Consider the following 56,023-nt stretch of genomic DNA (forward strand, 5'->3'; position numbering starts at 1 on the left):
CGATCACCGCGGCCCGGCAGGAGGTGCTGAGCCTGGAAGCGGCCTATCGTCGCACGGGCTGGCAGCAGGCGGTGGGGGCGTCCGGCTCGGTCAAGGCGATTGCCCAGGTATGCCAGGACAACGGCTGGAGCGAGGGCGAGATCACGCTGGAGGGTCTGCATCGGGCGCGTCGCAAGCTGGTCAAGGCGGGCACGGTGGACGGTGCGGGGCTCAAGGGGCTGCGCGAGGACCGGATGCCCATCTTCCCGGCCGGGCTGGCGATTCTGACCGGCATCTTCGAACAGCTCGGCATCACCAGCATGACGCTCTCCAGTGGCGCGCTGCGCGAGGGCGTGCTGTATGACCTGCTGGGACGGCTGGACCATGAGGACGTGCGTGAGCGCAGCATCGGCGCGCTGATGAGTCGCTACCATGTGGATGCCGCCCAGGCGCAGCGGGTGTGTGACACGGCGGCGGGGTTCCTGGCCCAGGTGGCGACGCCCTGGGGTCTGGACGCGGATGAGCACGCCGACGCCCTGCGTTGGGGCGCCCAATTGCACGAAGTGGGGCTGTCTGTGTCGCACAGTCAGTTTCACAAGCACGGCGCCTACCTGATCGAGAATTCGGATCTGGCGGGGTTCTCACGTCAGACCCAGCTGGTGCTGGCGACGCTGGTGCGCGGGCATCGCCGCAAGGTGCCGATGGCGGTGCTGGAGGCGCTGCCGCAGGAAGATCAGGCCTCGACCCTGCGCCTGTGTCTGCTGCTGCGTCTGGCGGCACGCCTGCACCATGCGCGCAGCGACGCCCCCCTGCCGGAGATGGCGCTGCACGCTGACGAGGGGCAGTTGACGCTCGCTTTCCCCGAGGGGTGGCTGGCCGATCACCCGTTGACCCAGGCCGATCTGGAGCAGGAGCAGGAATATTTTGCCGGGGCGGGGGTGACGCTGGTGGTGCGCTGACCTCAGGTCAGCGCTTCCAGCAGCAGGCTCTGTGCGATAGCCGGTGTGTCCTCGGCGGCGGCGCTGAGGCGCCGGTAGCTGCCATCGGCAGACAAGGTCCAGGCTTGTGCATTGTCCTCCAGGTAGTATTCCAGCCCCTCGCGAATCACCCGCTTGCGCAGCTTCGGGTCGGTGATCGGGAAACAGGTTTCCACCCGGTTCACCAGATTGCGTTCCATCCAGTCGGCGCTGGACAGATAGACCTTTTCGTCGCCGCCATTCAGGAAATAGTAAATCCGTGTGTGCTCCAGAAAACGACCGATGATGGAACGCACCCGGATGTTGTCCGAGACGCCGGGTATTCCCGGGCGCAGACAGCACATGCCGCGCACGATCAGGTCGATCTGCACGCCCGCCTGGCTGGCGGTGTACAGGGCGCGCATGATCTGCGGCTCGGTCAGGGCGTTGAACTTGGCGATAATGCGCGCCGGTTGACCCGCCCGGGCCGCCTCGGTCTCGGCGGCAATCAGTTCCAGCAGGCCGCTGTGCAGGGTAAACGGCGAATGCATCAGTTGTTTCAGCCGCGCCGCCTTGCCCATGCCCGTCAGTTCCAGAAAGATCTTGTGCACGTCCTGGCACAGGCCTTCATTGGCGGTCAGCAGGCCGTAGTCCGTATACACCTTGGTGGTCTTGGTGTGGTAGTTGCCGGTACCGAGGTGGGCATAGCGGCGTATGCCGTCCTGCTCGCGGCGCACTACCAGGATCATCTTGGCGTGGGTTTTGTAGCCGACAATGCCGTACACGACGATGGCGCCTGCTTCCTGCAGGCGTCTCGCGCCTTCGATATTGCTTTCTTCGTCAAAGCGGGCGCGCAGCTCGATCACCACGGTGACTTCCTTGCCGTTGCGGGCGGCGGTCTCCAGGTGATCCAGAATTTCGGAGTCGGTGCCGGTGCGATACAGGGTCTGCTTGATGGCCAGCACCTTGGGGTCGCGCGCCGCTTCGGCCAGAAAATTCACCACCGGGGTGAAGGATTCAAACGGGTGGTGCAGCAGGATATCGCCCTGGCGAATCACATCAAACAGGGATTCCGCGCTCTTGATCCGGGCCGGGACTTTCGGCGTAAAGGGTGGATAGCGCAGGCGCGGGCGGCGCACGTCGGTAAACATGCGCGCCAGATTCACCGGGCCGTTCACTTCATACAGATCTTCTTCGCCCAGCTCGAACTTGCGCAGCAGGTAATCGATCAGGTGACGTGGGCAGTTGTCTGCCACTTCCAGGCGCACTTCGTCGCCATAGCGGCGCAGCAGCAGCTCGCCTTTCAGGGCGAGGGCCAGATCATCCACATCTTCGTCCACTTCCAGGTCGGCGTTGCGGGTCACGCGGAACTGATAACAGCCGGTGGCTTTCATGCCGGGGAACAGATCACTGACATGGGCGTGGATCATCGACGAGAGAAACACGAAGTTGTCATTGCCGTCGATGCAGATGTCGTCCGGCATGCGGATGATGCGGGGCAGGGAGCGCGGCGCGGGCACGATGGCCAGGCCGGTCTTGCGGCCGAAGGCGTCCTTGCCGTCCAGCGGCACGATGAAGTTCAGGCTTTTGTTGACCAGCCGCGGAAACGGGTGGGCCGGGTCCAGAGCGATGGGGGTCAGCACCGGATAGATCTGGTCGCGGAAGTAGCGTTTGACCCAGGCTTCCTGCTCCGGGGTCCAGTACTCGCGGCGCAGGAAGTTGACCCCTTCGGTGGCCAGCGCAGGCAGCAGGATATCGTTGAGGATGTGATACTGGCGCGTTACCGCCTCGTGGGCGGTTTCGCTGATGCGCCGGAGCACTTCACCGGGCAGCAGGCCATCGGGCCCTGGCTGGCCGGTGCCGGTCTGCAACTGGTTCTGCAGGCCGGCGACGCGGATCTCGAAAAACTCGTCCATGTTGCTGGAAAAAATCAGCAGGAAATTGAGCCGTTCCATCAAGGGATGGCGCTCATCCATGGCCTGCTCCAGCACGCGCAGGTTGAATTGCAGCAGGCTCAGGTCCCGGTTGATGTACCACTCCGGGTGGTCCTGTTCTGTCGATGCCGGGTCAATCACTGCGTCGTTCATGGATGACGGCCTGTCCGAAAAAGAGTCCCCTATTGCATGACATTAATGTGACGTTCGTATTACCGCGAGCCCTGACGTAACAAGGTGGCGGCCTCTTTGGCAAAGTAGGTGAGGATGCCATCGGCCCCGGCGCGGCGGATGCCCAGCAGCGATTCCAGAATCACCGCGTCGCGGTCCAGCCAGCCGTTCTGGAAGGCGGCCACGTGCATGGCGTACTCGCCGCTTACCTGATAAACGAAGGTCGGCACGCCGAACTGTGTCTTGACCCGCTGGACGATATCCAGGTACGGCATGCCCGGCTTGATCATCACCATATCGGCGCCTTCGGCCAGATCCAGAGCCACTTCCTGCAGGGCTTCGTCGCTGTTGCCCGGGTCCATCTGGTAGGTGCGCTTGTCGGCCTTGCCCAGATTGCTGGCGGAGCCTACGGCGTCGCGGAACGGGCCGTAATAGGCGGAGGCATATTTGGCGGCGTAGCTGAGGATACGGGTATGCACCTGCCCGGCGTCTTCCAGCGCGGTGCGGATGGCGCCGATACGGCCGTCCATCATGTCGCTGGGGGCCACCACGTCGGCACCGGCTTCCGCATGGCTCAGGGCCTGGCGCACCAGAGCGTCGAGGGTGACATCATTGAGCACATAGCCCTGGTCATCGACGATGCCGTCCTGGCCGTGGCTGGTGAAGGGGTCCAGGGCGACATCGGTGATCACGCCCATCTCCGGCACGGCGTCCTTGATCGCCCGCACGGCACGCTGGGCCAACCCTTGCGGGTCCCAGGCGGCGGCGGCATCCAGGCTCTTGGCGTCTTGCGGGGTAACGGGGAACAGGGCCACGGCGGGGATACCCAGGGCGGCAAGTTGTTCGACTTCGCGCACCAGCAGATCAATGCTCAGGCGTTCCACCCCGGGCATGGAGGCCACGGCCTCGCTGCGTTGGGTGCCCTCCAGGACAAAAAGCGGGCAGATCAGATCATCGGCGCTGAGCCGGGTTTCGCGCATCAGGCGGCGGGAAAAATCGTCACGGCGCATGCGCCGCAGCCGGGTGGCTGGCCAGGGGGCGCGAGGAAACGGGGTGTGAATCACCTTGCTCTCCGAATATCCGGGATTAGGATGGTATGCCGACAGTGTAGCGCAGCGTGACACAAGGAGCAGCCTGACATGACGCCTCCCTTCCATCTTGCCTTTCCGGTGACCGACCTGGACGCCACGCGGCGCTTCTATGTTGAGGTGCTGGGTGCCGACCCCGGGCGGGCGACAGAGGCCTGGCAGGATTTTGATCTGTTCGGTCACCAGCTTTCGGCGCATCGGGTGGCGCAGGTGCCTGCGGCCGCAGCGAGCAGCCAGGTGGACGGTGTGGCGGTGCCGATTCCCCATTTCGGGGTCATTCTTTCCTGGCCGGTCTGGGAACAGCTTGCCATGCGTCTTCGCGATGCAGGCGTTCCGTTCCTGCTGGCGCCCGGTGTGCGCTTTGCCGGTCAGCACGGTGAGCAGGGCACATTTTTTGTTCAGGACCCTGACGGTCATGCGCTGGAGTTCAAGGCCTTCCGGCGTCGTGATGAGGTGTTTGCCTGATGGGCCGCTGGCGACCGCCGGGCAAGCCGGCCTCCAAATACATCACGCCCGAGGGATACCGTGCCCTCAACGACGAGCTGCAGTATTTGTGGAAGGAAAAGCGTCCGGCGATTACCCAGTCGGTGCAGGAAGCGGCGGCTCAGGGCGATCGGTCGGAGAATGCCGAATACATATATGGCAAGAAGATGCTGCGCGAGATCGACAGCCGTATCCGCTTTCTGTCGCGGCGGCTGGATGACATGGTGGTGGTGGATCGTCTGCCGGAAGATCAGAGCCGGGTGTTTTTCGGGGCCTGGGTGACCTTGCTGGATGAGCAGGACCAGACCCTGACCGTGCGCCTTGTCGGCCCGGATGAAACCGATTCGAAACGTCACTGGATCAGTATCGACTCACCGATGGCACGTGCCCTGCTGGGCAAACGGGTGGATGACGACGTGCTGGTGGCTACGCCCACCGGCGAACGCTGCTATGATCTGATGGCGATACGCTACGGCGACGACAGGCAGGACGCATGAACAAGATCCGTGACAAGCATATCAATTTCATTCGCAAATCCCTGGTTGGGGGGCTGGTGGTACTGTTGCCGCTGGCCATTATTGCGTTCTTCTTTCGCTGGATTTACAGCCTGGTGACCGATCTCACCTCGCCGGTGGCGATGATCTTCATTCGCGGCTTTGGCTGGCCCCAGTTTGCGGCCGATCTGATTGGCATCGCGACGCTGGTGTTGATCTGCTTCCTGGTGGGCAACCTGATAACCACCCGGCTTGGCAGCTGGGCCTGGAACCGCATGGAAGAGAGCGTGATGGCGCGGTTGCCTGGCTATCGTTCGGTGCGAGAAGTGATTGCCCAGATTCTGGGCGGCAAGGAAGACTCGCCGTTTTCCCGGGGCGAAGTGGCGCGTATCTGGCTGTATGGCCGTCAGGTGGACGTGTCGGTGCTCGGGCTGGTGACATCGCGTCATCCTGATGGCCGGGTGTCGGTCTTCGTGCCCACCGGGCCGAACCCGACCTCCGGGTTTATCTACCATGTCAGCATGGATGTGGTGACCCTGTGCCCCGAGATCCGGGTGGAGCAGATGATGAAGGTCGTAGTAGCCTGTGGTGCGGGCACCAGCAGCCTGATCGAAATCCTGCCGGATGCCTCGCTGCGGCCGGGCGGTCGCACTGACTTTGACGAACCCGGACAGACGACGGCGCCGGACGCGCCGAAGGAGTAGAGATGAAATTCGCGGTAATGCTGGCGGGCAGTGGTGTCTTCGACGGCTCGGAAATCTACGAGACCACGCTGACCCTGCTGAATCTGGATCGTGCTGATATCGCGTATCAGTGCATGGCGCCGGATATCCCCCAGGCGCATGTCATCAATCACATGACCGGTGAAGAGATGCCCGGTGAATCCCGCAACGTGCTGATCGAGGCGGCCCGGGTGGCCCGGGGTGAGATCATCGATCTGGCGCAGGCGGACCCGGCGGATTACGACGCCCTGATCGTGCCGGGCGGTTTCGGTGTGGCCAAGAACCTGTGTGACTTTGCCTTCAAGGGCGACGCCATGCAGATCCATCCGGCGGTCAGGCAATTCATTCAGGCGGTGCACCAGGCGGGCAAGCCGGTGGGCCTGATCTGTATTGCGCCCACCATGGCCGCGCAGCTGTTCGGCGAAGGCACCGCCTGCACCATCGGCAGCAATGAAGAGGTGGCGGCCGCGATTGGCAAGATGGGCGGCAAGCACATCAGTTGCCCGGTCACGGACGTGGTGGTGGATGAAGCGAAAAAGCTGATTACCACGCCGGCCTATATGGAGGCCGGGCGCATTCGTGAGGCGGCGGACGGTATCGAGAAACTGGTGGCGCGCCTGATCGATATGGCGAAGGCGGCCTGAAGCCGGTTACAGCCGCATCATCGGCAAGGGACTGAAGGGATGGGTGGCCATGCGCTTCAGGGTCATCTGCACCAGCCGGGTATGGAAGCCCTCGTCCGGGAAGCGATCACACACTTCTGCAATAAAGTCCCGGGGCACATCGAAGGTCAGCCAGCGCAGGGACACATCAATCCAGTCGCCCCGCCGGAACAGTTCCGCCAGGGGAGGCTCGCCCGGCCGTGCCGGCTCAGCACCGCCGTCGCGGATGGGCCGCATGCGGTGATGCTGGGCGATCATGATGTCGATTTCCGCTTGCCAGGCGCTGCGCGCGATGCTGTCCAGATAGTCGCGCGCCAGGCGCCGTGACGGCGGCAGATAGTCGAAGGTGCGTGCGGTCCAGATGCCCAGGTCATGGAAGGCGGTGGCGATGGCCACCTTGCTGACCGTGTCTGCCGTGTTCTCGCATTGCGCCAGGGTAAAGTTAAGCACCCGGTAGCAATGATGCCGGTAGGGCTCATAGTCACAGCCCAGGGCGGCACGGTGGGCGCCCAGAATTTCATCCAGCAGTGTGACTTGATCGTAGATCTGCATCCGCTTCCCTCGCCAGTTCCCCGATTCTAGCCTATTCTTGCCCGGTTCGTGTGTCGGGGGTCAAAAAATGCGCTTCACAACAAAATTGAAATCGGTGCGTGGTGTTCTGGCAGGATTGCTGCTGCTGTCTGGCCTGTCTGCGCAGGCGGCGGATTACGGTATCGGGATCGATGTCATCCGGGTGATCGACCAGAATCAGGACGATGGCATGTTCAATGTCTTCGTGCAGGCGCCTGCCGGTGCCGGGGCCTTGTATGCCGCCTACGCCAGCGGCGACAACCTGAATATCGTCGAGCTGGCCTACAAGCACTACCTGGGCGGGCGCATGAACGGTGCGTTTTTCCAGGCTGGGGTGGGGTATTACGATGGCAACAACGACGATGACCTGGGCTTTGTCGGGGCGTTCGGTTACGAACGTAAACTGGCCAGGCATTTTGCGGTGAGCGGCGCGGTGCGCATGGTCGCGGGTGTCGACGAGAACCTGATCGGTTACCGCGAAACCCCGGTCTATCAACCGGTGCTGGGCTTTATGCTGGCGTTCTGACAAGCGGTCGAACAGGCGCTCTGTTCACGGCAGCGCCTGTTCCGCCTCCTCCAGCGTTTCCATGGCCTCCAGCAGGGCGGCTTCCAGCGTTTCCTGCTCTTGCCGCAGTCGGCCCTGGCGCGCCACCAGATCGGTCAGGCGTGCTTTCTGTTCGGGCTGATACAGCGTTTCGTCGGCCAACTCGCTTTCCAGTGCAGCCAGCGTTTGCTGGCAGTGCTCCAGTTTCTTTTCCTGTTGGGTGACGGCCTGCAGCAAGGGCCGCAGCGCATTGCGCCGTTGCGCTGCTTCCTGGCGCTTGGCGCGGGCGTCCACGCGTGGGGCTTCAGTGGGCGCCGGGCGGCTCTCGCTGCGCTGGGCTTTCTGCCGTTCGCGCAACCAGCGCGCATAGTCATCCAGGTCGCCATCGAACGGCGTGACGCTGCCGCCGGCCACCAGCACCAGTTCATCCACGGTGGTTTCCAGCAGATGCCGGTCGTGGGACACCAGCACCACGGCGCCCTCGAACGCCTGCAGGGCCAGCGTCAGCGCTTCGCGCATGTCCAGATCCAGGTGGTTGGCCGGTTCGTCCAGCAGCAACAGGGCCGGGCGGGTCTGTACCAGCAGGGCCAGGGCCAGGCGTGATTTTTCACCGCCCGAAAAACGTGCCACCGGCGCAAAGACATCATCACCGTGGAAACCGAAACGGCCCAGCTCACTGCGCACGGCGCTTTCTTCCCAGCGTGGTTGGGCGGCCTGCATCAGGGATACCGGTGTGCCGTCGGCGGGCAGGGCATCAACCTGTTGCTGATGGAAATAGCCGATCACCAGCTCCGGGCCGATGGTGAAGCGTCCGGACAAGGGCGCCAGTTGCCCGGCCAGGGTACGAATCAGGGTCGATTTGCCCGCGCCATTGGGGCCCAGCAGGCCAATGCGGCTCTCCGGGCGCAGGCTCAGATCGACCTGCGAGAGGATGGCGGTTTCGTGATCGCCGTCGCGATAGCCGCAGCGCACCTGTTCCAGATCCAGCATCGGGTTGGGCAGTTTCAGCGGGGCCGGGAAAGTGAAGCGGAAGCCGTCGGCCACATGGGCCGGGGCACTGAGTTCCAGCTTTTCCAGGGCTTTGACCCGGCTCTGCGCCTGGCGGGCCTTGCTGGCCTTGGCCTTGAAGCGGGCAATGAATTGCTTCAGGTGCTCGGCCTGGGCGACCTGCTTGCGGTACTCGCTTTCCTGGTGCGCCAGCTGCTCGGCGCGCAGCCGCTCGAAGTCGCTGTAGTTGCCGGTGTAATGGGTGAGCGTGCTGCGCTCGATATGCAGGATGTGCCCGACCACCGTATCGAGAAAGTCCCGGTCATGGGAGATCAGCACCAGGGTGCCGGGGAACTGGCGCAGCCAGTCCTGCAGCCACAGTACGGCGTCCAGATCCAGGTGGTTGGTGGGCTCATCAAGCAGCAGCAGGTCAGCATCGGAGAGCAGCACGCGGGCCAGATTCAGGCGCATGCGCCAGCCGCCGGAAAAGCTGGCGACGGGCTGCTGCTGCGTGGCCTCGGCAAAACCGAGCCCGGCGAGCACCGTGGCCGCGCGGGCGGGCTGGGTCCAGGCATCCAGCGCTTCCAGCCGGGCATGGGCCAGGGCGATGGCGCTGCCGTCGGCGGCCTGCTCGGCGTCGGCCAGCGCCTGCTGTGCCGCACGCAGGGCCTCGTGGCCGTCGAGCACATACTCCAGCGCGGGCTGGGCCAGCGCGGGCACTTCCTGGTCCATGGTCGCCACGCGCCAGTCTGCGGGGCGATGGTAGTTGCCCCGGTCGGCCTCGAGACGGCCGTTGAGCAGGTTGAGCAGCGAGCTCTTGCCACAGCCGTTGCGTCCGGTCAGGCCGACTTTCCAGCCACTGTACAGGCTGATGTTGGCGTCACGGATCAGGACATCCGGGCCGCGGCGCAGATCCAGGTGTTCCAGGCGCAGCATGGCAAACCACGGGGTGATGAATGAGGCTGGCAAGTGTAGGCGGCGGGGTGGCTGGCGGCAATGTGCTGCCGGTGTGCACAATGAGCAGCTGATGAAGGCGTATCAGGCGAGGGGAGGCCGGCATGACATCAACAGAAGCAGGTGCCGATATCTGGCATTACGCCCTGCGGTTATGGAAACGGCCAGGTGTCACCAGTGCGGCGCTGGTGTTGCAGGATCGCCATGGGGTGTCGGTGTGCCTGGCGCTGGCGGCCCTGTGGCTGGCGGAGCAGGACATCACGCCTGATGCGACGCTGGCCGACATGCTGGTGGAGACCGCCGGGGACTGGGAGCAGCAACGTATTGCGCCGTTGCGCGGTCTGCGTCGTCAGGCGTCTGCACGCGCGGACTGGGCGGACTGGAAGCGCGCGCTTCAGGATGCAGAGCTGGAAGCCGAGCGGTTGCTGCTGCGGGAGCTGGCGGTGCTGGTGGCTCAGCGCCCCTGGCCGCGAGGCCAGAGTGACCGGCATGCCTGGTTGCTGCTGGTGTTGCCGGACATGGCGCAGTGCGAAAGCCTGGCGCAGGCCGTGTCTGCGCTGTTGGCCGTCTGCGAGGACTGACTCAGGGCGCCCGCGTCTCAGCGAAAGCCGGGCAGGGTGCGGATCAGGTGCCGCTGGATTTCCGCCCATTCGACGATGCGCCGCCAGTGCATCAGGTCCTCGCGGGCGCGCGGGTCTTCCAGATCACTGATGCCGGTGCCGTCGCCAGCCGCTTGCACATAGAACTGCGTGTCACGCAGCGTCGCCAGATAGGGAATCTTGAGGCTGTTGAGAAACTGGCGCAGCTGGTTATACATGCGCGTGCGGGCCCGGGTGCGATTGGCGATAACGGCCAGTCGGCGGGGGCGGCGGCGATAACAGGGCGACAGCATGACGGCCTGAAGAAAGCGGGTGGCCGCGCGGATATCGATCGGGCTGGGCAGCACCGGCACCAGCACCACCTGGGTAATACGCAAGACGTGATCGAGGACCGGGCCGTCGAGTCCGGCGGGCGAGTCGATGATCAGGTATTCCCGGGCATGCGTGATGGTTTCGGCCAGTCGGCCATAGGTGGTGTGGGCGTCGAGTTTCAGGCTCAGGCCATGGATGTCACGGCGCCCGTTCTTTTCGCGCAGTTGCAGCCAGGCACTGGCGGCTTGCAGCGGGTCCAGATCGAGCAAGGTGACGGCTTTGCCCTGGGCGGCGAGGTGGCTGGCCAGATTGGTGGCGAGGGTGGTCTTGCCGCAACCGCCTTTGGCATTGGCAACCAGCACGACAAAACGGCGCTGTACGTCGGTGTCGACAACGCGCGCCGTTGAAATGATATCGTCGCGGACTTCTGCTTGGCCTCGCATGGTGATCCTGTCCCCTCCCCTGGATCATCGCGACTTCAGTATAAGGGATAACGGCACTCCGCGCTTATTTCGTGGTCAACAGCGGTGCAGTATCCTGTGCGGCAGGTGTGATGCCGGCCCGCAGAGTGCCACCGGGAACGGGGGGAAGGCGTGAAGTATCTGTTGTCTGGCGTTGTACAGGCCCTGTTCCGATGGAGAGGCGTGTGCCGGACAGGCCGCGGCCTGGCGGTTGCAGGCGTCCGACGACGCCCGCACACTGTACCGCTGGCGTGGCGACGGGGGTGCCCCGGTGCCGGGACCGACGCGTCAATGAATGACATTATTCTGGAGGCAAGATGAAGAAGTTAGGTCTGGTTGTAGCTGTGGCCGCTCTGGCGGCATGTGGACAGCAGGACAAAGGGGGAGATGTCGCCCTGGACAGCGATGTGCAGCAGGCGTCCTATGCCATCGGCTACCGTACGGGTGAGCAGATGTATGGCAATACCGACGATCTGGATCTGGATGCATTCCTGGCGGGCCTGCGTGCCGGTGCAAAGGGTGAAACCGATCTGCCGCTGGCCGCTGAAGATATGGACGAGGCCATCGTGGCCTACCAGCAGCGCAAGATGAGCGAGCGTGAGAGCAACATGCGCGAGCAGGGCAATACCAATGCGTCGGTGGGCGAGGCGTTCCGTGCCGAGAACGCCGAGCGTGATGGCGTTGTGACCACCGAAAGTGGCCTGCAGTACGAAGTGCTGGAATCCGGTGATGGCCAGAGCCCGACCCTGAGCGATTCCGTGGTGGCGCATTACCACGGCACGCTGGTGGATGGCACGGTGTTCGACAGTTCTGTGGAGCGTGGCGAGCCCGCCACCTTCCCGCTGGGTCAGGTTATCCGTGGCTGGCAGGAAGCGCTGCAACTGATGAGCGTCGGTGACAAGTGGCGCATTGTGCTGCCGCCGGAGCTGGCTTATGGCGAGCATGGCGCGGGCGCAGACATCGGTCCCCAGTCCACGCTGGTGTTCGAAGTCGAGCTGCTGGACGTTCAGTCTCCGGACTGAGTGGTGTTGGCAGGCACAAAAAAGGCGGACCTCGGGTCCGCCTTTTTTGTGCCGCATCGGCGCGGGTTGTTGCCCCGGGGGCGCGCTCAGTGCCGGGTGAGGGCGCCCATGTGGATGCTCAGGATCAGTTGATCTTCCAGCGCAAAACGCTCTTCCAGATGCTCCAGCAGCTCGGTAAGCCGGTCGGGCAGGGCGTCCTGCAAGCGCTGGATGTGGTCCGGGGTGTCGTATTCCTCATTGAAGGCCAGCGCGGCGTCGGTGGACCGCGCCAGCCGGTGCAGGACATGCTGCACCAGTCCGGGATCGGTGCCACGCAACTGTCGCGCTTCGGCGGCCAACTCGCGGTAGATCTCGAAATGACCGGCGCTGATGTAGTCCACCAGCACCTCGCAGAAGCGCTGCACACGCTGCTGCAGAGGCAGGCTGTCGGCATGCAGGCCGCAGAGGCCCTGTAGCGAGCAGAGCAGGGTCAGTAGCTCCTGGCGTTCGCGCAGCCATGCCTGAACTTGCTTCTCGATGCGCTGCCATTGATCCAGCGCGAGACGGTGGGGGGTGGATTGGACCTCGGCTGTCATGGTCGTCATGCCTCCTGCTCGACGGTGGGTCGGGTGTTTGAGCCTACGGCAGCGCATGGGACTCGACAATTGGCCCTCGGGGCCAGATCGGCGTCCCGGAGCGGGCTGTTATATGGAAATCAGGCGCTTGGCGCCGTCAGACTGTTTTGTCATAAGCCAGGGTGCCCGGCCGGGGGCGTCGGCATATGAACCGCCCGGCGCCCGGGCGGTCTCATGGGTCGGGCAGGGGTGATGGCGCCGCGCCAGCATTGCCCCGCCAAGGGGGATTTCCGCTACACTGCGGGCTTCCATTGTTTCTGTTGCTGCGATGACCGAGATACCATGCTGACTCTGCGCCATTCCCTTTTGCGCCACCCCCTGCTGTCGCCCCGCATGCTCAACCTGGCCGGGCTGCTTGTCTGCGTGCTGGCGATGGCCATTGCCCTGTGGCTGCAATATGGCCCGGTAGCGCTAGAACCCTGCCCGCTGTGCACCTTCCAGCGGCTGGCGATGATCGCCGCCGGGGCCTTCTTCCTGCTGGCGTTCCTGCACAACCCGGGCGCCACAGGGCAACGGATATGGAACGCGCTGGCGGGCCTGTCGGCGTTGACGGGGGCGGGGGTCGCGTTGCGGCACATGTGGCTGCAGAGCCTGCCGGAAGACGAGGTGCCTGCCTGCGGCCCCGGGCTGGATTACATCATGGATGTCTTCCCGCTATGGGATGCCTTGCGGATGGTATTCAGTGGTTCGGGGGAATGCGCCGAGATCGACTGGACATTTCTGGGGCTGACGATCCCGCAGCAGGCATTGCTGGTGTTTGCGGGCCTGCTGGTACTGGCGCTGGTGCAACTGTTTCGCCGTTATCGCTAACGCAGTGTCACGGACGATCAGCCGACTTCCTGCTGGTGGGGGTGGCGCTTCATGAAGGCCTCGTAGCCTTCACGCCAGCCCGCGTGCCACCAGTCCATCAGGATATCTTCCTGATATGGACATCCGGTGTCATCACGGCCGCTCATGCCCCACATACAGCCACGGTCATAGGCTTTCTTGCACGGGTCGCGCTGGTCTTCGCGATGATCGTCGCGATGGTCGTTATGGTCCTGCATCCTGCAACGTCCCCCTTCGGGAAAAGGCTGCCTCACTCCAGGTTGAGGCTAGCACCGATCATCCCACAAGGGTGTGCAGTACGCCACAGGATGGCCTGCGCTGGCGCGAACGGTGGCATCGTTCCGCCGAACGGCATGCCGCTCCCGGTCAATCGCGAAAATAGGCCGCCAGATACTCGGCAAACGAGGGGTGCGGGGCTGCCTCCAGCGCGGTTTGTGCCGCCAGGCTGTCACGCGCCTCGGCGGCCAGGGCGTCTTCACGCTCGGCGGCCAGCGGCTGCGCCAGGAAGTGCGCGCGATGGGCTTCGGCCTGCGCCTGGGCGAAGTGGAAAAAGCTGCATGGCCCCTGAGTGGTCAGCGCCGCCATGACCTGTGCTGAAGGGGTGGCATCGGGGTTGTCGAGTTTTTCCTGTTGGCCCGCGAGGGCCTCGGCATAGTGGCTGCCGCCGTGGGTGGTGTCGAGCAGGGCCGCAATCGGCGCCATGCGTTCGAGGATCTGGCCGCCCCAGTCGTGCAGGCTGACCTGCTTGCCCCAGTTGCACAGCAGGGTGCCGGTGTCGCGCCCCTGATACACCACCTTGCGGATGTTTTCCTTGCTGGCATTCAGGTCGCAGTTTTCCAGCAGCGGTGACTCCCGCAGCAGGCAATAGGTGGCAAACAGATCAAGAAAACGGATCTGCATCTGGTTGATGCCCAGCGGCTCGAACGGATTCAGATCCAGCGCCCGGATTTCGACATACTCCACGCCGCGCCGCGACAGCGCCAGGGTCGGCCGCTCGCCGGATGCCGTGGTGCGTTTCGGGCGGATCGACGAGTAATACTCGTTCTCGATCTGCAGGATATTGCTGTTCAGTTGCCGGTATTCCCCGTCCACCAGTACGCCGATGCGGGCATATTCCGGCGCGTTGGTCTTGATCGCGTGGGTCAGGGTGCGGACATAGTCGTCCAGCGTGTTGTAGCTGATGTGCAGGCTGGATTGCGCATTGTTCTGGTAGCCCAGATCGCTCATGCGCAGCGAGGTGGCCCCCGGGTAGGTCAGGGTATGCCCGGCGATCTCGCTGAGCGTGTGCGGGCGCCCGGCCAGGAACGATTTGCACAGCGCCGGTGAGGCGCCGAACAGATAGATCAGCAACCAGGAATAGCGCTGGAAGTTACGCGTCAGATCAAAATAGCGTGCCGAAATGAAGTCCTGCAGCGGACGCGTGTCACCTTCCAGTTGCTGATGCAACTGCCAGAAATTTTCCGGGAACGACAGGTTGTAATGAATCCCGGCAATGGTCTGCATGCGCCGCCCGTAACGGTAGCCCAGGCCCTTGCGGTAAATGTATTTCATCTGCCCGACGTTGGAGCTGCCATAGCGGGCCAGCGGAATGTCTTCATCCGGGCCCATGACGCAGGGCATGGAGTTGACCCACAGCCGCTCGTCGCCGATGTGCTGGTACACGTAGCGATGCAGGTCTTCGAGAAAGCGCAGCGGGGCGTCCAGCTGGTCGCTGGCCGGGGTGATGAATTCGAGCAGGGCTTCCGAGTAGTCCGTGGTCAGATACGGGTGCGTGAGTGCTGAGCCCAGCGCCGCCGGGTGCGGTGTCTGTGCCAGAGCCCCCTGGGGGGTAATGCGCAGGCTTTCCTTCTCGATGCCGCGGCGCATGCCGGCCAGGGTCGGCGCAGCGTTGTGGCGCGTCAGGGCATCCAGTCGCCGGGTCAGCAGATCACTCATCACGATATCCTCGTGTTCACACGCGACGCTTGCGTGCGGCTTTTTCTTCCTGGGCCTTGGCAAACAGGTCGGCGAAGGTGCCGGTTCCGTTGCCAGCCCCGGCGTTGCCACCCCGCTGGGGCGGTGCGGCACTGCGCTGGCCGCCCTGGCGACCCTTGCCGCCCGCGTTGCGGTTGGCCGTCGGTCGGCTGCCTGCCGGTTTGTCTTCGGGCTGGTCTTCCAGGCGCATGGTCAGGCTGATACGGCGGCGCTCCAGATCCACTTCCATCACCTTCACCTTGACGATGTCGCCAGGGCTGACCACTTCATGGGCGTCCTTGACGAATTTCTCTGACAAGGCGGACACATGGACGAGACCGTCCTGGTGGACGCCGACATCGACGAAGGCGCCGAAGTTGGTCACGTTGGTCACGGTGCCCTCAAGCACCATGCCCGGTTTCAGATCCTTGATGTCCTCGACGCCTTCCTTGAACTCGGCGGCGCGGAATTCGGGACGCGGATCGCGGCCCGGCTTTTCCAGTTCCGCCAGGATGTCGCTGACCGTCATGACGCCGAAGCGGTCGTCGGTGAAGGTTTCCGGTTTGAGTTTGCGCAGGAAGCCGCTGTCGCCAATCAGGTCCTTGACCACGCGATCATGGGCCGCCGCGATCTTTTCCACGACGGAGTACGCTTCCGGGTGCACGCTGGAGGCATCCAGCGGATTCTCGCTCTGGCTGACGCGCAGAAAACCGGCGGCCTGTTCAAAGGTCTTGTCACCCAGACGCGGCACCTGCTTCAGGGCTTCACGGTTGGGGAAGGCGCCATGTTTTTCGCGGTAGCTGACGATGTTGCTGGCAATGGTGGCATTGAGGCCGGAGATGCGCGCCAGCAGCGCCGCCGAGGCGGTGTTCACATCCACGCCCACGGCATTCACACAGTCCTCGACCACGGCATCCAGACTGCGCGCCAGTTTCACCTGGCTGACATCGTGCTGGTACTGGCCTACCCCAATGGATTTCGGGTCGATTTTCACCAGTTCCGCGAGCGGGTCCTGCAGGCGGCGCGCAATGGACACGGCGCCCCGGAAGGACACATCCAGATCCGGGAATTCCCGCGCGGCCGTTTCCGAGGCGGAGTACACCGAGGCGCCCGCTTCGCTGACCATGATCTTGGTCATGCGCAGCTTCGGCAGCTTTTTCACCAGTTCACCGGCCAGCTTGTCGGTTTCGCGGCTGGCGGTGCCGTTGCCGATGGCGATCAGGCTGACCTGATGCTTGACGCACAGGGCGCCCAGCGCGGCCAGCGACTGGTCCCACTGATTGCGCGGCTGGTGCGGGAAAATGGTGGTGTGCTCCAGCAGCTTGCCGGTGCTGTCGACCACGGTCACCTTGACCCCGGTACGCAGTCCGGGGTCCAGCGCCAGGGTGGCATGCGGCCCGGCGGGCGGTGCCAGCAGCAGGCTCTTGAGGTTGCGGGCGAAGACATTGATGGCCTCTTCTTCGGCCATTTCCCGCACCCGGCCCAGCAGTTCGGTTTCCAGATGTGTGGCCAGCTTGATCTTCCAGGTCCAGCGCACCACTTCACCCAGCCAGTTGTCCGCTGCGCGTTGCTGGTGCTGCCAGTCGATACTGTTGGCGACCATGGTTTCGCACGGATGCGGCGGAGTGGCTTCCAGCGCTTCAGGCAGCGCCATGCTGACATGCAGGATGCCTTCGTTGCGGCCGCGGAACAGCGCCAGCGCCCGGTGCCCGGGAATCTGGGCCAGCGGTTCGCGGTGGGCAAAGTAGTCGCTGAACTTGATGCCTTCCTTGTCCTTGCCGTCCGCCACCGTGGAGATGATGTCGGCCTTTTCCCACAGCCAGGTGCGCAGGCGAGTCAGCAGTTCGGCGTTCTCGCTGAAGCGCTCCATCAGAATCTGTTTGGCGCCGTCGAGGGCATCCTTGGCGGTGTCGATCTTGTGTTCGCTATTCAGGAAACCGGCGGCTTCGGTGTCCGGGTCCCGTGTCGGGTCACTCAGCAGCGCGTCGGCCAGCGGCTCCAGACCTGCTTCGCGGGCAATCTGTGCCCGGGTACGGCGCTTCTGCTTGTACGGCAGATAGAGATCTTCCAGTCGCGTCTTGGTATCGGCAGCGAGGATGTTGGCTTCCAGTGCCGGGGTCAGCTTGTCCTGCTCGCGGATGCTCTTGAGGATCGCCTCGCGACGCTCCACCAGCTCGCGCAGGTAGCGCAGCCGTTCTTCCAGATTGCGCAGCTGGGTATCGTCCAGGCCATCGGTCACTTCCTTCCGGTAGCGGGCGATGAAGGGCACGGTGGCGCCCTCATCCAGCAGGGCCACGGCGGCGGCCACCTGGCGTGGCTGGACACTCAGTTCCCGGGCGATCAGGGCTTCGATGGGCGGCAGTGGGGCTGGCGGCGCAGAGGCAGTGAGGGTATCGGACATGGGGTTGCTGGATCCATTGGTCAGTGAATGGCATACATGCAGGTGGCCGGAATCATAGGCCACGTGTCCGGCCGGGGACAGATTGACAGGGCAATTTTGCTGTGGCTGTCGCGGATCGGGGGAGGGGGTGTCGGGGCGCGCTGAGGCGCCCCGGGGAGATCAGCTGCCCAGCAGCTCCTTGATCTTGGCCACCAGCTCGTCTTCCTGCGGCGGCTTGACGATATAGCCTGCGGCGCCCTGGCGCTCACCCCAGACCTTGTCGGTGTCCTGGTCCTTGGTGGTCACCAGTACCACCGGGATATGCTGGGTGTCCGGGTCGCGGGTGATCTTGCGGGTCGCCTGGAAGCCGTTCAGCTCGGGCATCACCACGTCCATCAGGATCAGGTCCGGCTTCTCGGAGCGGGCCATCTCGACCCCCTGCATGCCATTGTTGGCCGTTACGGTCTGATGCCCTTGCGCTTCACAGATACGCACCATGTTGGCCATCTGTGTGGGTGAGTCATCCACCACCAGAATCTTCGCCATCACGTTCCTCCCCACAGTTGAATCAGCATGCGGCGGGCTTGTTGTACGCCAGCTCGCGAATTTGCCTGAATGATAGCAGGATGATGGCGCGGTGAAACCTGATCATTTCCGGCACAATCTGCGGTATCGTGTCACATTGTTGCGCGTCGGCTGGCTGCGGGGAACCCCGGTCCGACTGGCCGGTCACACTCTGTTGCGAATTCGCCAGCGCCCTGCGGTTGCAATCCCCGGGGGGCAGGGGGAAGATGCCGCGCGGCGGGCAACCCCCGATATAACAAGATCCTGCCAGGCCGGGAGATCGCTGTGAGTGCAGACCAGACCCAGGACAAGATTCTCGTTGTGGACGATGACGCCCGGCTGCGCAGCCTGCTGCAGCGCTTCCTGGAGGAGCAGGGCTTCCATATCAAGGCGGTGGGCGATGCCGTGCAGATGGACCGGGCGTTGAGCCGTGAAATCTATTCCCTGATGGTGCTGGATCTGATGCTGCCGGGCGAGGATGGGCTGTCCATCTGCCGGCGCCTGCGCGAGGCCGGCACGGCGATGCCGATCATCATGCTCACCGCCAAGGGCGATGACAACGAGCGCATCGAGGGCCTGGAAGCTGGCGCCGACGACTACCTGCCCAAACCCTTCAACCCCCGGGAACTGGATGCCCGCATCCGTGCCGTGCTGCGCCGTCAGGTGCGCGAAGTGCCGGGCGCGCCGAGCCGTGACAGCCAGCATGTCAGCTTCGGCCCCTGGGCGCTGGACCTGTCGCGGCGCATCCTCAGCCGGGGGCAGGAGGAGCACAGCCTCACCACCGGCGAATTTGCCGTCCTCAAGGCGCTGGTGCAGCACCCGCGCGAGCCGCTGACCCGCGACAAGCTGATGAATCTGGCCCGCGGCCGCGAATGGAGCGCCATGGAGCGCTCCATCGACGTGCAGGTATCACGCCTGCGCCGGTTGCTGGAAGACGATCCCTCCAAGCCCCGTTACGTGCAGACCGTCTGGGGCGTCGGCTATGTGTTCGTGCCGGATTGAGCGTGGTCTGACCGTCGCTTTTCAGGCATTGTAGACGTCCCCTGACCCGCGGATACGCCTGATCCATGCGCTTTCGTCTGTTACCCCGCACCGCCTTTGCCCGCTCCGCCATGGTGGTGGGGCTGGTGATCTTCCTGACTCAGGTGCTGACCATCTGGTTTTTTGCCCGGAATGCCTATCTGCCCGGGATTCGCGAGTATTCGCGTTTGACGGTGCTGCAGGCCGAGCTGTCTTTCCATGACGCCACCCGGGACCCGGAAGGGGCGCGCCGTCTGGGGGAAACCACCGGCATCATTGTGGCTGATCCGCCAGATGCCCGTGAGGGGCGGGTGCCCTGGATTACGCGCCCGGTGGTGGGCAGCTTCCGGGGCGAGATTCAGCGTGAACTCGAGGAAACCGTGTTTGTGCGCTTCGAGGATTCGCGGCGCCCGGTGATCTGGGTGACGGCGGCCTCGTTCAATGGCAAGTGGCTGCGCGTGCCGATGACCTTCTTCCGTGACTACGACCGCTACCTGCTGGTGGGCTGGGGGGTAACGGTGCCCCTGTTCGCGATCATTGCCGGGTTGCTGATCGCCCGAGGCCTGAACCGGCCGCTGAAGCGTCTGGAGCAGGTGGCGCTGGTGGTCGGACGCGGCGACCCGGTGCCGCCGCTGGACGACGATGTCGGGCCGAAGGAAATCGACGCGGTGAACCGGGCGTTCAACCGCATGACGCGCGAACTGGCTCAGGCGCAACGGGACCGGGCACTGCTGCTCGCCGGGGTGTCCCATGACCTGCGCACGCCGCTGACGCGCATGCGCCTGTCGGCAGAATTCATTCCCGATGCTGAATTGTCGACGGGCATCATCAGTGATATCGAAGACATGGATGCGATCCTCGAGCAGTTTATCGGTTTCATTCGTGATGGCGCCGATGAGGTGGCCAGCTACGAAAACCTGAATGTGCTGGTGGAGGATGTCTGCGCCAAGTTTGCGGAGGTGGCGTTGCAGCTCCAGTTGCGTGAGGTGCCCCGGCTGATGGTCAAGCGCCTGACCTTCAAGCGCCTGCTGACCAACCTGATCAGCAATGCTATCAAGTACGGCGAAGCGCCGGTCGAGATCGATACCCGTGTCGAGGGTGAGGACGTGGTGTTGCGCGTGCGGGATCACGGGCAGGGGGTACGCGATGAGGATATTCCCACGTTGTTGCAGCCGTTTTCGCGTGGTGAAAAGGCGCGCACGGTGACCGGTTCGGGGCTGGGCCTGGCGATCGTCAAACGTATCGTCGATATGCACCATGGCCTTATCCGGCTGGGCAATCACGCCGAGGGTGGGCTGGAAGTGGAGATTCGCTTGCCGGTGACCGGCCGCTTTGTGCAGCCCGAGGCCTTGTCGGCCCGGGTGCGATAAAAAAGGGCGCCCGAAGGCGCCCTGTTGCCCTGCAGCGGGGGACCAATCCGCCCGGGCCTACTGCTTGTTGCTTGCTCGGTGATGCTTACAGCATGCCTTCGACACGCTGGCGCAGTTCATCGTCGTACGGCAGCATCTGGGCAATGCGGTTGTAGGTGCCTACATCAAGGCCCTCATCCTGTACCGCCTGCACCATTTCCTGCTGCATGTTCATCTGTACTTCTGCGACCTTTTCCGGGTCGTCCGCAGCCTGGGCTTCGCTGACATACTTCTCACGAATTTCCTCAACCTGCTTGTGCGCAGAAGCGAATTTTTCCAGCTCGTCGTCGCTCACTTCGGTGGCGGCAGCATCCGGCGCGAAGCCCTGGCCCTGCTGACCCTGCTGAGCTTGTGCAGCAGGGTTATGCTGCTGGCCGCCGTCAGAATAGGTGCCTGCGGCGCCCTGGGCGAAGGCAGCACCGGTCAGACCGGTGGCGGCGATGGCGATGGCAAGTTGCTTCAGTCGGATTTGCATTATGCGTTCTCCTCGTTGGCTGCGTGAAAATGTCTCGTTGCCTGGTCAAGTCCGACCCGTCGCAGCGGAGAAGTTCCTGTTCCACACAGATCTGGCGGGCGGGCACCCGGTTGCAGGGCCCGCCAGCCTTGGCGTTGCGATAGTTGTAACGAGATATTTCAGTGCAGTTTCAGGCGCGGTCGCACCAGCCGGTTGAAGCGTCCGGCGATCAGCAACATCAGGGTGCGTGGCCAGCCGTACAGGGCGGCCTGATGCAGCCGATACAGGCTGATGTACATGATGCGCGCCAGCCAACCTTCGACAAAGAAGTTGCCGCCCTTGAGGTTGCCCATGAGCATGCCCACCGAGCTGTACTGGCTCAGAGAGACCAGCGAGCCATGGTCGCGGTAACGGAAAGGCCGGAACGGCTGATCGCGCACCAGCAGGCGCTCGAAGCTGCGCGCCATGTAATGGGCCATCTGCTGGGCTGACTGGGCCCGTGGCGGCAGTGGGCGCTCGGCGCCAGGCAGGGTGCAGGCGGCGCAATCGCCGATGGCGAAGATGTTCGGCTGGCCGACGGCCTGCAGCGTGGGTTCCACGACCACCTGATTGATACGGTTGCGTTCCAGGTCATCCAGTGTGCCGAGCACGGCTGGCGCCTTGACCCCGGCGGCCCAGACCAGCAGATCGGCTTCGATGTTGTCGCCGTCCTTGACCACGAAGGTGCCCGGCTCGGCACGTTCCACCATGGTGCCGGTGTGCACCTTGACCCCCAGGCCCTCCAGGCGCGTGTGCGCCGCCAGCGACACGCGCTCGGACAGTGCCGGAAGAATCCGCGGAGCGGCTTCGATCAGGTGCACATTGAGTTGCTTGCGGTCCAGATGCTCATGGCCATATAGCTTGAGCATGCTCACGGCATGATGGATTTCTGCGGCCAGTTCCACGCCGGTGGCGCCGCCGCCGACAATCGCCACCGACAGTGGCGAGTTGTTGTGGTTGGCGTGCAGGCAGGCGTTCAGGAATTTTTCGCGGAAGCGGTCGGCCTGCTGACGGCTGTCCAGGAACAGGGCGTGGTCGCGAACGCCGGGGGTATTGAAGTCGTTGCTGCAGCTGCCGATGGCGAGCACCAGGTAGTCATAGGCCACGCTGCGTTCCGGCAACACTTCCTGGCCCTGGTCGTCGTTGACCGGGGCCAGCCGGATTTCCTTCGCCTTGCTGTCCAGGCCGCTCAGGGTGCCAGGTTCGAAGCGGTAGTGGTTGAGCCGGGCATGGCCGCGATAATCGACCGCATCCAGATCGGCATCGATCGCGCCGGTGGCGACCTCGTGGTAACGCGGCTTCCAGACATGAATATTGTTGCTGTCCACCAGCGTGATGTCGGCAACGCCGTGTTTGCCGAGTCGGCGCCCCAACAGGGTCACCAGCGGCAAGCCGCCCGCGCCGCCGCCCACCACTACTATCTTTGTCGCTGCCATGGCCGTGCTCCCTTGCCACCCCGGCCCTGCGGGCCGATGGGTGTGCCCACGCTACACCTGCGCGGGCGTGAAAAAAACGGCAAGTTTAGGCTTCGTCATAGGCTTGTCCAGCGGCGTAACGGCTTATTTGTGTCCTGCCGGTCATCCGTGGCCGGGCGCGGCGGCCAACCACGGTGCTTTCCGGTACACTGGCGGGCCTGAGATGACCCTGTTTCCGGAGACACCATGACCGAACAACTGTTGCGCATTGCCACCCGTTCCAGCCCGCTTGCCGTCTGGCAGGCCGAGTATGTGCGCGAGCGCCTTGAAGCGCTGCACGCGGGCCTGCGGGTGGAGCTGGTGCGCATCAAGACCCAGGGCGACAAGATCCTGGATACACCGCTGGCGAAAATCGGCGGCAAGGGCCTGTTCGTCAAGGAACTGGAAGAAGCCATGCGCGATGGTCGCGCGGACATCGCCGTGCATTCCATGAAAGACGTGCCCATGGCGCTGCCCGAAGGGTTTCAGTTGCCGGTGATCTGCGAGCGACACGATCCGCGTGATGCGTTTGTGTGCGCCACCCATGCGGATCTGGATGCGTTGCCGCAGGGCGCGCGCGTCGGCACGTCCAGCTTGCGGCGTCAGGCACAGATTCTGGCGCGACGCCCGGACCTGACGGTGACCAGCCTGCGTGGCAATGTGCAGACCCGCCTGAGCAAGCTGGATGGTGGCGACTTCGATGCCATTTTGCTGGCGGCGGCGGGCCTGAAGCGACTGGAGATGGACGACCGTATCCGGCTGGCGCTGCCGCCGGAAGTGCTGCTGCCTGCTGTGGGCCAGGGGGCGGTGGGTATCGAATGCCGGGAAGGCGACGATCTGGTGGCGGGCTTGCTGGCGCCGCTCAATGATGCCGACACCTGGGACCGGGTGGTGGCTGAGCGGGCCATGAACCGTCGCCTGGAGGGCGGTTGCCAGGTGCCGATTGCCGGCTATGCCGTGCTGGAGGATGACACCCTGTGGCTGCGCGGTCTGGTGGCCAGCGAAGAGGGCAGCGAGGTGTTGCGCGCGGAAGCGCGCGCGCCACGCGACCAGGCGGCGGCGCTGGGGGTGGCCGTGGCCGAGGACCTTCTGAGGCAAGGCGCCGACCGGATTCTCGGCGCCATCTATCAGCGAGCCTGACACGCCATGACGGTACGCCCGCGTGTACTGGTGACACGCCCGGCAGGTCAGGCCGAGGCGTTGCTGGCACGTCTGCAGGCAGAGGGCTTTGCCGCAGTCCATGTGCCAGCGCTGGCGATCACGCCCCGCCCCCTTGATGGGGCGGCGCAGCGATTGCTGCTGGACGTGGATCAGTATCATGCCGTGTTTTTTGTCAGCCCGAATGCGGCCCGCCTGGGCTGCGCCGCGTTGGCCGATGTCTGGCCGCAGTGGCCGGTGGGCGTGCACTGGCTGGCGGTGGGTGAGGCCACGGCCGCGGTGCTGAACGAAGCGGGTTTGCCTGCGGAGGCACCGTCGGCGGGATTCAACTCCGAGGCCGTGCTGGCGCTGCCCTGCCTGCAATCGCTGGCGGACAGGAAAATCATGATCCTGCGTGGTGACGGCGGCCGCGAACTGTTTGCCGACACGCTACGCCAGCGCGGCGCACAGGTGATGACCTTGCCGCTGTATCGGCGCCATTGTGCGACGGATTTTCGCTGGCCGGACGGGATTGTGGATGCAGTGCTGGTGACCAGCGTGGAAAGCTGGCACTGTTTACATGAGCGTGCAGCGGCAGCACTTCAGGGGCCGCTGATCATCGCGGGCAGCGAACGGATTGCTCAGACCATCCGTGCTGCCGGCTACCCGAGACTGCAAGTGGCGGCGAGTCCGCACGATGAGGATATGCTGGCATGTCTGAAAACATGTCTGGAAAAGAAGAAGGGGTAACGGATACCCCGCCCGCTTCCCCGGTACCACCGCGCGGCCACCGCCGCCCCCCTGCAGGTCGCGGGCGAGGACTCCTGTGGCTGATCCTGGTACTGATGCTGGCGGGTGCGGGCTATCTGGGTTGGCAGGTCTGGGAAAGCCAGCACCGTGAACATGGCGCCTGGCGTGCGGCGCTGGCGGATCAGGAAGACCATTGGCAACGCGCCCTGGCGACGACACAGGACGCCCAGGCCGCCCAGGCGGAACGCATCCAGCAACTCGAAACCGCGCTGGCGGACACCGGGCAGCAGCTGCGGGCCCTGCGCGAGGGGGGGCAGCAGTTCTGGCTGATCAGCGAAGCCCTGTCACTGGCCAGTCTGGCGGAGCAGCAACTGCTGTTGACCGGCGATGCCGAGGCGGCAGCACGCGTGCTGCACGCGGCGGACGACCTGCTGGCGCGCAGCGACGACAACGCCATGCTGCCCCTGCGTGAGGCGCTGCGCGAGGATATCGCCCGCTTGAATGCCGCCCAACGGGTGGATGTGACCGGCATTCTGCTGGAGCTGGGCGCCCTGCAGGGCCGGGTGGCCGACTTGGCCTTGCCGCGCCGCGAGCCCCCCAGCGCCGGCACGGCCGACGCGGAGGAGACCGACGCCGCCGAGACGGGGCGCCTGGAACGGTTGCTGGCGCGCTTGCCGGTGCGCATTCGCACTTATGACGGCCCGGCGCCGTTGCCGCTGGACAGTGCCAGCCGCCAGCTGGTGCGGCTGGCCTTGGAAAACGAACTGCAGCAGGCGCGGCTGGCGCTGTTGCAGGGTCGGCCAGACGTCTACACGGCGGCGTTGCAGCGTGCTGACGAACTGGCCGGTACCTGGTTTGCGCAGGCTGATCCGGGTGTCGAGGCCTTCCGCGAGGCGGTGCAGACCCTGGCGGCGCAGGATGTGGCCCAGGCCTTGCCGGATATCGGCACCGGGCTGGCGGCGCTGCGTCGCGCCCGTGCCGGGCGCATGCCGGAGGGCGATGAATGAGACGGCTGGTGCTGTGGCTGATTGCCGCCCTGGCCCTGGCGCTGGCGGCGGGTCTGTGGCTGGGTCGCCTGCTGCTGGAGGATGCTGGCTACGTGCTGGTGGTGTATGGCCAGCGCGAGATGGAAACGTCCGTGACCTTCCTGGTGCTGGTGCTGGTGGCCGCCGCCGCCCTGCTGGTGCTGCTGACCCTGTTGATGGCGCCACTGTGGCGCCTGCTAACCCCGACCCACTGGAGCGTCTGGCGGCGCCGACAGGCTGCCCAGCGGCAGCTGCGTGACGGGTTGCTGGAACTGTCGGCGGGGCATTGGCAGCGCGCCCACGGATTGCTGTCTTCCGCCGGGCGGCGTCTGGACTGGCCGCTGCCGGCCTGGCTGGCGGCAGCGGTGGCCGCTCGTCAGCGCGGTGATGGTGAGAGTGTGCAGCAGGCCCTGGCGCAGGCGGAGGCGGTGCCCAGTGGTCGCTTCCCCACCTTGCTGGTGCGCGCCCGCATGGCCTTGCAGGAGGGGCGCCCGCACCGCGCCCGTGAACTGCTGGAGCCGGAGCGCAAGCGCTACGGCGACAGCCCGGTCATGCTGCATCTGCTGGCCGAAGCCTATGGCCGCGAAGGCAACTGGGCCGCTCTGTGCGAGTTATTGCCGCAGCTGCGCAAGGTCGATCCGCAGGCGGGTAATCTGGATCAGCGTGAACAGCGTGCCTGGCTGGGCCGCATGCGCCAGGCCGCCAGCATGCCCGGGTTCAACAATGCCGCGCAGCGTCGCGATAGCCTGGCGCGGCTGTGGAAGAAGATGCCGCAACGCCTGCGCCGGGTACCGTCCCTGCGTGCCCAGTATGCGGGCTATCTGGCCCAGTTCGGTGATGGCCCGGGTGCCTTCAAGGTCGTCACCCGGCATATCGAAGAGGATTGGGATGACGGTCTGGTGGCCGTCATGGAAGCGCTGGAAGAGGTGCCGCCGGATGTGGTGCTGGCGCGGCTGGAGCGCTGGCTGGTGGACCGCCCTGCGAACCAGGCGGTGCTGCTGACCGCCGGGCGCGTGGCATTGAAGGCCAAGTTGTGGGGCAAGGCCCGTGCGTTTTTCGAGACGGCGGCAGCGGCGGGTCATGCCACGGCGCAGGCAGAGTTGGCCAGGTTGCTGGCGGCCCTGGGTGACGAAGAGGGTGCCAGGGCTTGTCTGGATGCGCGGCTTGAGGCCTTGGGCGCGACCTTGCCGCCCTTGCCGCAGCCGCGCCCCCGTTGATTAACGCCGGATCTGTTCCGCCAGGGCCTCGCTGAGCGCCGCATCCCGCTCCGGCTTTGCCAGCCACTGCTCCAGCTGCGGTGCCAGCAAGGCACTCAGCGCTTCAATATGATCGGCGCCGGCATTCAGAGCAGGAATATAGTCATAGCGTTCGCCGCCGGCCTCCATGAAGTACTCCCGGTTTTCCTCGCCGATTTCCTCGATGGTTTCCAGACAGTCCGCCGAAAAGCCGGGGCAGACGACGTGCACATGCTTGACGCCCTGGCCTGGCAGCGCCTTCATGGTTTCATCCATGTACGGCCGCAGCCATTCCTCGCGACCGAAGCGCGACTGGAAGGTCGTCATGTAATCGTCTGGCCCGAGCCCGAGCCGTTCCGCCAGCAGCCGCGATGTCTTGTGGCACTCGCAGTGATACGGATCGCCGTTGAGCAGGTAGCGCTTGGGAATGCCGTGATAGGACAGGATCAGCTTGTCCGGCCGACCCTGTGCTTTCCAGTGCGCGGTAATGCGCCCGGCCAGAGCGTCCAGGTAGGGCGGGAAGTCGTGGTAATGGCTGATGAAGTGGAAATCCGGCAGCCAGCGACGTCGACGCATGTCGGCGGCCAGCGCGTCGAAGGTCGAGGCGGTGGTGGCGGCGGAGTACTGCGGGTACAGCGGCAGCACGATCAACTGGCGCACCCCTTGATCCTGCAGGCGTTGCAGGGTATCGGCGATGGCGGGCTGGCCGTAACGCATGGCGAAATCCACCACAAGGCGTTCGCCGTAGCGGGCGCGCAGCGTATCGCGCAGTGCCTCGCACTGGTCCCGGGTGTGATACAGCAACGGCGAGCCCCTGTCGGTCCACACGGTGCGGTAGGCAGCGGCCGAGCGGCGCGGGCGAATGCGCAGGATGATCAGATTGAGGATCAGCCACCAGAGCAGGCGTGGCACTTCCACCACACGGGGGTCGGACAGGAACTCGCGCAGGTAGCGGCGCAGGGCGGGCGCGGTGGGCGCATCCGGTGTGCCCAGATTGGTGATCAGCACACCAATGCGGTCGGCCTGGCTGTGTCGAAAGTTGTCGGCACCCTTGTACATGTCTGGATCCTTAACGTGGCGCGTAATCGAACACGTCGGAGTGCATGGCGGTGGCGGGCACTCCGGCGGCATTGAGGGCGTCGAAGACGGCCCAGGCCATGATCGGCGAGCCGCCGATATGCACCTCGACCCGTTGCGGGTCTGTCAGGTCGGCGAGCACGGCTTCGTGCACCATGCCATGCCGGTAGTCCGGGTTGCCGGATTCGGACAACACCGGGACGTAGGTCACCTGACCGGCGGCAGCCCACGCCGCCGGCAGCGCAGGCAGATAGATGTCTTCCGCGCGGCGCGCGCCCCAGTAAAGATAGATGGGGTGGGCAAAACGTTGCGTCAACAGATGCTCGATCATGGCCTTGGCCGGGGCGAAACCCGTGGAGCCGCAGACAAACCAGACGGGCTTGTCCGGCAGAGCGTCGGCCAGAAAACGACGGCCGCCGGGGAGACGCACGCGCATGATCGGGTCGCTGCGCAGTTGCGCCATGATCTCCAGCGAGGACGGATTGTCGGCGGTATGCCGCACATGCAGTTCCAGATCGCGGCCATCGCCCTGCCGGGCGTTGGCAATCGAAAAGGCCGCTGGCGCATCGCCGTACAGCAATTCCAGATACTGGCCGGCATGCCACTGCACCGGCTTGCCGGCAGGCAGGCGCAGCATGACGCGGCTGACATCGTGGTTCAGGGCAGTAATGTCTGTGACCTGGCAGGCTGCCTCGACAATCGGCAGCTCGCCCGGTGCGGTCATGTCCGGCACGTTGATCTCGCAGTCTTCCAGGGCGTGGGCGACGCAGTATACCACTGCGTCTGCGGCGGCTTCGCCCGCACGAATGGTGCGGCCATTGCGCAGTCGCACACTGCCGTGGACCAGTGTGCCCTGACAGCGCAGGCAGTTGCCGTTACGGCAGGCGTTGGGAAAGCCGAAGCCGGCACGCTGGCCGGCTTCGAGCAGGGTTTCAGCGGCAGCAGCAGGATAGTGCCCGCCGCCGCTGACGGTGATGGTGTAATCACTCATGCACTCATGATGAACAGCGAGGCGATGATGGCCATGCCGGCGAACCAGACCAGTGAACGGGCGCTGGCCCAGTCGGCGATGTAGCAGATGCCGAACAGTATGCGGCTGACGACAAAGGCAACGGCCAGCATGTCCAGCGTGCCCTGGCCGAGATTGCCGATTACCGAGGCCACGATTACGGCGGCCAGGAAAGCCGGTGTGACTTCAAAGCTGTTCTGCTGCGCCCAGTGGGCACGTTTGCGGGCGCCTTCCAGTCCTTCGAGGAATTCGCGCGGGTTGTGGTTCTGACGCGGGCCGAAACCGCCCTGAAACTTGGCAAAACCGGTAAACAGATACGGCAGGAAAATGGCGACAAGCATGCACCAGTAAGCTGTAGTCATGATGGGTCCTCGCTGCGGTGTGGGTCTGTTGTTGTTTCAATGGTGGTTTCAATCGTTGTTTCCATCAGGCCAAAACGATCCTGGCCCCATAACAGGGTGTTACCAAACTGCAATGAGGGTACACCCCAACTGCCCGCAGACACCATGGCATCGCGGTTTGCCGTGGCCCGCTCCACCCATTCGCGATCACCCAGCCAGCGGCGGGCCCGGTTCCAGTCCAGCCCGGCGCGCGCGCAAACTTGCTTCAGACCGCTGTCGCTTGCCGTATTGATGCCTTCACTCCAGATGCCGGTGGCCGCGCTGATGAGGAACTCGCGCAGCCTGCCTTCCTTTTCGGCAAACGGCCACAGGGCCATACAGCGTTCCACCCCGGGCCCTACCGGGTCGCAGACAAAGCCGAAAGGAATGCCGTGCAGGCGTGCTTCGCGGGCGGCGTCAGACAGGATGTAGAAGCGCTTGGCGCGCGGCACGCTGAGGCCGCGCATGACCATCGGCAGCACCGGGCGGACCTGCAGTGCGAGTCCGTAGTGGTCGGCGAGCTGATAGGCGCGCTGCAAGGCCAGCCAGGAATAGGGGCTGCGGAACGAAAAGAACAACTGCAGGGGTTTGCCCGCCACGGCCGGGTTGTTGCCGGTCAGGCGAAGCGATTTCGCGGCGCCATAGGGCGCGGGCCAGCGGCGGCTGTCGTGGTCGGGCAGCAGAGTATCCAGACGCCGGGCCAGATGATCCAGGCGGTCGATGCCCCAGTACCATTCGCCCGCATAATGTAGCGTGCCGGTCAGGTAATGCCCGATGCGCAAGAACTGGTCGCGGCGCGCTTCCATGGCCATCCGCGTCTGGTCTTCGGGCTGGCTGCCATGCCGACTGGCCAGAGCATGCAGGTCCTCGCCATTCCACAGTGCTGTGCATACCGCTGCGGCCAGCGTCAGAAAGGCCGGATCCTGTTCATGACGCAGCAGGATCTGCGTGGCCAGCAGGGCGCGATCATGGCTGGGCGGCTGCCAGTGTTCAGGAAAATCGAGGCCGTAAAAGCGCGCCAGGGCGGCGGCGTCGCGGCAGCCCAGTTGCGCCAGCATTTCCGGCTCGGGGTACATCTGCGGGTCCAGATACAACATCAGACGCGGCTGGATGCGCAGGCCGAGGTCGGCGTAGTGTGCGGCGAAGGCGGGGAGCCACTGCAACAGCAATACCGAGTAGGGGTCGTCCACCCGGCAATAGAAGGTGGCGCTGTGAGGTTGCCGACGCAGCCTGCGTTGCAGTTCATGCAGGCGGCGTCGGCAGTCGAGCAGGCCCGGGCTGGTCAACAGCCGGGCCACCCAGGGCATCAGACGATGCGCCAGGCTCATATCTTGTCCGTGACCGCGCCTTCGGACGCTGAGGACACGGTGGCAGCGTACTTCGCCAGCACCCCGCGGGTGTACTTGGGCGCAGGCTGCTGCCAAGTGCTGCGGCGGCGTGCCATGTCGGCCTCACCCACTTGCAGGATGATTTCGCGCTTCTCGGCGTCGATGACGATGCCGTCGCCATTTTCCACCAGCGCCAGCGGGCCGCCATCCTGGGCTTCCGGTGAGATGTGCCCGACCACGAAACCGTGCGAGCCACCGGAGAAGCGGCCATCGGTAATCAGCGCGACGTCATTGCCCAGCCCCTTGCCCATGACGGCCGAGGTGGGGGAGAGCATTTCGCGCATACCGGGGCCACCCTTCGGGCCTTCGTAGCGGATCACGATGACATCACCCGCAACGACTTCGCCGTCGAGAATGCCGCGCAGTGCAGACTCCTCGCCGTGATAGACCCGGGCCTTGCCCTCGAAGCGCAGGCCTTCCTTGCCGGTGATCTTGGCGACTGCGCCATCGGGCGCCAGGTTGCCGGTGAGCACGACCAGATGAGAGTCTTTTTTCACCGGTTTGTCGAAGTCGAAAATAATCTCCTGACCTTCCGGGTAATCCTGCACATCGGCCAGGTTTTCGGCCAGTGTCTTGCCGGTAACGGTGAGCACGTCGCCATGCAGCATGCCCGCGTCGAGCATGCGCTTCATCAACGGCTGGATGCCGCCGATGGCCACCAGTTCACTCATCATGTATTTGCCGGACGGGCGCACATCGGCCACGACCGGTGTGATCTCGCCCAGGCGCACGAAATCGTCCAGCGACAGCTCCACGTCGACGGCGTGCGCCATGGCGATCAGGTGCAGCACCGCGTTGGTGGAGCCGCCCAGCGCGATGATCACGCGGATGGCGTTCTCGAACGCCTTGCGGGTCATGATGTCGGTGGGCTTGATGTCACGGCGCAGCAGCTCCATGACCGCTTCGCCTGCGCGCTGGCAGTCGATCTTCTTGTCTTCGGAAATCGCGTCCTGAGCCGACGAGCCGGGCAGCGACATGCCCAGCGCTTCGATGGCGCTGGCCATACTGTTGGCGGTGTACATGCCGCCACAGGAGCCCGGACCCGGGATCGCCACTTCCTCGATCTGCTTGACCTCGATGGGGGTCAGCTCGCCCCGGGCATGTTTGCCCACGGCCTCGAACACGGAAATGATGTCGGTGTGCCCGGCGCCCGGCTTGATGGTGCCGCCATAGACGAACACCGACGGCCGGTTCAGACGCGCCATGCCGATCACGCAACCGGGCATGTTCTTGTCGCAGCCGCCGATGGCGATCAGACCGTCAAAGCCCTCGCAGCCCGCTACGGTTTCAATGGAATCCGCGATCACCTCGCGGGACACCAGGGAATACTTCATGCCCTCGGTGCCGTTGGAAATGCCGTCGGACACGGTGATGGTGTTGAAGATCACGCCCTTGCCACCCGCCTCGTTGGCGCCCTTTTCGGCTTCCAGCGCCAGATCGTTGATGTGCATGTTGCAGGGCGTGACATTGGCCCAGGTGGAGGCAATGCCGATCTGCGGCTTGCGGAAATCCTCGTCGGTAAAGCCCACCGCACGCAGCATGGCGCGCCCCGGGGCCCGCTCGATCCCGTCTACCATCTTCGAGGAATGTTTGCGCATCTTGTCGTCAGTCATGAAACACTCACCTGGTCTGTCGTGTGTTGAAATAAGGTGTTGAGAAATCGGTTACAGCGCCTTGCGGAACACCTTCGAGTTGCGCTGGTAGTTGTACATGCTCTTGCGCTCGCCGGGCAGCTCATCCACCGACACCGGCTCGAAGCCCTGCTCCCGGAACCAGTGGGTCGTCTGAGTGGAGAGCACATACAGCGATCTCATCCCCTGGTTGCGCGCCCGCTTCTCGATAAAAGCCAGCAGCTTGTGGCCGCGCTGGCTGCTGCGGTAGTCATTATGCACCGCCACGCACGCCAGTTCGCCGGATTCACCATCGCTGAACGGGTACAGCGCCGCGCAGCCGATCACCATGCCATCGCGCTCGATGATCGTGAAGCGCTTGATCTCGGCCTCCAGCAGCTCGCGCGAGCGGCGCACCAGGATGCCGGCTTCTTCCAATGGCCGGATCAGCTCCAGAATGCCACCGACGTCCTCTATATAGGCACCGCGAATGTTCTCGTAGGTCTCCCGCGTGACCAGCGTGCCGCAGCCATCCCGGGTGAACAGCTCGCGCAGCAGCGCCCCGTCCTCACGGAAATTCACCAGATGCGCCCGGGCCACGCCATTGCTGGCGGCGTGGCAGGCCGCCGTGAGCTGCCGCTCGGTGTTCGGGTTGGTGATCACTTCCTTCGCCAGCAACTGCCCGGCCTCCTGGGGCGAGATCTCGCGCACCAGCTTGCCCTCGGCGTCCTCCACCCCGGTGTCCTCACCCAGATAGATGATCTTGTCGGCCTTCAGGGCAATGGCCGTGGTGGATGCCACCTCCTCGGAGTTCATGTTGAACAGCTCGCCCGTGGGCGAGCAGCCGATGGGCGAGAGCAGCACCACGTTGCCGATCTCCAGCTGCCGCTGGATCGCCTCCACCTGCACCCGGCGTACCTCGCCGGTGTGCTGGTAGTCGAAGCCATCCCGCACCCCCACTGGCTTGGCAATCACGAAGTTGCCGGACACCACCTGAATGCTGGCGTTGTGCATGGGCGAGTTGGCCAGCCCCATGGAAAACAGCCCCTCGACCCGCAGCCGCACCGCACCCACCGCATCCAGGGCGCACTCCAGCGCCGCACTGTCGGTAATGCGGGTATGCCGCTCGAAACGCGAATCAATCCCACGCGCCGCCAGCCGCGCACTGATCTGCGGCCGCGCCCCGTGCACCAGCACCAGCCGGATGCCCAGGCTGTTGAGCAGCGCCAGATCGTGGATGATGTGGTCAAACCCGGGCTCCTCCACCGCCTCGCCAGAGATCATCACCACGAAGGTGCGCCCGCGATGGGCGTTGATATAGGGCGACGAGTTACGGAACCAGGTGACGTGGTCCTGGTGTGCCGTGGCGGTAGAGGGCGCCGTTGTGGTGTTGCCCGAGGTGTGTTGCGTCATCCTTAGTGTGTCCGGGTCGGGGGTGGCAAGGGCTCAAGCCTTGAAGTATAGGGGACCGGCGGACGGGCGGCTATTGCTTGGTCCGGGGATGCGGGGTTCGATGCGAGGTGGACTTACCATGGTCCAGAGGACCGAGTGGGTCTGCTGGAAACGGGCTGATGATGGCCCTTGATGGCACGCGGGGCTTGGGTGGGTTGCCAGGCGTCGCTCAGGATCACCTTGACGGCAGTGTTGCCACCGCCATGAGCGAAGATCACATCCTCAATAAACACCGCATGGGAAAGCCGAAGATCTTCGATCGCACGAAATCTCATCAGGGCTCGTCTTCAGCCCCCTCTTGGACGGTCACAATCATATAATTTTGAGCGCCATAAAAAAATAAAAGTATGCCTGAAAGTACCGACGCGATCAGCGGTGCGAATATTGAGTGATCGCCAAGCAAAGCGTAAGGAATTGCTAGCGTTGTTATGGTTATTGACGCGGCCACCCATCGACATATTCCGAAACCGAAGAACAGGAGGTAGAGAAGGATGAAAGGATTCCTGTTTCCTGAAAAATACTCGTGTGCTGCTGCGCGACCTTCCTCAAGCCCATGGAAACTATGCAGCTCTTGCATAACAGGATCAGAAAGGCTGATTCCTCTCCCGTGCTCCTTGATATGCTCTTCTTGAAGCTCAATAAATAGAGCCCTCTTGGCATTTCTGCGGGCATCCTGGGCTGCATTATCAGGAGCGGCGATATGGAACCATACCGAAACGAGAACCAGCACTATAGAGAGAGTCAGCCTGGAGAGCTTCAGGGCTGTGGTATATTGAGAATATGTCATCTTATATTCGCATCTTTCGTGTGGCTAAGGCCCTTCGCTGCGTCGAGTTTAGAGCGCGGGATCCATAAATATTCCATAAAATAATGGATATTTAAATATGTAAAAATAAATATTATCTTCTATGCCAAAATTATAAAAATAATAGATGATGCGAATGTGGCAAATAAAAAAAATGTTATGCCAAAAAAGTACTTGCGCCCCTTGTTTAGGTAGTCTTGATCGCCAAGCTTGCTGTATATAAATTCGTAGCCTATGACGTGCTTTGTATGGTAGTAGTTTGCCCCTACAAGCAACAAGTACGTTGATACTCCCGCGATTGCGAGGGCTTGGTCGCCGAAAACCAAACGCCCTTCTGGGATGAAATTTGAAGACAGTAAAGTGATAAATGATATGAAAGCAAACGAAAGAAATGAAAACATCCATATCGCATCGCCTATATACCCGCGCCACTTTTCTTCAGGAGCATTTGCGCCACGAATAAGCTGATAGCAGCACCATACAAATGCTCCTTGGTATATTAGTGCTGGTTTTGTATTCATTAATCCTCTCAGCATTTTCTTGTCGCCATACATAGCATGCATAGCATGTCTGCGGGAAAAGTTGTTCGGCTGCTTATAAAATCTCCGAGCATATACGATCCCATTCCTGTCAAGATGATTGGTGCGCCAAATGTTGATGTGGCCGCAGTTACAGTCACGCCCATGCCACACGAAGCGGGGTCAGGTCTCACATTTCACGGTGCTATGCGTGAGATGTGAGACCTGACCCCGCATTGCGGGCGGCGGTTGTTGCGGCCCAGTTGTGGGGGGTAGCGGAAGACGTATCGCTAAGCCTGGCTGCGATGACGTTGCTCCCTGCAGCGGTACCAAATACTACGTCCTCAATGAGAACATCCAGACGCGGGCGGCGTGGGATGTTCCGGAAATGAGAGCTGTGAGGGTCACAATGAAAGTGAATGGAGCTTTTCTGCTTATGATACCCTCGGGCCATGGTTTGATGATTCCGATTTAATAGTTCCAGTGTATGCACGTTTTTACTCACAATCTATAAGGTAATCTGGTATGAATTCTATTTCGGTAGGGTCGAGAGTTGATGAGGTTACCACCGCAGGTCTGGGGTGATATCGAGCATAAGTTGCCAAGTCCATCTCCATGCCGGAATGCTCACCGTCCAGCACGCGAACAATGATTCTCAAGTAGTAGGGAACCCAAATCGGTTCGTAGGTCGTGACCTTCGTTATCTCGACCCGAGAGCCTTTCTCAAGGGTTCCGACACGCCAGTCACGCCCATTTTTTATACTCTCTCTCATGGCGAAGCTGGGCTCGCCTCCTTCTGGAAATGAAATCCTCTCCGATTGGAAGACCGTAGCCCTCTTGGCCTGATAGATCTCAAAATTCGTGGCCAGAGCCAGGCATCTTCCAAGCAGGCCCCCGTCGACATCGTTGGGGTAGTAGCCAAAGGAGTGGCAGCCCTGAAGTGCGAGTAGCAGCATTGTTGACGCCAGTAACGCGCTTTTTCGGACGTGCCTGGTTAGCTCGGTTTTAACGATCATGATTTCTCCAGTCATGACTTTTAAATGGGTTTCAACCGGTGTAACCAGCATCACTTATGTTTGGCCGGAGAAGGCGTTAGCTCAAGGCCCACCACTGGGCCGAAGCGATACTGAGAGCCTGTTGCGCCGCTAGCAAGTAGCTGATGATATTATTCCTTGCCGCATAAGGACATTCGCTCTGGCAGCCCCAAGGCTGTGCCCTTCAAGATGCCCGCTGAACCCAGAGTTCTTCGCGACCTGCATAGAAACTGCATCAAGCAGGCCTTGCGCGGTGAGGAGTGTATCATTGAGATCCCAAAAGCTACCAATGATAGACTTGGCCCGCATTGTGGGCCGGGCTGTTCCGCCTTCCACCAGCTTACGCGAGATGCCTGACTCGAAATTCGGCTACATTAACCATGTGGTTTCGATCCTTGTTAGGTCTGGTAGCTGGAGGCGGCCCTATATTCTCTCTACTTCATCCGGTGTCGGCGGGTTTTCCGGATGACTTGAATGAGGTGACTTAATGATGTTAAAGGTAATTTTGGGTGAACTCAAAAATGTGGCTGCTTATGGATGAGGAGCGATATAAAATTGATGAGGAGGGGGTCGAAGTTTATTTGATTTATAATGGGATTCTGCTGGTTGTTCTGTGGGCTATATACTCTTCAATTATGAATCATGATTATCAGGTTGCCACGGGTACCATCGAGAGCGCCTATTGTGGGGATCAAGTTGCCACGCGCACCCGCATTTTCCATTTTACTGTAAATGGTGAGGCATATGAGAAAAACCTTGGGCGGAAGTTATGTGAAAGGTTAGGACCTGACGTCATTGGGCTTCATGCGCGTGTAAAGTATCGCGAGGATAGGGAGAGGCTGGTATTTGGCGTTGATGTTGGTGACGGAACTCCGGGGCCTCTTACCCTCAGGGGTCAAGCGTTTAATTCCATATATATGCTTGCCTTTATGGGATTATTTATGAATATTTTAATTTCTATAAAAATAAGGAAAAAGAGATCTAAATCATAATAATTAACCAGATTGATCGGATTTTTGGGCTTTAAAGCCAAGGGCCCTTCCTCTTGAGCAACGATGATGAAGCTTCTATTCTCGATGCCATTCTGGATTTACTTCTGGAATAGCTGGCTTCAGCTGTTCGGGGCTGGCCTTGATGCGTGGTTATTTCAGATTATTCCATGTGCTGTATAGTGTGCGCTACGAATGGCCACATAAGTCAGTAGAATTCTTTGAGGTTGCATATGTCCGCTACGCAAAAGGCAATGCTGTTCGTGTCTGTTAATGCGATAATTATTATTTTGATGTCAACGATTTATCTTCGTATAGTCAATTATGACTATGAAGAAATGACCGGCATAGCTTCTAATGCGCACTGCTCCGAACCCATAGGCAGAGGAACGAGGATCCTGCATTTTCATGTCGGCGAGGCAGTATTCAGTAGAGCTATGGGGGGTAAGCTATGTGAAAAGATGGAATCTGAAATGGTTGGCCGACGGGTTTTGGTGAAGTATCGGAAAGAAAGAGATGAGTATGCGTATCATGTAGAGTATGAAGGGGGCGGGCCGAAGCAGGCCACGCTTCATCAGATGGCGTTCACATCCAATGCTCTTGTGGTTGCATTAGCCCTAGCCATTAACATGGTGATGCTCGTAAAGATGTTTGCCAAACGAATCGATAAGGCACAGGTCAAGAAAGTATCCAGTGATTCACACGGGAAGGCATAGGCGGGCGAGCAAAGATGAGGCAGGTTTCGCAGATGAGAGTTAATTGCGTGAAATTTGAGGCCTGACCCCAAAAAGTGGGTGGCCCCCAAAATTATGCAAGCGGCTTTGGGATGATTCGCGGGATCAATTGTGGGCTGAGGGAGTGATGGCTATGCTGGATATGGAGGGGATGAAGGCGAGTAGTAAGTTTCTCGTTTTCTTGTCCTATAACCTTGCCTTATTTGTTGTTGTTTCAATGTTATATCTTCGCATCATTAGCTATAACTACGAAAAAGTCATCGGTGTGGCCAGCGAAGCATATTGCGCTGAATCTATCGGCAGGCGAACTGAGATCCTTTATTTCTATATAGACGGGGAAAGATTCAGGAGGGCTCTGGGGACTGCTATATGCTATAAAGCTGAGTCAGAGATAGTCGGTCGAGAAGTTTCTGTAAAATTCAGAAGAGACAGAGAGAACTACGCGTACCATATAGACTATGGGGCAGGGTCACCATGGCAGGCAACCCTTCGTGAGTGGGCCTTTTCTTCCATTTTCCTCATGGCTGCGGTAGGCCTTTTTATGAATGTGGTGTTGCTGAGAAAGATGTATGCAACGGCGATCGATAGGGCGCTCGGCAAGGAGGGGCATCATGATTCGAGCGCGAGAAAAAAGGACACCCTCCCCGGAGAATAAGGAACCTCAAAGTGGAGTTCTTTCGTAACTTAAGATGAAGCAGCCTCTGCATCAGGCTGTCATGCTGAAGCGAAGCGGGATCAGGTCTCACATTTCACGTATGCCGCCGTGAAATGTGAGACCTGACCCCGCATTGCGTTGCCGCTCTCGCCCTAAAGGGCGGTCTTGGCAGGGCATTACCCTGGCTGCAAGCCATAGACTTACCCGTAATGCCCCGAGGTGGGTGCGACCCCGCGTCCGCCGGGTGTTGCAGGGCTGTGTGCCGATGATAATATAACTGACTGATATTAATGGATATTTTCATTTATGTGACAAGAAAGTTCACAGCACCATGACGGTTATCTTACAATTCGCGCGCAGCCCCGGAGTGACGCACAGTTGCCGTGTGTGCGCCTGGCAACGTCGGCGAAACAGAAGGCCTGATTGATGAATTACTCGCTTTTCGATTTCCTGCAGCTGATCGGCTCCCTGGGCATCTTCATCTTCGGGATGAAAATCTTCAGTGAGGGGCTGCAGAATGTCGCCGGCGACCGGCTGAAGGGCATTCTCAGTGGCATGACCCGCAACCGGGCCACCGGGGTCGTGACCGGCTTCGCTACCACCGCCATTACCCAGTCCTCGACCACCACCACGGTGATGACGGTCAGCTTCGTCAACGCCGGGCTGCTGACCTTCGTGCAGTCCACCGGGGTGATCATGGGGGCCAATATCGGCACCACTATCACCGCCTGGATGGTGGCGCTGTTCGGCTTCAAGTTCCAGATCACGCCCATCGCGCTGGCCGTGATCGGCCTGTTCTTCGCGTTCCTGTTCTCCAGCAACAGCCGCTGGCGCAATATCGCCGAGGCGATGGTGGGCTTCGGTATCCTGTTTATCGGCCTGGAGTTCATCAAGGGCTCGGTGCCGGATATCCACAGCAACCCGGCGATGCTGGCCTTCCTGGACAGCTTTTCCGACTACGGCTACCTGTCGCTGATCCTGTTCGTGTTCGTTGGCACCATCCTGACGCTGCTGACCCAGTCCTCCTCGGCGGCCACCACCATCACGCTGGTCATGCTGTTCGAGGGCTGGATATCCTTCCCCATCGCCGCCGCCATGATTCTGGGGGAGAACATCGGTACCACGGTGACCGCCAATATTGCTGCCATGGTGGGGAACGTGCATGCCAAGCGGGCGGCACGCTTCCATTTCTTCTTCAATATCATCGGCGTGATCTGGATGATGGCCATCATCTATCCCGTGCTGCACCTGATGGACCATATTCTCCAGCTGAGCACCGGCAGCACGGTATCGATCATGGGGGGCGAGGTGGAGTCGCGCTCCAATGCCACCCTGGCCCTGTCGCTGTTCCATACCACCTTCAATGTGCTCAATGTGGTCTTGCTGTTTGCCGCCGTGCCGTATCTGGTGCGCTTTGTGGAGTACATTCAGCCCGACCGGGGCGGCGAGCAGGACGACTTCCATCTGCGCTACATCAGTGCGGGGGTCATGGTGTCTCCGGCGCTGGCCCTGGAGCAGGCGCAGAAGGAAACCCAGCAGTTCGCGGCGCTGGTGGAGACCATGCATGACGCGGTCAACGAGTTGCTGTTCAACCCGGAGACGGACAGCATTCGGGCCATCGAGAAGATCCACAAGTACGAGCAGATGACCGACCAGCTGGAGATCGAGATCTCCGATTACCTGGTGCGGCTCAGCGAGCGGACGCATCTGGAGCACCAGACCACCGAGCGTATCCGGTTCATCCAGACCATGATCAACGATCTGGAGCGTATTGCAGACATTTACTACCAGATCGCCAAGCTGACCGAGCGCATGAAGGAATCCGGCTCTGGCTGGCCGGAAGAGGCCAGCGAGGAGATGCGACAGATGATGGCGGCACTGCGCGACGGGATCCAGTTCATGAACGCCAATGTGGCCAGGCTGCCGAGTGCGGTGGACCTGAAGCGGGCCATCGTTCTGGAGGACAAGGTCGATCAGCTGCGTGACCAGTTCCGCGACAATCACTTCACGCGGCTGGAGAAGGGCGCCTATGCGCCGCGCGCCGGGGTGATCTTTATCGATATCCTGAACCGGCTTGAGCGTATCGGGGATCATGTCCTGAACGTGAACGAGTCTGCCTCCGGCCGTCGTCTGAAAGCCATGCGCATCATTGGTGGTAAATTGCCGGTCTGATGGTGACCGGGGTCGGCATTGGCCGTCATGGCGCTTGACGGCGGCGGCGTGACGCCGGACGCTAGGCAGATTAAACCGCCGATCTGCAAGGGGAATCTGCTTGTCTGCCAAGGCTGCCTCGCCCGGCCCCCACGCCGGGCTGGAAATAGACGTGCGCTGGGTCATGCGCGAGCTCCTCGACGAGGGGCGGGTCTCCCGTGAAGACTTCAATGTCATCTCCACCACTCCGCGCGAGAAGAAAGAGCTCGGCTGGCACCCGTTGCAGGTGGTGGCCAAGCACCGGCTGCGCGACGCCTCGGCGGAAGACGGCAAGGGCGTGCTGCTGGATATCGACTGGCTGACCCGCTGGCTGGCGGAGAAGGCCAGCCTGCCGGTCTATCACATCGACCCGATGAAGGCCGACGTGGACCAGATCACGACCCTGATGTCCTACGCCTTTGCCGAGCGTCACGGCATTCTGGCGGTGGAGGTCAGTCGTGAGCAGGTGACGGTGGCCTGTGATCAGCCCTTCCGCCGCAGTTGGGAAGAGCACCTGTCTCAGGTGCTGCGTGATCGCGCGCTCAAGGTGGTCATGGCCAGCCCGGAGCAGATTCGTCGCTATCGGCTGGAGTTCTATAACCTGAGCCGCTCCATGGCCGGCGCGAAGGACCGGGGCGGCCAGAACATGGGCAATGTCACCAACTTCGAGCAGTTGCTCGAGGTGGGGCAGGGCACGCCGGACGCCGACGATACCCATGTCGCCAATATCGTCGACTGGATTCTGCAATATGCCTTCTCCCAGCGCGCCAGCGATATCCACCTGGAGCCGCGCCGGGATACCGGGCGCATGCGTTTCCGCATTGACGGCGTGCTGCATGACGTCTACGAGATGCCTGCTGCAATCCTGGCGGCGGTCACCAGCCGCCTGAAGATCCTGACGCGCCTGAATGTGGCCGAGAAGCGCAAGCCTCAGGACGGCCGCCTGAAGACCAAGACCCCCGAGGGTGACGAGGTGGAGCTGCGGATTTCCACGATGCCCACCGCCTTCGGGGAAAAGATGGTGATGCGGATCTTCGATCCGGATGTGCTGGTGCGCACCTTCGACCAGCTGGGGTTCTCGAAGGAGGACTACGCCGTCTGGCAGAAGATGACCAGCAACAACAACGGCATCGTGTTTGTCACTGGCCCCACCGGCTCGGGCAAGACCACCACGCTCTATTCCACCCTCAAGCAGCTGTCCACCCCCGAGGTGAACGTCTGCACCATCGAAGACCCGATCGAGATGGTGGAACCCAGCTTCAACCAGATGCAGGTGCAGACCGCCATTGATGTGGGCTTTGCCCAGGGGGTCAAGGCGCTGCTGCGGCAAGACCCGGACATCATCATGATCGGCGAGATTCGTGACCTGCCGACGGCGGATATGGCCATTCAGGCGGCGCTGACGGGGCACCTGGTGCTGTCGACCCTGCACACCAACGATGCGCCCAGCTCGGTGACCCGACTGATCGACCTGGGGGTGCCGCCGTACCTGATTACCGCTACGGTCGCCGGGGTCATGGCGCAGCGTCTGGTGCGCACGCTTTGTCCGCACTGCAAGACGGCGGTGCCCACGGATCCGGCGGCCTGGGAAGAGCTGACCCGGCCCTTCCGCATCAAGATGCCGGAGCAGGTATACCGCCCGGTCGGCTGTCTGGAGTGCCGGGGTACCGGTTATCTCGGCCGTATGGGGGTCTACGAGACGTTGCCGATGAGCACGGCCCTGAAAGGGGTGATCAGTCGCGGCGGCGATCTGGAGGCCATCACGCGCGCGGCCCTCAAGGACGGCATGAAGCCGCTGCGCATCAGCGGCGCCCAGAAGGTGGCCCGCGGCCTGACCACGGTGGAAGAGGTGCTCCGGGTGACGCCACAACAGGATGTGTTGCTGAGCTGAGCGTCTGCGCGGACAATAGCGCCACATGACGATAACTCCCGATTTCTCATCCCTGCCCGGCTTCCTGGCCGAGGCCCTTGAATCCCAGTGGCAACGCTATGTCGAGGCCGGTGGCGATCTGCCGTCGGCCCTTCAGGCATCGCTGTCGACCGTCTGGGCCGGCTCCGATTACGTCGCTGAGCGCATGGTGCGCACGCCGTCGCTGGCGGACTGGCTGGTGCAGCCGGGGCGGCTTGATGCGCCGCTGGCAGCCGCCGCGCTACGTGAAGAGGTGGACGTTGCCCTTGGCGACGCCGACGACGAAGCGGCGTTGCAGGCTGCCTTGCGTGCGCTGCGCCACCGGCACATGACGCGCATCATCTGGCGTGACCTGAACGGCCAGGGCGACTACCACAGCACGGTGGCCGACCTGTCGTTGCTGGCGGACACGCTGATCGACGCCGCTCTGAAGCGCCTGTATCAACGCGCTTGCGAGAAAGAGGGGACGCCGCTGGGGCCTGACGGCAAGCCGGTGCAGCTGGTTGTCTTTGCCATGGGCAAGCTGGGCGCGCGCGAACTCAATTTATCGTCGGACATCGATCTGATCTTTGCCTACGAGCACGAGGGCGAGATCGCCGACCATCGTCGTGGCATGACCCACCATCAGTTCTTCGTGCGCCTGGGGCAGCAACTGATCCGCGCGCTGGATCAGGCCACCGCAGATGGCTTCGTGTTTCGTGTCGATATGCGATTGCGCCCCTGGGGCGGTGCGGGCGCCCTGGCGGTGGGCTTTGATGCCATGGAGGGGTATTACGAGGAGCAGGGGCGCGAGTGGGAGCGCTATGCGCTGATCAAGATTCGTGCGGTGGCGGGTGATGTGCGTGCCGGCGAGCGCATGATCGAGCGCCTGCGGCCGTTCGTGTACCGCCGTTATATCGACTACGGCGCCTTTGCCTCGCTGCGCGAGATGAAGGCCCTGATCGAGCGGGAGGTCCGCCGCAAGGGTATCCAGTCGGACGTCAAGCTTGGCCCGGGCGGCATTCGTGAGGTGGAGTTCATTGTCCAGGCGTTCCAGCTGATCCGGGGTGGCCAGTTGCCGGGCCTGCGTCAGTCGAACCTGCTCAAGGTGCTGCCGCAGCTGGTGGAGCAGGGGCTGTTGCCGGGCGAGGTGGCTGACGAGTTGCGCGAGGCCTACGTGTTCTTGCGCAACGTGGAGCACCGCCTGCAAGCGGTGGCAGATCGCCAGACTCAGCGGTTGCCGGAGAATGAGGACGGCTGGGTGCGCCTGGCCCGATCCCTGGGCTTCCGCGACCGACGCAGCTGCGAGCGCACGCTGGCGCGCTACCGGGAACAGGTGCGCTATCACTTCAGCCAGGTGATCGCAGACCCGGAAAGCGAACAGCAGGATGTGGAAGGCGCCGACCGGGAGCTGCTGGATTTGTGGCTGGGCCTGCTCGACGACGACGCGGCCGGGGAGATGCTTGCCGGCATCGGTATCGGTGAGCCGGCCCCCGTGCTGGAGCAGCTCAAGGCGTTCCGTGAAGGGCGTGCCGTGGCGAACATGCAGACGATCGCCCGCGAGCGGCTCGACCGCCTGATGCCGCGCCTGCTGGAAACCCTGGGCTATCAGCAGGTGGGGCCGGTGACCTGCGAACGGGTGCTGGCTTTCCTGGAGGCCGTACTGCGCCGTTCCGCCTATATCGCCCTGCTGGTGGAAAACCCCCATGCCCTGACGCAGCTGGTGAAGTTGTCGGGTGCCAGCCCCTGGATTGCCGAGCAACTGACCCGGCACCCGGTGCTGCTGGATGAGTTACTGGACGTGCGCACCCTGTATTCGCCGCCGCAGCGCAGCGAGCTGGATGACGAACTGCGCCAGCAGCTGCTGCGCGTGGCCGAGGACGATCTGGAGCAACAGATGGAAGTGCTGCGTCACTTCAAGCAGGCGCACCTGTTGCGGGTGGCGGCCTCGGAAGTGACTGAAGTGCTGCCCCTGATGAAGGTCAGCGATTACCTGACCTGGCTGGCCGAGGCGATCCTGCATCAGGTGGTGTTGCTGGCCTGGAAGCCGCTGGTGGCCCGCCATGGTCGGCCGCACCGGGAGGACGGGCAGCCCTGTTCGCCGGACTTCGTCATCGTCGGCTACGGCAAGCTGGGCGGTATCGAACTGGGGCACAACTCTGATCTGGACCTGGTGTTCCTGCATGACGCGGACAGCGCGGGCAATACTGACGGCGACAAGCCGGTCAGCAACGAGCAGTTCTTTGCCCGGCTGGGCCAGCGGATTATCCATATCCTGACCACCCGGACCATGAGCGGTCAGCTCTATGAGGTGGACAGCCGCCTGCGTCCCTCGGGCTCGGCCGGCCTGCTGGTCAGCTCCATGCGGGCGTTCGAGAAATACCAGCAGGGCCAGGCCTGGACCTGGGAACATCAGGCTCTGGTGCGGGCGAGGGTGGTGGCCGGGTGCGCCCGGGCTCGGGAGCGCTTTAACGCCATCCGCCAAGCCGTGCTTTGCCAGCCCCGCGAGGTCGAGGCCCTGCGCACCGATGTGCTGGCCATGCGCGAGAAGATGGTGACCCATCTGGGCAGCGGCCAGCGCAGCGAGCGCTTCCATATCAAGCAGGACCCGGGTGGTATCGTCGATATCGAATTTATGGTGCAATATGGCGTTCTGCGATGGGCTGCACAGCACAGTGACCTGACCCGGTACACCGATAATGTGCGGCTGCTTGAAACCCTTGCGGTGCTGGAGCTGATGTCGGCCCATGATGCCGGCCTTCTACGGGAGGCGTACCTCGCCTTCCGGTCTGCTGCTCATCGACTGGCCCTGCGCAATGAACCCTCCGAGGTAGACCCGGCTGAATTCGCCGACCTGCGGGACGGCGTGCGGGCGATCTGGGGCAAATGGTTTGCAATCTGAATTCAACTGATTTTCGGGAGTGAAGTTGCCATGTCGATGGCTGAGCGTGACGGTTTTATCTGGCTTGATGGCGAACTGGTGCCCTGGCGCGATGCGCGGGTGCATGTGCTGACCCACACCCTGCACTACGGCATGGGCGTGTTCGAGGGTGTGCGCGCCTATGAAACCGCACGGGGGCCGGCGATCTTCCGCCTGCAGGAGCACACCGACCGGCTGTTCCGCTCGGCGCATATCCTGCAAATGAAAATCCCGTTCACGAAAGAGCAGGTCAACGCCGCCCAGATCGAAGCCGTGCGCGCCAATGGCCTGCCGCACGCGTACCTGCGGCCGATGGCGTTTTACGGCAGCGAAGGCATGGGTCTGCGCGCCGCCAACCTGAAGGTGCACCTGATGGTGGCCGGCTGGGAATGGCCTGCCTACATGTCGCCCGACGCGCTGCAAGTCGGGATCAAGGTGCGCACCAGCTCCTACACGCGCCACCACGTCAACATCACCATGTGCAAGGCCAAGGCCAACGGCAACTACATGAACTCCATGCTGGCGCTGAACGAAGCGCTGTCCGGCGGCGCCGATGAAGCGCTGCTGCTGGATAACGAAGGCTATGTGGCCGAAGGCAGCGGCGAGAACATCTTCCTGGTGCGTGACGGGGTGCTGTATACGCCAGAACTGACCTCCTGTCTGGACGGCATCACTCGCCGTACCATCTTCACGCTGGCGGCAGACTGTGGTTATGAGGTGCGCGAGAAGCGGATTACCCGCGACGAGGTATATGTGGCGGACGAAGCCTTCTTCACCGGCACGGCCGCAGAAGTCACGCCCATCCGCGAACTGGACGGGCGCCTGATTGGCGAAGGGCGGCGTGGGCCGATCACTGAGCAGTTGCAGGCGCTGTACTTCGATACGGTGCAGGGCAAGGCTGAGCAGTATGGTGATTGGTTGACTTATATCAATTAAGACAAGTCGCCAGTCTGCTTGACTACCGCGTAAATGGAATCAGTGAAACAAGGCGCTTCTACTCTTTTCATGATGAATGCCATGAGGGAGCAGGGGCGCCGAGGTATAAAGATGTCTGCCCCGGTCCCTGTCTCGTGTATGCGTGGAGCGCGCCTTCATGAAAACCTATGTCATCAGTCTTGCTGATTCTCTGGAACGGAGAAGGGCCGCTGCGGAGCAGTTGTCGCAGGCCGGCGTGAATTTCGAGTTTTTCGATGCGCTTCGCTGCGATATTCGCCAGTTGGTGTATTTTTCCCGCTACGATGAACGAGAGTATGTGCTGAACTGTGGTAGGCCGGCCGCTATGGGAGAAGTCGGTTGTTATGCCAGCCATAAAATGCTCTGGCAGCGCTGCGTTGATGATGATGAGCCGGTCATGATCATGGAGGACGATTTTCTACTGGCAGATCATTTCCATGAAGCGGCTTGTCATGCGGAACGGCTTGTGCACGAATATGGGTATATCCGGCTTCAGACGGAACGCCGTGCGACGCGAAGGCTGGTCCGGCATGACGGGCAGTTCAGTCTGGTTCGTTATTCGAAAGTCCCACATAGTGCAATGTGTTATGTCATTTCTCCGTCGGTTGCCGCACGGCTGCTCCGCAGGGCGGATGTTCTCGATGCGCCACTGGATGTGATGGTCAAGAAGAACTGGGAGCATGGCTGCCAGATATACGGCCTGATGCCCTATTCTGTGAGCGAGCATTGTCTTAGCAAGGACACCACTATCCCCGGGCGGGCTCGCTACAAGAAGCCTGTCCTGGTGTCGTTGAGGCGCGCCATCAGGAAGCTGGTATGGTTGGCTCGACAAAGACAGTTCGGCCGGCTCATGCCGGGGGATTAGTCTCAGGAATCAAGGTGTTCTCATGCTGGCGGCGTGCCTTCTTATGCGCCATAGCCAAAGCTTCCGACGAAACAGTCTTTTGATGTTTCCGAATGACGAGAACAGCGATGTTATTGTTTTTGCCAGGGAGGGTTTTGTATGAGGGAAGCCGGCCTCCTGTGAGTAGCTTATGTAATGGCTGGTGAAAGGGTGAAAACAGATATCGGCCCAGGGCTTGTGCCCGCCGATAAAATGAACAATCTTTGGTGTCAGCCTGGCCTCCAGCAGTGCATCAGGCGGAAACTTCTTTAGCTGCTCGCGTTGCCTGTAGATGCCGCTCTGATGATTCCAGGCCAGCGGTAGCCTTTTCCATCTCCCGCCTATCACGCCATTTAATACGCATTGGTCATGATACCGAATTTTTTCCGGGTGAGTGCGAATGAATTCCCTGGCCGCTGCGGGGATTCCTTCGCTCCGCCATGCGTCAAGGTCCACGAGCAGAACGCCGGAATTGAAATAATCAGCCTGGTCAAGGCCGGACTGGACGTATGCGTTTCGCGAGATATTTTCAACCGCGCCAAGAGGGAGGCCATCAAGGCTGATATCCCATAGCTCACTGATGTCGCCGAGGACGATAGTGTCGCAGTCCAGATATATGGCTTTCTTGATAGAGGTGTCCAGAAGGTGCGGCAGCGAGATTCGAAGGTATGCAGCAGTACTGATATGTTTGCTGATTAACGCATCGGCATAGATGCTTGTGTCAGCGTCAAGAAAAGAAAATCTGACGCCAAGACCAGACAGCTTGGTATCCATCTGCCTTTTTGTCTCTTCGGTAATGCCGCCATCTATGCAAAAAAGGCGAAGCCTGTGAGGGGAGGCCGTATTCATGATCAGCGAGTAGAAAGCGACGGTCAGATACTGCGCATAATGCTGGTCACTGGCGCCGACAACCACGATATCATGATCGGGGCATGCAGGTAGGGCGGCTGAATATTGCTCCTGGATGGCCAATGGAACGACTCCCGGATGAAGCTCTGAAATGCTTGATCAGATGTTTATGTCAGATGTGCGTTGTGTGAAGGATGATATAGCGGAGGCCCGGGAAAGTACACTCGGGCCTTGAGCATGTCGGGTAATGTTGCTCGAGCTCCCGCGCCATGGCGCTGACTATGCCTTGCCGGACCTGTGTGACATACTTCGCAATACTGAATTCGGCAGGTAAGGCACTGGAACGTGAGCCATAAGCACAGACATTCGTTATCAGTTTGCATTATAACCATGAACGAGGCTGACCGCGTGCGGCGTTGTCTCGAGTCGGTGGCGGATCTGGCTGATGAGATCATTGTTTATGATAGCGGCAGCAACGACGAGACGACAGATATTGCACGGGAGTACACCGATAAGGTGCGGGTGACCGACTGGCCCGGTTTTGGTGCCCAGAAGCAGCGTGCTCTTGATGAGGCCAGGATGGACTGGGTGTTGTCCATTGATGCAGATGAAGCGCTGGATGAGCAGGCTCAGCAGGCGCTGAAAGACTTGTTGTCGCAGGACCATATCGAAGAAGTCGCATTCCGTATTCAGTGGGCAGTGATTCGCCATGGCAAGCGGCTCAAACATGGTCGCAGTGCGCGCGCTCCCCTGCGTCTTTATCGGCGCGAAGGGGCGCGTTTCACGCCCGTTGCGGTGCACGAGACCATCGAGCACCCGCCAGGGAAGGTGGGGCGTCTTCCCGGTTATCTGCTTCACTATACTGCCCGTGATTACGGCCATGCTTTGGCCAAGAACGCCAAGTACGCCTGGTTGGGCAGTCAGAAGTACTTCGACAAGGGCAAGCGCAATCGCAGTCTGCTGGTGGTGTGCCTCCGTGCGCTATGGACCTTCTTCCAGATCTATATCCTGCGTGGCGGATTCCTGGATGGCCGCATTGGCTTTATCGTGGCCATGAACTATATGCAGGGCAACTTTAACAAGCATGCGGGCCTGTGGATCCTGAGTCAGGAGGAGAAAGCCCGCAAGCGTGAGTCATTGAAGAAATAAGCTGTCTATGTAAAAGATTGCTATTTCTGCAGCTCTGGACGTGCTGCGGCGCTTCCTGCTTTCTATGCTGTTGGCTTTGATGGTCCGGGCAGGGCCTGATCAGACAGCAGACGAGAAAGGAGGCGCATGATTTCCAGCAAGGATATTACGGTCGTGGTTCAGGGGCCGGTGCACGCGTTTGCCGGTCGGCCACAAGAGGAGGGCATCACCCAACGTTGCCTTGCTTCCGTTCGGCGCTTCCTGCCCGAGGCGCGCCTGGTGCTCTCCACCTGGGAGGGGCAGGAGCTGGAGGGGCTGGACCACGATGAGCTGGTGCTGAGCCCGGATCCGGGCGGCAATATCGTCTCCTACAAGCGGGACGGGACGCCCCGTCGACTCAATCACAATCGTCAAATCGTATCCACTATGGCCGGGCTGAGGCGCGTTACGACGCCTTATGCAATGAAGTTGCGCAGTGACAATGCGTTGTCAGGGTGTGGGTTTTTTGATCTTCAGCAGCGCTACAGGCGCCGTGGCGCCGATCTGAGGTGGTTCGGTGAGAGGGTAGTCCTGACCAATACCTTTACCCGCAAATATGCGAAGGGTTGTCGCGTCCTTTTTCATGCCAGTGATTTTTTCGCGTTTGGCCGCACAGAAGATGTGCTGGAGCTATGGGATCTGCCTCTTTTTCAGGACCTCGAGCCGGACGCATCCTTCCTGTCGATGTCCCAGCCTTACTATCCGGGCGCGCCAGAGTTCGAACGAGACGCCACACAGGACATATTCCTGAGGTTTGTAAACAAGCATATGTCTGCTTCCCTGGAACATCTGCTGGATAATGACGAGCGTCGCATGCGTGAATGGGAGCAGCTTCTGGCAAATAATTTTGTGGTGGCTGAACCGGAAAGAATAGGCTTGCATCTGGGAGCCAAGTTTCTGCAGAAAGTGCGTATCGCAAAGCGAACGGGTCGTGCAGGGTTTTACACCTATCCAGAGTGGCAATATCTGTATCAGCGTTACTGTGATCCGGAATTCCGGGTAGCAGAAGATATTTCTGACAAGTTGAAGCGTCTGTTGCCACGTATTTATGGCGTATGGCTCAAGCGACTGAATGCATCGTTTTCGTTGCGAAAGCGCAAGTTGGCCTACAGGAATGCGCGGAATGTTTATGCCGGGCGCTGAGCAGTTCACTATCGATAATGCAGAGATATCGTTTGTGGTGCACGGGCCGGTCCAGGGCACACCGGACCGGCCGCAGGACGAGGGTATTACGTCAAAAAGCATCCAGAGCCTCCGTCAGCATTTTCCCGGCTCGCCAGTAATCTGCTCCACCTGGAAGGGGCAGCCAGTGGAGGGGCTCGGCGCTGATGTAACCATACTGTCTGACGATCCAGGTCCGACGATCAGTGGTTATGATCGGCGCAATGAGCCCATTATTCGCAATCTGGACAGGCAGGCCTGTTCCGTACGAAACGGTTTGGCGGCGGTGAGCACTCGGTACGCCGTCAAGCTGCGGAGCGACAACATCCTGAATTCATCCAGTATTGTCAGGGTGTATGAAAGGTACAGTTGCCCGGATCGGCGCCGTCAGGAGTATGCGCTGCTCCAGCAGCGCGTGCTGATTACCAACTACTGGGCATCGGAATACTCGCGTGGTCTGAGAGTGCCCTTCTTTTTCTGTGATTTCATCCAGTTCGGCCTCACCGAGGACCTGATGCGTATCTGGGATCTGGAGCCCTTTGATGATTATCAATGGGATGCTTCATTGTCCGGGCGGCGCCAGCATGCACGGTACCCCTGGCCCCAGCGATGTGTCGAGCAGATCATCTACTCTCGCCTGGCGCGCCGCGCAGATCTGTGTGATGAGCTCGTTCACAAGTATGACCAGGGGCGTCGCGATCGTTGCAATCAGGCCGTGTCGGATGCGGTGCTGACGGGTAATTTCATTGTTGCAGATCCTGACATGATTTCTCTGTATGTGCCTGAGAGATTGAGGCCCAAGGATAATTACAAGTACTACACCTTCAAGCGCTGGCAGCAGTTGTTCGCGCGCCATCATGAGGGGTTTGCTTATGACAGGGGTTTCGCAGCAAGGCGGTTCCTGGTGCGAGTGGTGGCCTGGCTCAAGACCGGTATGAAAACCAGATTGCGCCTGATGTCCCGCTCGATGAGGTGGAAAGCCCGAACGCGCAGGGGTTGCAGCCAGGCCATGAAGCAGAATCTGCATTGAGGGGAATTTATCGCCAGGTCAGTAGTCGCATGGTTACGCAGTAGTGTTCAGGGCAGGAGAGCCATGAAAAGGTTGGTGATTGATGTGGATGACACCATATGCCGCACCAGGCGGGGCGATTATGACCGCTCCACGCCGCGGGAGTCTGTGCTGAAAGCCCTGAGAGAATACAAGTCGATGGGTTTCCAGATCATCCTCAATACCAGCCGCAACATGCGCACTTATGAAGGCAATATAGGCAAGATCAATGCCAATACATTGCCGCGACTCATCCGTTGGCTCGAGTTACATGAAGTGCCATATGACGAGATACATGTTGGCAAGCCCTGGTGTGGACATGAGGGATTTTATGTCGATGACAAGGCTGTCAGGCCTTCCGAGTTTGCCAGCATGACCTACGAGGAGATTATTGGCCTTCTGGAGAAGGAGAAATGATTGTCCTGACGTCTGCGGCCTATATCGGTCATGAATTCAGGGCTGAATTTGGCGCCATACCGCCATGTATGCTGCCCATAGGGAATCGGCGTCTTTACGAGCATCAGTTGGCGGAGCTTGAAACAGTATTTCCCGGAGAGTCCTGTTTCGTCTCATTGCCGGAGAGCTTTCCGTTGCCTGACGTGGATGCCAGGCGTCTTTCCGAAGCCTCGGCGGAAGTCGTGCGTGTTCCGGATGATCTCAGTCTTGCCGAGGCGGTCCTGTATGTCATCAACAGTGTCGGACGTTACGACGAGACGTTGCGGATTCTCCACGGTGACACCCTGATCAATGATATCCCTCACGGCTCCGACGTGCTGGCGGTGTCGGCGACGCAGGATGATTACAACTGGGAGGTTGAGTCGATCGGCGATCAGGATGAAACGGTCTGGAGTGGCTTTTTTTCATTCTCCGATGTACGCCTGCTGGCAAAGGCCCTGACCTTGTCGCGCTGCCATTTTGGTCAGGCGGTCAGAGCCTACGATCAGCAGCTGGCCATGACGCGGGTGCCGGTGGAGCACTGGCTGGATCTTGGTCATGTCAATACCTATTACGCTTCGCGTGCCCGCATGACCACAGAGCGTGCGTTCAACGACCTGCATATTGATAATGGCAAGGTATGGAAGTCGGGCAGCGATGAGCTGAAGATAAAATCCGAGGTGTACTGGTATGCGCATGTTCCTCCTTCGATAAAGCGTTACTGCCCGCAGGTGCTCGAGTGTGGCGAGTTTGAGGGGCGACCGTTTTACTCGCTGGAGTATCTGTACTTGCCGCCGCTTAACGAGCTTTATGTGCACGGCAGAAATCCGTTGTTCTTCTGGGAGAATATATTCAATCGCGTAGATCGCTTTGTTGAAGCCTGTGCATCCGAAAGTGCTGGAGGAACGGCCGAGGCGGAGGGTCAGAGTGCAGAGTGCCTGTATGTCTCGAAGACCTGGCGGCGTCTGGAGCGTTTCTCTGCTCAGCGACGTTTCGATCTGGATCACGCATTGGTATGCAATGGTAAAGCGGTGCCCTCGCTCACGGAGTTGGCAGCGCTGTGTATTGATCGTGTGCAGAGTGCGCCCCCGATCCCCGGCGTGATGCACGGCGATCTATGCTTCAGCAATATTCTTTTTGATGGTCGTGCAGGCGATATCAAAGTGATTGACCCCCGGGGCGTCAACCCGGACGGTGACATGACGATTTACGGAGATGTTCGCTATGACCTGGCGAAACTGTCCCATTCGGTGCTGGGTCTTTATGACTTCATAGTTGCTGACGCGATGCAATTTGATTCTGATGGCATCTACGACTTCGAGCTGCATATCCGCATTGAAGAGCGTGTGCGCGAGGTTCAGAACGCTTTTGCCCGGCGGCAGTTTCTGGGTACTCGTGTGCGCACGGCGGATCTTTACCCGCACATGATTCTTCTGTTTCTGTCGATGCTGCCGTTGCATGCCGATAACGTGCGGCGTCAGATGGCTTTTGTCGCTAATGCGGCGCGCTTGTATCTGGACATGGAGGCAGCCACATGATCGTCATTCCCATGGTTGGGCAGAGCAGCCGGTTCTTCAGGTCGGGCTACAGGAAACCGAAGTACCAGTTGCAGCTCGACAATACTTCAGTTTTCGAGCATGCAGTGTCCTCTTTCTCGCGCTATTTTTCTGACGATACGTTCAGGTTCCTGGTGCGTAAGGACTATGGCGCAGCGGGCTTCGTCGCCGATGCGTTGCACAGGCTGGGGGTGCGGCATGCGGAAGTCCTGGAGTTTGACCAGGATACGCGTGGGCAGGCCGAGACGGTGTCATGCGGCTTGAGAGATGTGCCGGGTAATGAACCGCTTTATATCTTCAATATCGATACTTTCAGGCCTGGCTTTGTGAAGCCGGATATGGCGAGCGCCTGTGATGGTTATCTTGAAGTGTTCCGCGGTGAGGGTGAGCATTGGTCATTTGTGCTGCCGGGCGAGGGGGGGAGGGTATTGCGAACAACGGAGAAAGAGCGCATCTCGGATCTGTGCAGTGATGGGCTCTACTATTTCCGGAGCAAGGCAGATTTTGATGCGGTATTTGAGGAGGCCCTGCGGGAAGACGATACCGTTCGGGGAGAGTTCTATATCGCACCACTGTACAACCGGCTGATTCGCGATGGAAAAGATGTTCGCTATCATCTGATTGATCGCGATGAGGTTATCTTTTGCGGCACGCCCGCTGAGTATGAGGCGCTGTTGGCCTCGCCCGGTTCCGGGGCGGCGGTGTCAGGTCAGGGCTTCCAGTAGCCCAGCTTTTTCCTTTCTTTAAGGTTGCGTACCAGGTTGATCGGCTTCCGGCGTTGAGGGGGGCGCTCAAGCGCCCGGTCGACGGCGGTCAGCACGCGCTGGCTGGCCAGGCCGTCCCGGTAGGGGTGCAGCTGGGTGATATAGTCGTCTATGGCGCTCATGAGCGTGTCGGGTTGTGCCAGGGCGGTGTCGACCGCATTGGCCAATTGGTCTGCGTCCCTGATGTTCAGCAGGTGTTCGCGGGAGCCCTGGCTCTGATTGCGGAAGGTGACCACCGGCTTGCGCTGTATCAGGAACATCAGCATCACTGAAGACGTGTCGCAAACCATGACGTCAGCCCGGCGGAGCAGTGGCAGCACATTGTCGGTTTCGATGTAAGTCAGATTGTCATCTGTCAGGGCCTTGTAGGCGTCGATCATCGCCGGATCCATCTTCGGATGGAACTGGACCAGCCATTGCCAGCGTCCGGTATCGCGTAGCTGGCGCACGGCCTCCAGCAGATGCGGGGCGCAGCTCAGGCTGCGGGTGAAGGTGGAGCACAGCAGGATCGTCGGGCGCCCGTCAGGCGTCGGCAGCGGCGTGCTGTCGGGGTGCGTATCGGCCTCCGGGTTGAACAAGGGGTCCAGCGCAGGCCAGCCGGTCTCGGCCACCCGGAAGTAGCCGTATCTCGCGGCACGCTCCTCGAAGCCCGCCGTGGTGTTCGGCCCCTGGGTGCAATACAGGTCGAAGCAGCCACGGATATTGAAGTGCCCCCGATCGTCGCTGCGGGTCGCCTTGGCGACATTGAAGCCATGGAATACGGCCACTTTCAGGCCGGGGATAAAGCCAGGCACCATGTTGCCCGGCACCAGTACGGCCTCGGGCGCCCAGGCCCGCACGGCGTCGATGTCCGTCAGTCGCTGTTCATCCGGTTGCAGCCAGCCCGTATTGATCTCGTCGCCCGCCAGGAACCAGCGGGCTTCGCCGCCGCGTGCGCGGATCGCGGTCTGCAGGGGCCGCAGAATCGCGTAAGCGTAGTTCTGCTCGGCATACAGAAGAAAGCGCTGGGCCTCGGGCATCGGATAACACTTCCATGGCAAATGGGCTACAATCTGTTCTGGCTGGCCATGATAGCCGCCACTTGCCTGCCGCGTCATGTCCAGGGAACAGTGCATGAAAGTTTTGTGCGTCACGGACCGGGCCGACCGCCCGGAAACCGAACTTTTTATCCGGCTCGCTCGCCGTGTCGACCACCTGGTGGTGATGTGCAACACCTCGGGGCGCAACTATCCGCTTCTGGAGGCGGCTGGCGTGCAGGTGATCCCCCTGGCGGTCAAGAGCCGCTTCGACCGTGAGGCCACGCAGCTGATCGGTGAAGAGATCAAGCGCGGGGATTACGATATCGTCCAGGCGTTCAATTCCCGGGCCCTGCCGTGTGTACTGCGGGCAGCGCGCCGCCATCGCGCAAAGCTGCTGGGTTACCGAGGTGTCACCACGGGGGTTAGCTACCTCAAACCGGAATCCTGGCACACCTATCTGAGCCCGAGGCTCGACGGTATTTTCTGTGTGGCCGAGGCGGTGCGCCAGTCGCTGCTGGCGGTGTCGTTTCTCTGGTGGCGTTTCCCCGCCCACAAGGCGCATACCGTTTATAAGGGGCATGACCGGTCCTGGTATGACGTGCCCGCAGTTTCTCCAACCGAGTTCGGCGTGCCGGAAGGCGGTCGGACCCTGTGCTGCCTGAGCCGCAATAGTGCGAAAAAGGGTGTCACCGCGCTGCTGGATGCCTTCGACCGACTGCCGTCGGAGCTGAACTGTCA

53 protein-coding genes (2 of these 53 cut by a window edge) are annotated in these 56,023 nt (G+C 61.5%); 30 read left to right on the plus strand and 23 right to left on the minus strand.

Going from position 1 to position 56,023, the window contains the following annotated elements; genetic code table 11:
- On the plus strand, window positions 1-938 hold the 3' portion of the coding sequence (gene ppx, locus DKW65_RS01280; protein WP_281271645.1) for an exopolyphosphatase. It extends 571 nt beyond the left edge of the window; 938 of the gene's 1,509 nt are visible here — the last part of the coding sequence; its start codon lies beyond the left edge, outside the window; it ends in the stop codon at window positions 936-938.
- 2 nt (window positions 939-940) lie between these two features.
- Here the strand turns inward: ppx and ppk1 are convergent, their stop codons facing one another.
- Window positions 941-3,022: a polyphosphate kinase 1 gene (gene ppk1 / locus DKW65_RS01285; RefSeq protein ID WP_111655552.1), complete on the minus strand. Its 2,082-nt coding sequence runs from the start codon at window positions 3,020-3,022 to the stop codon at window positions 941-943.
- Window positions 3,023-3,081: 59 nt separating this feature from the next.
- Entirely contained in the window at window positions 3,082-4,101 is a 1,020-nt protein-coding gene (hemB, locus tag DKW65_RS01290) for a porphobilinogen synthase (RefSeq protein WP_281271665.1), read from the minus strand.
- A 78-nt stretch (window positions 4,102-4,179) separates the two neighbouring features.
- On the opposite strand from hemB, the gene DKW65_RS01295 reads away from it, so the two are divergent.
- From DKW65_RS01295 to elbB, 4 genes are read left to right on the plus strand one after another with little or no spacing between them, the layout of a single operon-like run.
- Entirely contained in the window at window positions 4,180-4,593 is a 414-nt protein-coding gene (locus DKW65_RS01295; RefSeq protein ID WP_111655554.1) for a VOC family protein, read from the plus strand.
- Window positions 4,593-5,108 carry a transcription elongation factor GreB gene (gene greB / locus DKW65_RS01300; RefSeq protein ID WP_111655555.1) on the plus strand — a complete coding sequence of 172 codons (516 nt, stop codon included), beginning with the start codon at window positions 4,593-4,595 and terminating at the stop codon, window positions 5,106-5,108. The genes DKW65_RS01295 and greB overlap by 1 nt, the downstream gene beginning before the upstream one ends.
- A complete protein-coding gene (locus tag DKW65_RS01305; RefSeq protein WP_111655556.1) occupies window positions 5,105-5,809 on the plus strand; it encodes a DUF502 domain-containing protein in 705 nt (234 codons plus the stop codon). Before greB ends, DKW65_RS01305 begins: the two co-directional genes overlap by 4 nt.
- Before the next feature lie 2 nt (window positions 5,810-5,811).
- The gene (gene elbB, locus DKW65_RS01310) at window positions 5,812-6,471 is read left to right on the plus strand and encodes an isoprenoid biosynthesis glyoxalase ElbB (RefSeq protein WP_111655557.1); all 660 of its coding nucleotides are present in this window, start codon (window positions 5,812-5,814) and stop codon (window positions 6,469-6,471) included.
- A 6-nt stretch (window positions 6,472-6,477) separates the two neighbouring features.
- Here elbB and DKW65_RS01315 read toward each other — a convergent pair whose 3' ends face one another.
- Window positions 6,478-7,041 carry a phosphohydrolase gene (locus DKW65_RS01315; RefSeq protein ID WP_111655558.1) on the minus strand — a complete coding sequence of 188 codons (564 nt, stop codon included), beginning with the start codon at window positions 7,039-7,041 and terminating at the stop codon, window positions 6,478-6,480.
- 67 nt (window positions 7,042-7,108) lie between these two features.
- Here DKW65_RS01315 and DKW65_RS01320 point away from each other — a divergent pair, with 67 nt between their 5' ends.
- Entirely contained in the window at window positions 7,109-7,585 is a 477-nt protein-coding gene (locus DKW65_RS01320) for a hypothetical protein (RefSeq protein WP_162925638.1), read from the plus strand.
- 24 nt (window positions 7,586-7,609) lie between these two features.
- Here the strand turns inward: DKW65_RS01320 and DKW65_RS01325 are convergent, their stop codons facing one another.
- The gene (locus tag DKW65_RS01325; RefSeq protein ID WP_111655560.1) at window positions 7,610-9,526 is read right to left on the minus strand and encodes an ATP-binding cassette domain-containing protein; all 1,917 of its coding nucleotides are present in this window, start codon (window positions 9,524-9,526) and stop codon (window positions 7,610-7,612) included.
- A 122-nt stretch (window positions 9,527-9,648) separates the two neighbouring features.
- On the opposite strand from DKW65_RS01325, the gene DKW65_RS01330 reads away from it, so the two are divergent.
- A complete protein-coding gene (locus DKW65_RS01330) occupies window positions 9,649-10,125 on the plus strand; it encodes a TIGR02444 family protein (RefSeq protein WP_111655561.1) in 477 nt (158 codons plus the stop codon).
- 17 nt (window positions 10,126-10,142) lie between these two features.
- On the opposite strand, the gene DKW65_RS01335 is transcribed toward DKW65_RS01330, so the two are convergent.
- Entirely contained in the window at window positions 10,143-10,898 is a 756-nt protein-coding gene (locus DKW65_RS01335; protein WP_111655562.1) for a ParA family protein, read from the minus strand.
- A gap of 335 nt (window positions 10,899-11,233) precedes the next feature.
- On the opposite strand from DKW65_RS01335, the gene bamJ reads away from it, so the two are divergent.
- A complete protein-coding gene (gene bamJ / locus DKW65_RS01340; protein ID WP_111655563.1) occupies window positions 11,234-11,938 on the plus strand; it encodes a BamJ family beta-barrel-assembly machinery protein in 705 nt (234 codons plus the stop codon).
- A gap of 86 nt (window positions 11,939-12,024) precedes the next feature.
- Here the strand turns inward: bamJ and DKW65_RS01345 are convergent, their stop codons facing one another.
- Window positions 12,025-12,513, minus strand: a complete 489-nt coding sequence (locus DKW65_RS01345) for an Rsd/AlgQ family anti-sigma factor (RefSeq protein ID WP_111655564.1) — start codon at window positions 12,511-12,513, stop codon at window positions 12,025-12,027.
- Window positions 12,514-12,834: 321 nt separating this feature from the next.
- Here DKW65_RS01345 and DKW65_RS01350 point away from each other — a divergent pair, with 321 nt between their 5' ends.
- Entirely contained in the window at window positions 12,835-13,362 is a 528-nt protein-coding gene (locus tag DKW65_RS01350; RefSeq protein ID WP_111655565.1) for a disulfide bond formation protein B, read from the plus strand.
- 17 nt (window positions 13,363-13,379) lie between these two features.
- On the opposite strand, the gene rmf is transcribed toward DKW65_RS01350, so the two are convergent.
- The 4 genes from rmf to DKW65_RS01370 all read right to left on the minus strand — a co-directional run bounded on the left by rmf (window position 13,380) and on the right by DKW65_RS01370 (window position 18,259).
- Window positions 13,380-13,598: a ribosome modulation factor gene (gene rmf, locus DKW65_RS01355; protein WP_111655566.1), complete on the minus strand. Its 219-nt coding sequence runs from the start codon at window positions 13,596-13,598 to the stop codon at window positions 13,380-13,382.
- 148 nt (window positions 13,599-13,746) lie between these two features.
- Window positions 13,747-15,315 (minus strand): glutamate--cysteine ligase, encoded by a 1,569-nt coding sequence (gshA, locus tag DKW65_RS01360; RefSeq protein ID WP_111655567.1) that lies wholly within the window; start codon window positions 15,313-15,315, stop codon window positions 13,747-13,749.
- Window positions 15,316-15,331: 16 nt separating this feature from the next.
- A complete protein-coding gene (locus tag DKW65_RS01365; RefSeq protein WP_111657470.1) occupies window positions 15,332-17,734 on the minus strand; it encodes a Tex family protein in 2,403 nt (800 codons plus the stop codon).
- Window positions 17,735-17,893: 159 nt separating this feature from the next.
- Window positions 17,894-18,259, minus strand: a complete 366-nt coding sequence (locus DKW65_RS01370) for a response regulator (protein ID WP_111655568.1) — start codon at window positions 18,257-18,259, stop codon at window positions 17,894-17,896.
- A 303-nt stretch (window positions 18,260-18,562) separates the two neighbouring features.
- Between DKW65_RS01370 and ompR the strand changes: the two genes are divergently transcribed.
- Together ompR and DKW65_RS01380 are read left to right on the plus strand one after the other, a co-directional pair.
- Complete coding sequence (gene ompR / locus DKW65_RS01375; protein ID WP_162925639.1) at window positions 18,563-19,279, plus strand: osmolarity response regulator transcription factor OmpR; 717 nt, start codon at window positions 18,563-18,565, stop codon at window positions 19,277-19,279.
- A 65-nt stretch (window positions 19,280-19,344) separates the two neighbouring features.
- Entirely contained in the window at window positions 19,345-20,667 is a 1,323-nt protein-coding gene (locus tag DKW65_RS01380) for an ATP-binding protein (protein WP_111655570.1), read from the plus strand.
- A gap of 85 nt (window positions 20,668-20,752) precedes the next feature.
- Here the strand turns inward: DKW65_RS01380 and DKW65_RS01385 are convergent, their stop codons facing one another.
- Both DKW65_RS01385 and DKW65_RS01390 read right to left on the minus strand, forming a co-directional pair.
- Window positions 20,753-21,181 carry a DUF4168 domain-containing protein gene (locus tag DKW65_RS01385; protein ID WP_111655571.1) on the minus strand — a complete coding sequence of 143 codons (429 nt, stop codon included), beginning with the start codon at window positions 21,179-21,181 and terminating at the stop codon, window positions 20,753-20,755.
- A 158-nt stretch (window positions 21,182-21,339) separates the two neighbouring features.
- Window positions 21,340-22,635 carry an NAD(P)/FAD-dependent oxidoreductase gene (locus DKW65_RS01390; protein ID WP_111655572.1) on the minus strand — a complete coding sequence of 432 codons (1,296 nt, stop codon included), beginning with the start codon at window positions 22,633-22,635 and terminating at the stop codon, window positions 21,340-21,342.
- Between the two features lie 225 nt (window positions 22,636-22,860).
- On the opposite strand from DKW65_RS01390, the gene hemC reads away from it, so the two are divergent.
- From hemC to DKW65_RS01410, 4 genes are read left to right on the plus strand one after another with little or no spacing between them, the layout of a single operon-like run.
- The gene (gene hemC / locus DKW65_RS01395) at window positions 22,861-23,793 is read left to right on the plus strand and encodes a hydroxymethylbilane synthase (protein WP_111655573.1); all 933 of its coding nucleotides are present in this window, start codon (window positions 22,861-22,863) and stop codon (window positions 23,791-23,793) included.
- Between the two features lie 6 nt (window positions 23,794-23,799).
- Entirely contained in the window at window positions 23,800-24,540 is a 741-nt protein-coding gene (locus DKW65_RS01400) for a uroporphyrinogen-III synthase (RefSeq protein WP_111657471.1), read from the plus strand.
- The gene (locus DKW65_RS01405) at window positions 24,516-25,547 is read left to right on the plus strand and encodes a uroporphyrinogen-III C-methyltransferase (RefSeq protein ID WP_162925640.1); all 1,032 of its coding nucleotides are present in this window, start codon (window positions 24,516-24,518) and stop codon (window positions 25,545-25,547) included. Before DKW65_RS01400 ends, DKW65_RS01405 begins: the two co-directional genes overlap by 25 nt.
- A complete protein-coding gene (locus DKW65_RS01410; RefSeq protein ID WP_111655575.1) occupies window positions 25,544-26,782 on the plus strand; it encodes a heme biosynthesis protein HemY in 1,239 nt (412 codons plus the stop codon). Before DKW65_RS01405 ends, DKW65_RS01410 begins: the two co-directional genes overlap by 4 nt.
- On the opposite strand, the gene hemH is transcribed toward DKW65_RS01410, so the two are convergent.
- The 9 genes from hemH to DKW65_RS01455 all read right to left on the minus strand — a co-directional run bounded on the left by hemH (window position 26,783) and on the right by DKW65_RS01455 (window position 36,055).
- Complete coding sequence (hemH, locus tag DKW65_RS01415) at window positions 26,783-27,859, minus strand: ferrochelatase (RefSeq protein WP_111655576.1); 1,077 nt, start codon at window positions 27,857-27,859, stop codon at window positions 26,783-26,785.
- A gap of 10 nt (window positions 27,860-27,869) precedes the next feature.
- Window positions 27,870-28,868 (minus strand): 2Fe-2S iron-sulfur cluster-binding protein, encoded by a 999-nt coding sequence (locus DKW65_RS01420; RefSeq protein ID WP_111655577.1) that lies wholly within the window; start codon window positions 28,866-28,868, stop codon window positions 27,870-27,872.
- Window positions 28,865-29,248 carry an MAPEG family protein gene (locus DKW65_RS01425; protein ID WP_111655578.1) on the minus strand — a complete coding sequence of 128 codons (384 nt, stop codon included), beginning with the start codon at window positions 29,246-29,248 and terminating at the stop codon, window positions 28,865-28,867. The genes DKW65_RS01420 and DKW65_RS01425 overlap by 4 nt, the downstream gene beginning before the upstream one ends.
- On the minus strand, window positions 29,245-30,594 hold the full coding sequence (locus tag DKW65_RS01430; protein ID WP_111655579.1) for a DsbA family protein: 1,350 nt from the start codon (window positions 30,592-30,594) through the stop codon (window positions 29,245-29,247). Before DKW65_RS01430 ends, DKW65_RS01425 begins: the two co-directional genes overlap by 4 nt.
- Window positions 30,591-32,267: a dihydroxy-acid dehydratase gene (gene ilvD / locus DKW65_RS01435; RefSeq protein ID WP_111655580.1), complete on the minus strand. Its 1,677-nt coding sequence runs from the start codon at window positions 32,265-32,267 to the stop codon at window positions 30,591-30,593. The genes DKW65_RS01430 and ilvD overlap by 4 nt, the downstream gene beginning before the upstream one ends.
- A 51-nt stretch (window positions 32,268-32,318) precedes the next feature.
- Complete coding sequence (gene argA, locus DKW65_RS01440) at window positions 32,319-33,677, minus strand: amino-acid N-acetyltransferase (RefSeq protein WP_111655581.1); 1,359 nt, start codon at window positions 33,675-33,677, stop codon at window positions 32,319-32,321.
- Between the two features lie 313 nt (window positions 33,678-33,990).
- On the minus strand, window positions 33,991-34,503 hold the full coding sequence (locus DKW65_RS15780) for a hypothetical protein (RefSeq protein ID WP_162925641.1): 513 nt from the start codon (window positions 34,501-34,503) through the stop codon (window positions 33,991-33,993).
- Window positions 34,504-34,622: 119 nt separating this feature from the next.
- The gene (locus DKW65_RS15785) at window positions 34,623-35,084 is read right to left on the minus strand and encodes a hypothetical protein (RefSeq protein WP_162925642.1); all 462 of its coding nucleotides are present in this window, start codon (window positions 35,082-35,084) and stop codon (window positions 34,623-34,625) included.
- A 452-nt stretch (window positions 35,085-35,536) separates the two neighbouring features.
- Entirely contained in the window at window positions 35,537-36,055 is a 519-nt protein-coding gene (locus DKW65_RS01455; protein ID WP_111655584.1) for a hypothetical protein, read from the minus strand.
- A 551-nt stretch (window positions 36,056-36,606) separates the two neighbouring features.
- Between DKW65_RS01455 and DKW65_RS01460 the strand changes: the two genes are divergently transcribed.
- The 8 genes from DKW65_RS01460 to DKW65_RS01495 all read left to right on the plus strand — a co-directional run bounded on the left by DKW65_RS01460 (window position 36,607) and on the right by DKW65_RS01495 (window position 47,268).
- Window positions 36,607-37,065: a hypothetical protein gene (locus tag DKW65_RS01460; protein ID WP_162925643.1), complete on the plus strand. Its 459-nt coding sequence runs from the start codon at window positions 36,607-36,609 to the stop codon at window positions 37,063-37,065.
- A gap of 230 nt (window positions 37,066-37,295) precedes the next feature.
- Window positions 37,296-37,778, plus strand: coding sequence for a hypothetical protein (locus tag DKW65_RS01465; RefSeq protein ID WP_111655586.1), 483 nt, complete (start codon window positions 37,296-37,298; stop codon window positions 37,776-37,778).
- A gap of 151 nt (window positions 37,779-37,929) precedes the next feature.
- Window positions 37,930-38,451, plus strand: a complete 522-nt coding sequence (locus DKW65_RS01470) for a hypothetical protein (protein WP_111655587.1) — start codon at window positions 37,930-37,932, stop codon at window positions 38,449-38,451.
- Window positions 38,452-38,877: 426 nt separating this feature from the next.
- Window positions 38,878-40,623, plus strand: a complete 1,746-nt coding sequence (locus DKW65_RS01475; RefSeq protein WP_111655588.1) for a Na/Pi cotransporter family protein — start codon at window positions 38,878-38,880, stop codon at window positions 40,621-40,623.
- A gap of 100 nt (window positions 40,624-40,723) precedes the next feature.
- Window positions 40,724-42,532, plus strand: a complete 1,809-nt coding sequence (tfpB, locus tag DKW65_RS01480) for a type IV pilus assembly ATPase TfpB (protein WP_484131194.1) — start codon at window positions 40,724-40,726, stop codon at window positions 42,530-42,532.
- Window positions 42,533-42,557: 25 nt separating this feature from the next.
- The gene (gene glnE, locus DKW65_RS01485; RefSeq protein ID WP_111655589.1) at window positions 42,558-45,431 is read left to right on the plus strand and encodes a bifunctional [glutamate--ammonia ligase]-adenylyl-L-tyrosine phosphorylase/[glutamate--ammonia-ligase] adenylyltransferase; all 2,874 of its coding nucleotides are present in this window, start codon (window positions 42,558-42,560) and stop codon (window positions 45,429-45,431) included.
- 30 nt (window positions 45,432-45,461) lie between these two features.
- Window positions 45,462-46,385: a branched-chain amino acid transaminase gene (locus DKW65_RS01490; RefSeq protein ID WP_111655590.1), complete on the plus strand. Its 924-nt coding sequence runs from the start codon at window positions 45,462-45,464 to the stop codon at window positions 46,383-46,385.
- 157 nt (window positions 46,386-46,542) lie between these two features.
- Entirely contained in the window at window positions 46,543-47,268 is a 726-nt protein-coding gene (locus tag DKW65_RS01495; protein WP_111655591.1) for a glycosyltransferase family 25 protein, read from the plus strand.
- 9 nt (window positions 47,269-47,277) lie between these two features.
- Here the strand turns inward: DKW65_RS01495 and DKW65_RS01500 are convergent, their stop codons facing one another.
- A complete protein-coding gene (locus DKW65_RS01500) occupies window positions 47,278-48,258 on the minus strand; it encodes a glycosyltransferase family 8 protein (RefSeq protein WP_162925644.1) in 981 nt (326 codons plus the stop codon).
- Between the two features lie 222 nt (window positions 48,259-48,480).
- On the opposite strand from DKW65_RS01500, the gene DKW65_RS01505 reads away from it, so the two are divergent.
- The 6 genes from DKW65_RS01505 (at window position 48,481) to DKW65_RS01530 (ending at window position 54,227) form a co-directional block, all read left to right on the plus strand.
- Complete coding sequence (locus DKW65_RS01505) at window positions 48,481-49,284, plus strand: glycosyltransferase family 2 protein (protein WP_281271646.1); 804 nt, start codon at window positions 48,481-48,483, stop codon at window positions 49,282-49,284.
- A gap of 126 nt (window positions 49,285-49,410) precedes the next feature.
- Entirely contained in the window at window positions 49,411-50,445 is a 1,035-nt protein-coding gene (locus DKW65_RS01510; RefSeq protein ID WP_111655594.1) for a WavE lipopolysaccharide synthesis family protein, read from the plus strand.
- Complete coding sequence (locus tag DKW65_RS01515) at window positions 50,426-51,493, plus strand: WavE lipopolysaccharide synthesis family protein (RefSeq protein ID WP_162925645.1); 1,068 nt, start codon at window positions 50,426-50,428, stop codon at window positions 51,491-51,493. Before DKW65_RS01510 ends, DKW65_RS01515 begins: the two co-directional genes overlap by 20 nt.
- Window positions 51,494-51,556: 63 nt before the next feature.
- Window positions 51,557-51,928, plus strand: coding sequence for an HAD family hydrolase (locus tag DKW65_RS01520; RefSeq protein ID WP_111655596.1), 372 nt, complete (start codon window positions 51,557-51,559; stop codon window positions 51,926-51,928).
- Window positions 51,925-53,484, plus strand: coding sequence for a phosphotransferase (locus DKW65_RS01525; RefSeq protein ID WP_111655597.1), 1,560 nt, complete (start codon window positions 51,925-51,927; stop codon window positions 53,482-53,484). The genes DKW65_RS01520 and DKW65_RS01525 overlap by 4 nt, the downstream gene beginning before the upstream one ends.
- Complete coding sequence (locus DKW65_RS01530; protein ID WP_111655598.1) at window positions 53,481-54,227, plus strand: glycosyltransferase family 2 protein; 747 nt, start codon at window positions 53,481-53,483, stop codon at window positions 54,225-54,227. Before DKW65_RS01525 ends, DKW65_RS01530 begins: the two co-directional genes overlap by 4 nt.
- Here DKW65_RS01530 and DKW65_RS01535 read toward each other — a convergent pair.
- A complete protein-coding gene (locus DKW65_RS01535; RefSeq protein ID WP_111655599.1) occupies window positions 54,212-55,285 on the minus strand; it encodes a CDP-glycerol glycerophosphotransferase family protein in 1,074 nt (357 codons plus the stop codon). The two genes, DKW65_RS01530 and DKW65_RS01535, sit on opposite strands and share 16 nt — an antisense overlap.
- Before the next feature lie 94 nt (window positions 55,286-55,379).
- On the opposite strand from DKW65_RS01535, the gene DKW65_RS01540 reads away from it, so the two are divergent.
- Window positions 55,380-56,023, plus strand: the 5' portion of a protein-coding gene (locus tag DKW65_RS01540; protein WP_162925646.1) for a glycosyltransferase family 4 protein. 442 nt of this gene lie beyond the right edge of the window; the window shows 644 of its 1,086 coding nt (coding positions 1-644); it begins with the start codon at window positions 55,380-55,382; its stop codon lies off the right edge, out of view.

This window comes from Isoalcanivorax indicus, assembly GCF_003259185.1.
GTDB lineage: Bacteria > Pseudomonadota > Gammaproteobacteria > Pseudomonadales > Alcanivoracaceae > Isoalcanivorax > Isoalcanivorax indicus.

What these genes read in the sequence shown, in the direction of transcription:
- ppk1 (WP_111655552.1), bottom strand. Translation starts at nt 3,022, where the DNA reads ATGAACGACGCAGTGATTGACCCGGCATCGACAGAACAGGACCACCCG.
- DKW65_RS01295 (WP_111655554.1), top strand. Translation starts at nt 4,180, where the DNA reads ATGACGCCTCCCTTCCATCTTGCCTTTCCGGTGACCGACCTGGACGCC.
- greB (WP_111655555.1), top strand. Translation starts at nt 4,593, where the DNA reads ATGGGCCGCTGGCGACCGCCGGGCAAGCCGGCCTCCAAATACATCACG.
- DKW65_RS01305 (WP_111655556.1), top strand. Translation starts at nt 5,105, where the DNA reads ATGAACAAGATCCGTGACAAGCATATCAATTTCATTCGCAAATCCCTG.
- elbB (WP_111655557.1), top strand. Translation starts at nt 5,812, where the DNA reads ATGAAATTCGCGGTAATGCTGGCGGGCAGTGGTGTCTTCGACGGCTCG.
- DKW65_RS01315 (WP_111655558.1), bottom strand. Translation starts at nt 7,041, where the DNA reads ATGCAGATCTACGATCAAGTCACACTGCTGGATGAAATTCTGGGCGCC.
- DKW65_RS01320 (WP_162925638.1), top strand. Translation starts at nt 7,109, where the DNA reads ATGCGCTTCACAACAAAATTGAAATCGGTGCGTGGTGTTCTGGCAGGA.
- DKW65_RS01325 (WP_111655560.1), bottom strand. Translation starts at nt 9,526, where the DNA reads ATGCTGCGCCTGGAACACCTGGATCTGCGCCGCGGCCCGGATGTCCTG.
- DKW65_RS01330 (WP_111655561.1), top strand. Translation starts at nt 9,649, where the DNA reads ATGACATCAACAGAAGCAGGTGCCGATATCTGGCATTACGCCCTGCGG.
- DKW65_RS01335 (WP_111655562.1), bottom strand. Translation starts at nt 10,898, where the DNA reads ATGCGAGGCCAAGCAGAAGTCCGCGACGATATCATTTCAACGGCGCGC.
- bamJ (WP_111655563.1), top strand. Translation starts at nt 11,234, where the DNA reads ATGAAGAAGTTAGGTCTGGTTGTAGCTGTGGCCGCTCTGGCGGCATGT.
- DKW65_RS01345 (WP_111655564.1), bottom strand. Translation starts at nt 12,513, where the DNA reads ATGACAGCCGAGGTCCAATCCACCCCCCACCGTCTCGCGCTGGATCAA.
- DKW65_RS01350 (WP_111655565.1), top strand. Translation starts at nt 12,835, where the DNA reads ATGCTGACTCTGCGCCATTCCCTTTTGCGCCACCCCCTGCTGTCGCCC.
- rmf (WP_111655566.1), bottom strand. Translation starts at nt 13,598, where the DNA reads ATGCAGGACCATAACGACCATCGCGACGATCATCGCGAAGACCAGCGC.
- gshA (WP_111655567.1), bottom strand. Translation starts at nt 15,315, where the DNA reads ATGAGTGATCTGCTGACCCGGCGACTGGATGCCCTGACGCGCCACAAC.
- DKW65_RS01365 (WP_111657470.1), bottom strand. Translation starts at nt 17,734, where the DNA reads ATGTCCGATACCCTCACTGCCTCTGCGCCGCCAGCCCCACTGCCGCCC.
- DKW65_RS01370 (WP_111655568.1), bottom strand. Translation starts at nt 18,259, where the DNA reads ATGGCGAAGATTCTGGTGGTGGATGACTCACCCACACAGATGGCCAAC.
- DKW65_RS01380 (WP_111655570.1), top strand. Translation starts at nt 19,345, where the DNA reads ATGCGCTTTCGTCTGTTACCCCGCACCGCCTTTGCCCGCTCCGCCATG.
- DKW65_RS01385 (WP_111655571.1), bottom strand. Translation starts at nt 21,181, where the DNA reads ATGCAAATCCGACTGAAGCAACTTGCCATCGCCATCGCCGCCACCGGT.
- DKW65_RS01390 (WP_111655572.1), bottom strand. Translation starts at nt 22,635, where the DNA reads ATGGCAGCGACAAAGATAGTAGTGGTGGGCGGCGGCGCGGGCGGCTTG.
- hemC (WP_111655573.1), top strand. Translation starts at nt 22,861, where the DNA reads ATGACCGAACAACTGTTGCGCATTGCCACCCGTTCCAGCCCGCTTGCC.
- DKW65_RS01400 (WP_111657471.1), top strand. Translation starts at nt 23,800, where the DNA reads ATGACGGTACGCCCGCGTGTACTGGTGACACGCCCGGCAGGTCAGGCC.
- DKW65_RS01405 (WP_162925640.1), top strand. Translation starts at nt 24,516, where the DNA reads ATGTCTGGAAAAGAAGAAGGGGTAACGGATACCCCGCCCGCTTCCCCG.
- DKW65_RS01410 (WP_111655575.1), top strand. Translation starts at nt 25,544, where the DNA reads ATGAGACGGCTGGTGCTGTGGCTGATTGCCGCCCTGGCCCTGGCGCTG.
- hemH (WP_111655576.1), bottom strand. Translation starts at nt 27,859, where the DNA reads ATGTACAAGGGTGCCGACAACTTTCGACACAGCCAGGCCGACCGCATT.
- DKW65_RS01420 (WP_111655577.1), bottom strand. Translation starts at nt 28,868, where the DNA reads ATGAGTGATTACACCATCACCGTCAGCGGCGGCGGGCACTATCCTGCT.
- DKW65_RS01425 (WP_111655578.1), bottom strand. Translation starts at nt 29,248, where the DNA reads ATGACTACAGCTTACTGGTGCATGCTTGTCGCCATTTTCCTGCCGTAT.
- DKW65_RS01430 (WP_111655579.1), bottom strand. Translation starts at nt 30,594, where the DNA reads ATGAGCCTGGCGCATCGTCTGATGCCCTGGGTGGCCCGGCTGTTGACC.
- ilvD (WP_111655580.1), bottom strand. Translation starts at nt 32,267, where the DNA reads ATGACTGACGACAAGATGCGCAAACATTCCTCGAAGATGGTAGACGGG.
- argA (WP_111655581.1), bottom strand. Translation starts at nt 33,677, where the DNA reads ATGACGCAACACACCTCGGGCAACACCACAACGGCGCCCTCTACCGCC.
- DKW65_RS15780 (WP_162925641.1), bottom strand. Translation starts at nt 34,503, where the DNA reads ATGACATATTCTCAATATACCACAGCCCTGAAGCTCTCCAGGCTGACT.
- DKW65_RS15785 (WP_162925642.1), bottom strand. Translation starts at nt 35,084, where the DNA reads ATGCATGCTATGTATGGCGACAAGAAAATGCTGAGAGGATTAATGAAT.
- DKW65_RS01455 (WP_111655584.1), bottom strand. Translation starts at nt 36,055, where the DNA reads ATGATCGTTAAAACCGAGCTAACCAGGCACGTCCGAAAAAGCGCGTTA.
- DKW65_RS01460 (WP_162925643.1), top strand. Translation starts at nt 36,607, where the DNA reads ATGGATGAGGAGCGATATAAAATTGATGAGGAGGGGGTCGAAGTTTAT.
- DKW65_RS01465 (WP_111655586.1), top strand. Translation starts at nt 37,296, where the DNA reads ATGTCCGCTACGCAAAAGGCAATGCTGTTCGTGTCTGTTAATGCGATA.
- DKW65_RS01470 (WP_111655587.1), top strand. Translation starts at nt 37,930, where the DNA reads ATGCTGGATATGGAGGGGATGAAGGCGAGTAGTAAGTTTCTCGTTTTC.
- DKW65_RS01475 (WP_111655588.1), top strand. Translation starts at nt 38,878, where the DNA reads ATGAATTACTCGCTTTTCGATTTCCTGCAGCTGATCGGCTCCCTGGGC.
- glnE (WP_111655589.1), top strand. Translation starts at nt 42,558, where the DNA reads ATGACGATAACTCCCGATTTCTCATCCCTGCCCGGCTTCCTGGCCGAG.
- DKW65_RS01490 (WP_111655590.1), top strand. Translation starts at nt 45,462, where the DNA reads ATGTCGATGGCTGAGCGTGACGGTTTTATCTGGCTTGATGGCGAACTG.
- DKW65_RS01495 (WP_111655591.1), top strand. Translation starts at nt 46,543, where the DNA reads ATGAAAACCTATGTCATCAGTCTTGCTGATTCTCTGGAACGGAGAAGG.
- DKW65_RS01510 (WP_111655594.1), top strand. Translation starts at nt 49,411, where the DNA reads ATGATTTCCAGCAAGGATATTACGGTCGTGGTTCAGGGGCCGGTGCAC.
- DKW65_RS01515 (WP_162925645.1), top strand. Translation starts at nt 50,426, where the DNA reads ATGTTTATGCCGGGCGCTGAGCAGTTCACTATCGATAATGCAGAGATA.
- DKW65_RS01520 (WP_111655596.1), top strand. Translation starts at nt 51,557, where the DNA reads ATGAAAAGGTTGGTGATTGATGTGGATGACACCATATGCCGCACCAGG.
- DKW65_RS01525 (WP_111655597.1), top strand. Translation starts at nt 51,925, where the DNA reads ATGATTGTCCTGACGTCTGCGGCCTATATCGGTCATGAATTCAGGGCT.
- DKW65_RS01530 (WP_111655598.1), top strand. Translation starts at nt 53,481, where the DNA reads ATGATCGTCATTCCCATGGTTGGGCAGAGCAGCCGGTTCTTCAGGTCG.
- DKW65_RS01535 (WP_111655599.1), bottom strand. Translation starts at nt 55,285, where the DNA reads ATGCCCGAGGCCCAGCGCTTTCTTCTGTATGCCGAGCAGAACTACGCT.